The 57671-nt window shown below is 44.0% G+C and carries 55 protein-coding genes and 1 pseudogene (2 of these 56 cut by a window edge); 35 read left to right on the plus strand and 21 right to left on the minus strand.

From position 1 onward, the window contains the following. Both G9G57_RS00280 and G9G57_RS00285 read left to right on the plus strand, forming a co-directional pair. On the plus strand, positions 1–797 hold the 3' portion of the coding sequence (locus tag G9G57_RS00280) for a helix-turn-helix domain-containing protein (RefSeq protein WP_164964355.1). Its footprint begins 169 nt before the window's first position; only the last 797 of its 966 coding nucleotides appear in the window; its start codon lies beyond the left edge, outside the window; its stop codon occupies positions 795–797. A 4-nt stretch (positions 798–801) separates the two neighbouring features. Further along, positions 802–1290, plus strand: coding sequence for a DinB family protein (locus G9G57_RS00285; protein WP_019689076.1), 489 nt, complete (start codon positions 802–804; stop codon positions 1288–1290). A gap of 80 nt (positions 1291–1370) precedes the next feature. Here the strand turns inward: G9G57_RS00285 and G9G57_RS00290 are convergent, their stop codons facing one another. Then, complete coding sequence (locus G9G57_RS00290; protein WP_080942697.1) at positions 1371–1724, minus strand: helix-turn-helix domain-containing protein; 354 nt, start codon at positions 1722–1724, stop codon at positions 1371–1373. Between the two features lie 54 nt (positions 1725–1778). Then, positions 1779–2123, minus strand: coding sequence for a helix-turn-helix domain-containing protein (locus tag G9G57_RS00295; protein WP_016822479.1), 345 nt, complete (start codon positions 2121–2123; stop codon positions 1779–1781). 165 nt (positions 2124–2288) lie between these two features. On the opposite strand from G9G57_RS00295, the pseudogene G9G57_RS00300 reads away from it, so the two are divergent. After that, a pseudogene (locus tag G9G57_RS00300) lies at positions 2289–3123 on the plus strand (DNA-binding protein). Positions 3124–3302: 179 nt separating this feature from the next. Further along, positions 3303–3782: a 23S rRNA (pseudouridine(1915)-N(3))-methyltransferase RlmH gene (gene rlmH, locus G9G57_RS00305; protein WP_013312768.1), complete on the plus strand. Its 480-nt coding sequence runs from the start codon at positions 3303–3305 to the stop codon at positions 3780–3782. A 197-nt stretch (positions 3783–3979) separates the two neighbouring features. Here the strand turns inward: rlmH and G9G57_RS00310 are convergent, their stop codons facing one another. Next, a complete protein-coding gene (locus tag G9G57_RS00310; protein ID WP_019689075.1) occupies positions 3980–4441 on the minus strand; it encodes a MarR family winged helix-turn-helix transcriptional regulator in 462 nt (153 codons plus the stop codon). 144 nt (positions 4442–4585) lie between these two features. Between G9G57_RS00310 and G9G57_RS00315 the strand changes: the two genes are divergently transcribed. Further along, positions 4586–5515, plus strand: a complete 930-nt coding sequence (locus G9G57_RS00315) for a daunorubicin resistance protein DrrA family ABC transporter ATP-binding protein (protein WP_019689074.1) — start codon at positions 4586–4588, stop codon at positions 5513–5515. Between the two features lie 14 nt (positions 5516–5529). Further along, positions 5530–6318 (plus strand): ABC transporter permease, encoded by a 789-nt coding sequence (locus G9G57_RS00320; protein ID WP_017426003.1) that lies wholly within the window; start codon positions 5530–5532, stop codon positions 6316–6318. Between the two features lie 302 nt (positions 6319–6620). On the opposite strand, the gene G9G57_RS00325 is transcribed toward G9G57_RS00320, so the two are convergent. Continuing rightward, a complete protein-coding gene (locus G9G57_RS00325) occupies positions 6621–7448 on the minus strand; it encodes an SDR family NAD(P)-dependent oxidoreductase (protein WP_017426004.1) in 828 nt (275 codons plus the stop codon). 124 nt (positions 7449–7572) lie between these two features. Between G9G57_RS00325 and G9G57_RS00330 the strand changes: the two genes are divergently transcribed. Continuing rightward, positions 7573–8232 (plus strand): TetR/AcrR family transcriptional regulator, encoded by a 660-nt coding sequence (locus G9G57_RS00330; RefSeq protein WP_231124970.1) that lies wholly within the window; start codon positions 7573–7575, stop codon positions 8230–8232. 280 nt (positions 8233–8512) lie between these two features. Here G9G57_RS00330 and G9G57_RS26125 read toward each other — a convergent pair whose 3' ends face one another. Beyond that, the gene (locus G9G57_RS26125) at positions 8513–8812 is read right to left on the minus strand and encodes a response regulator transcription factor (RefSeq protein ID WP_269204153.1); all 300 of its coding nucleotides are present in this window, start codon (positions 8810–8812) and stop codon (positions 8513–8515) included. Between the two features lie 113 nt (positions 8813–8925). Continuing rightward, positions 8926–9528 carry an isochorismatase family protein gene (locus G9G57_RS00340; RefSeq protein ID WP_017426008.1) on the minus strand — a complete coding sequence of 201 codons (603 nt, stop codon included), beginning with the start codon at positions 9526–9528 and terminating at the stop codon, positions 8926–8928. A 141-nt stretch (positions 9529–9669) separates the two neighbouring features. Between G9G57_RS00340 and G9G57_RS00345 the strand changes: the two genes are divergently transcribed. After that, the gene (locus tag G9G57_RS00345; protein WP_017426009.1) at positions 9670–10512 is read left to right on the plus strand and encodes a helix-turn-helix transcriptional regulator; all 843 of its coding nucleotides are present in this window, start codon (positions 9670–9672) and stop codon (positions 10510–10512) included. 174 nt (positions 10513–10686) lie between these two features. Here G9G57_RS00345 and G9G57_RS00350 read toward each other — a convergent pair whose 3' ends face one another. After that, positions 10687–11157 (minus strand): DUF421 domain-containing protein, encoded by a 471-nt coding sequence (locus tag G9G57_RS00350; RefSeq protein ID WP_017426010.1) that lies wholly within the window; start codon positions 11155–11157, stop codon positions 10687–10689. A 711-nt stretch (positions 11158–11868) separates the two neighbouring features. Here G9G57_RS00350 and G9G57_RS00355 point away from each other — a divergent pair. Continuing rightward, on the plus strand, positions 11869–13587 hold the full coding sequence (locus G9G57_RS00355; RefSeq protein ID WP_164964356.1) for a methyl-accepting chemotaxis protein: 1719 nt from the start codon (positions 11869–11871) through the stop codon (positions 13585–13587). A 276-nt stretch (positions 13588–13863) separates the two neighbouring features. Beyond that, positions 13864–15243, plus strand: a complete 1380-nt coding sequence (locus G9G57_RS00360; RefSeq protein WP_044786730.1) for an FAD-binding oxidoreductase — start codon at positions 13864–13866, stop codon at positions 15241–15243. 96 nt (positions 15244–15339) lie between these two features. On the opposite strand, the gene G9G57_RS00365 is transcribed toward G9G57_RS00360, so the two are convergent. Further along, positions 15340–16263 carry a helix-turn-helix transcriptional regulator gene (locus G9G57_RS00365; RefSeq protein ID WP_164964462.1) on the minus strand — a complete coding sequence of 308 codons (924 nt, stop codon included), beginning with the start codon at positions 16261–16263 and terminating at the stop codon, positions 15340–15342. A gap of 102 nt (positions 16264–16365) precedes the next feature. On the opposite strand from G9G57_RS00365, the gene G9G57_RS00370 reads away from it, so the two are divergent. From G9G57_RS00370 to G9G57_RS00390, 5 genes are all read left to right on the plus strand, one after another. Then, positions 16366–16830 (plus strand): VOC family protein, encoded by a 465-nt coding sequence (locus G9G57_RS00370; protein WP_164964357.1) that lies wholly within the window; start codon positions 16366–16368, stop codon positions 16828–16830. A 180-nt stretch (positions 16831–17010) separates the two neighbouring features. Next, positions 17011–18975, plus strand: a complete 1965-nt coding sequence (locus G9G57_RS00375) for an elongation factor G (protein WP_164964358.1) — start codon at positions 17011–17013, stop codon at positions 18973–18975. A 105-nt stretch (positions 18976–19080) separates the two neighbouring features. Beyond that, complete coding sequence (locus G9G57_RS00380; RefSeq protein ID WP_019689061.1) at positions 19081–19590, plus strand: DUF4303 domain-containing protein; 510 nt, start codon at positions 19081–19083, stop codon at positions 19588–19590. A 33-nt stretch (positions 19591–19623) separates the two neighbouring features. Next, positions 19624–20265 carry a hypothetical protein gene (locus tag G9G57_RS00385; protein ID WP_019689060.1) on the plus strand — a complete coding sequence of 214 codons (642 nt, stop codon included), beginning with the start codon at positions 19624–19626 and terminating at the stop codon, positions 20263–20265. A 121-nt stretch (positions 20266–20386) separates the two neighbouring features. Further along, positions 20387–20914, plus strand: coding sequence for a hypothetical protein (locus tag G9G57_RS00390; RefSeq protein WP_019689059.1), 528 nt, complete (start codon positions 20387–20389; stop codon positions 20912–20914). A 72-nt stretch (positions 20915–20986) separates the two neighbouring features. Here G9G57_RS00390 and G9G57_RS00395 read toward each other — a convergent pair whose 3' ends face one another. Continuing rightward, complete coding sequence (locus G9G57_RS00395; protein WP_115293088.1) at positions 20987–21367, minus strand: hypothetical protein; 381 nt, start codon at positions 21365–21367, stop codon at positions 20987–20989. Between the two features lie 274 nt (positions 21368–21641). Here G9G57_RS00395 and G9G57_RS00400 point away from each other — a divergent pair, with 274 nt between their 5' ends. The 3 genes from G9G57_RS00400 to G9G57_RS00410 all read left to right on the plus strand — a co-directional run bounded on the left by G9G57_RS00400 (position 21642) and on the right by G9G57_RS00410 (position 24627). Then, complete coding sequence (locus tag G9G57_RS00400) at positions 21642–22976, plus strand: hypothetical protein (RefSeq protein WP_019689057.1); 1335 nt, start codon at positions 21642–21644, stop codon at positions 22974–22976. Positions 22977–23132: 156 nt separating this feature from the next. Beyond that, positions 23133–23687, plus strand: coding sequence for a GNAT family N-acetyltransferase (locus G9G57_RS00405; protein WP_019689056.1), 555 nt, complete (start codon positions 23133–23135; stop codon positions 23685–23687). A gap of 406 nt (positions 23688–24093) precedes the next feature. Next, on the plus strand, positions 24094–24627 hold the full coding sequence (locus G9G57_RS00410) for a YceI family protein (protein ID WP_019689055.1): 534 nt from the start codon (positions 24094–24096) through the stop codon (positions 24625–24627). 38 nt (positions 24628–24665) lie between these two features. Here the strand turns inward: G9G57_RS00410 and G9G57_RS00415 are convergent, their stop codons facing one another. From G9G57_RS00415 to G9G57_RS00430, 4 genes are all read right to left on the minus strand, one after another. Continuing rightward, positions 24666–26087 carry an MDR family MFS transporter gene (locus G9G57_RS00415; RefSeq protein ID WP_019689054.1) on the minus strand — a complete coding sequence of 474 codons (1422 nt, stop codon included), beginning with the start codon at positions 26085–26087 and terminating at the stop codon, positions 24666–24668. A 315-nt stretch (positions 26088–26402) separates the two neighbouring features. Next, on the minus strand, positions 26403–26642 hold the full coding sequence (locus tag G9G57_RS00420; RefSeq protein ID WP_019689053.1) for a hypothetical protein: 240 nt from the start codon (positions 26640–26642) through the stop codon (positions 26403–26405). 394 nt (positions 26643–27036) lie between these two features. After that, positions 27037–29031, minus strand: a complete 1995-nt coding sequence (locus G9G57_RS00425; protein WP_117288921.1) for a serine hydrolase — start codon at positions 29029–29031, stop codon at positions 27037–27039. Positions 29032–29198: 167 nt separating this feature from the next. Further along, on the minus strand, positions 29199–30287 hold the full coding sequence (locus G9G57_RS00430) for a GntR family transcriptional regulator (protein WP_031462516.1): 1089 nt from the start codon (positions 30285–30287) through the stop codon (positions 29199–29201). 290 nt (positions 30288–30577) lie between these two features. On the opposite strand from G9G57_RS00430, the gene G9G57_RS00435 reads away from it, so the two are divergent. The 5 genes from G9G57_RS00435 to G9G57_RS00455 all read left to right on the plus strand — a co-directional run bounded on the left by G9G57_RS00435 (position 30578) and on the right by G9G57_RS00455 (position 36984). Beyond that, positions 30578–32191, plus strand: a complete 1614-nt coding sequence (locus G9G57_RS00435) for a xylulokinase (protein ID WP_164964359.1) — start codon at positions 30578–30580, stop codon at positions 32189–32191. A 1-nt stretch (position 32192) separates the two neighbouring features. Next, entirely contained in the window at positions 32193–32888 is a 696-nt protein-coding gene (locus G9G57_RS00440; RefSeq protein WP_031462514.1) for an L-ribulose-5-phosphate 4-epimerase, read from the plus strand. 41 nt (positions 32889–32929) lie between these two features. Then, on the plus strand, positions 32930–34354 hold the full coding sequence (gene araA, locus G9G57_RS00445) for an L-arabinose isomerase (RefSeq protein WP_045244783.1): 1425 nt from the start codon (positions 32930–32932) through the stop codon (positions 34352–34354). 95 nt (positions 34355–34449) lie between these two features. Beyond that, complete coding sequence (locus G9G57_RS00450) at positions 34450–35313, plus strand: hypothetical protein (RefSeq protein WP_117288915.1); 864 nt, start codon at positions 34450–34452, stop codon at positions 35311–35313. 93 nt (positions 35314–35406) lie between these two features. Further along, positions 35407–36984 carry a sigma-70 family RNA polymerase sigma factor gene (locus G9G57_RS00455; RefSeq protein WP_164964360.1) on the plus strand — a complete coding sequence of 526 codons (1578 nt, stop codon included), beginning with the start codon at positions 35407–35409 and terminating at the stop codon, positions 36982–36984. Positions 36985–37015: 31 nt separating this feature from the next. On the opposite strand, the gene G9G57_RS00460 is transcribed toward G9G57_RS00455, so the two are convergent. Beyond that, positions 37016–37372 (minus strand): hypothetical protein, encoded by a 357-nt coding sequence (locus G9G57_RS00460; protein ID WP_164964361.1) that lies wholly within the window; start codon positions 37370–37372, stop codon positions 37016–37018. A gap of 545 nt (positions 37373–37917) precedes the next feature. On the opposite strand from G9G57_RS00460, the gene G9G57_RS00465 reads away from it, so the two are divergent. The 4 genes from G9G57_RS00465 (at position 37918) to G9G57_RS00480 (ending at position 41900) form a co-directional block, all read left to right on the plus strand. Then, positions 37918–39417 carry a malate:quinone oxidoreductase gene (locus G9G57_RS00465; RefSeq protein WP_164964362.1) on the plus strand — a complete coding sequence of 500 codons (1500 nt, stop codon included), beginning with the start codon at positions 37918–37920 and terminating at the stop codon, positions 39415–39417. A gap of 365 nt (positions 39418–39782) precedes the next feature. Next, positions 39783–40361 carry a TetR/AcrR family transcriptional regulator gene (locus G9G57_RS00470; protein ID WP_016822504.1) on the plus strand — a complete coding sequence of 193 codons (579 nt, stop codon included), beginning with the start codon at positions 39783–39785 and terminating at the stop codon, positions 40359–40361. Between the two features lie 79 nt (positions 40362–40440). Continuing rightward, entirely contained in the window at positions 40441–41151 is a 711-nt protein-coding gene (locus G9G57_RS00475) for an SDR family oxidoreductase (RefSeq protein ID WP_113050663.1), read from the plus strand. Positions 41152–41324: 173 nt separating this feature from the next. Then, positions 41325–41900, plus strand: coding sequence for a histidine phosphatase family protein (locus tag G9G57_RS00480; RefSeq protein WP_107733658.1), 576 nt, complete (start codon positions 41325–41327; stop codon positions 41898–41900). An 89-nt stretch (positions 41901–41989) separates the two neighbouring features. Here G9G57_RS00480 and G9G57_RS00485 read toward each other — a convergent pair whose 3' ends face one another. Together G9G57_RS00485 and G9G57_RS00490 are read right to left on the minus strand one after the other, a co-directional pair. Continuing rightward, complete coding sequence (locus tag G9G57_RS00485) at positions 41990–43057, minus strand: DUF4367 domain-containing protein (protein WP_113050662.1); 1068 nt, start codon at positions 43055–43057, stop codon at positions 41990–41992. Next, positions 43018–43596, minus strand: a complete 579-nt coding sequence (locus tag G9G57_RS00490) for an RNA polymerase sigma factor (RefSeq protein WP_164964463.1) — start codon at positions 43594–43596, stop codon at positions 43018–43020. Before G9G57_RS00490 ends, G9G57_RS00485 begins: the two co-directional genes overlap by 40 nt. A gap of 210 nt (positions 43597–43806) precedes the next feature. On the opposite strand from G9G57_RS00490, the gene G9G57_RS00495 reads away from it, so the two are divergent. Beyond that, positions 43807–44889: an elongation factor G gene (locus G9G57_RS00495; protein WP_225683710.1), complete on the plus strand. Its 1083-nt coding sequence runs from the start codon at positions 43807–43809 to the stop codon at positions 44887–44889. Between the two features lie 63 nt (positions 44890–44952). Here the strand turns inward: G9G57_RS00495 and G9G57_RS00500 are convergent, their stop codons facing one another. Next, positions 44953–46398: a DEAD/DEAH box helicase gene (locus G9G57_RS00500; RefSeq protein WP_164964363.1), complete on the minus strand. Its 1446-nt coding sequence runs from the start codon at positions 46396–46398 to the stop codon at positions 44953–44955. A gap of 286 nt (positions 46399–46684) precedes the next feature. On the opposite strand from G9G57_RS00500, the gene G9G57_RS00505 reads away from it, so the two are divergent. Continuing rightward, a complete protein-coding gene (locus tag G9G57_RS00505) occupies positions 46685–47095 on the plus strand; it encodes a YjdF family protein (RefSeq protein ID WP_164964364.1) in 411 nt (136 codons plus the stop codon). A gap of 145 nt (positions 47096–47240) precedes the next feature. Here G9G57_RS00505 and G9G57_RS00510 read toward each other — a convergent pair whose 3' ends face one another. Beyond that, positions 47241–47822 carry a TetR/AcrR family transcriptional regulator gene (locus tag G9G57_RS00510; protein ID WP_164964365.1) on the minus strand — a complete coding sequence of 194 codons (582 nt, stop codon included), beginning with the start codon at positions 47820–47822 and terminating at the stop codon, positions 47241–47243. Between the two features lie 321 nt (positions 47823–48143). Here G9G57_RS00510 and G9G57_RS00515 point away from each other — a divergent pair, with 321 nt between their 5' ends. From G9G57_RS00515 to G9G57_RS00535, 5 genes are all read left to right on the plus strand, one after another. Continuing rightward, positions 48144–49205, plus strand: coding sequence for an LLM class flavin-dependent oxidoreductase (locus G9G57_RS00515; protein WP_019689040.1), 1062 nt, complete (start codon positions 48144–48146; stop codon positions 49203–49205). 26 nt (positions 49206–49231) lie between these two features. Continuing rightward, positions 49232–50170: an alpha/beta hydrolase gene (locus G9G57_RS00520; RefSeq protein WP_016324913.1), complete on the plus strand. Its 939-nt coding sequence runs from the start codon at positions 49232–49234 to the stop codon at positions 50168–50170. Positions 50171–50464: 294 nt separating this feature from the next. Further along, positions 50465–51421 carry an endo-1,4-beta-xylanase gene (locus tag G9G57_RS00525; RefSeq protein ID WP_126666312.1) on the plus strand — a complete coding sequence of 319 codons (957 nt, stop codon included), beginning with the start codon at positions 50465–50467 and terminating at the stop codon, positions 51419–51421. A gap of 188 nt (positions 51422–51609) precedes the next feature. Beyond that, entirely contained in the window at positions 51610–52161 is a 552-nt protein-coding gene (locus tag G9G57_RS00530; RefSeq protein ID WP_090889164.1) for a TetR/AcrR family transcriptional regulator, read from the plus strand. After that, positions 52161–52532, plus strand: coding sequence for a DMT family transporter (locus G9G57_RS00535; RefSeq protein ID WP_016822518.1), 372 nt, complete (start codon positions 52161–52163; stop codon positions 52530–52532). The genes G9G57_RS00530 and G9G57_RS00535 overlap by 1 nt, the downstream gene beginning before the upstream one ends. Before the next feature lie 108 nt (positions 52533–52640). Here the strand turns inward: G9G57_RS00535 and G9G57_RS00540 are convergent, their stop codons facing one another. From G9G57_RS00540 to G9G57_RS00550, 3 genes are read right to left on the minus strand one after another with little or no spacing between them, the layout of a single operon-like run. After that, on the minus strand, positions 52641–53987 hold the full coding sequence (locus G9G57_RS00540) for a GntP family permease (protein WP_016822519.1): 1347 nt from the start codon (positions 53985–53987) through the stop codon (positions 52641–52643). Between the two features lie 26 nt (positions 53988–54013). Further along, the gene (gene gntK / locus G9G57_RS00545) at positions 54014–55552 is read right to left on the minus strand and encodes a gluconokinase (protein WP_016822520.1); all 1539 of its coding nucleotides are present in this window, start codon (positions 55550–55552) and stop codon (positions 54014–54016) included. Further along, positions 55545–56276, minus strand: a complete 732-nt coding sequence (locus G9G57_RS00550) for a GntR family transcriptional regulator (RefSeq protein ID WP_016822521.1) — start codon at positions 56274–56276, stop codon at positions 55545–55547. Before G9G57_RS00550 ends, gntK begins: the two co-directional genes overlap by 8 nt. A gap of 214 nt (positions 56277–56490) precedes the next feature. Between G9G57_RS00550 and G9G57_RS00555 the strand changes: the two genes are divergently transcribed. After that, positions 56491–57671: the 5' portion of a GntP family permease gene (locus G9G57_RS00555; protein WP_016822522.1), read on the plus strand. 115 nt of this gene lie beyond the right edge of the window; only the first 1181 of its 1296 coding nucleotides appear in the window; it begins with the start codon at positions 56491–56493; its stop codon lies beyond the right edge, outside the window.

The raw sequence follows: 57671 nt of genomic DNA on the forward strand, positions 1-57671 counted from the left end.
CGGATAGAGACGAAGCTTCATTAGGCTGGCTGGAGGAAGAAGAGGCAGTGGACCGGGTATTACCTGATGGTTGTACGGATATTCTATTAGAATACGACCCGGTGAGTAAGCGTCAGGAACTCTCATACTGTGGGACATTTACGAATCCGTTCGTGTCTACCAGACAAGCAGGGTCCGAAACACGTATTTTTGCAGTGCGATTTTTTCCCGGTGGAGCACACTATTTTCACTGCATGCCGACTCATTTGTTTACAGGCGGTAATTACCGCTTGGAAGACATATGGCCCGAGAATATTGAGATCATAGGTGAGCGCATTTTGGAAGCGCGGGATTTCAATGAACGGGTGCGCATCATGGAGGAGTATCTTAACCAGCTTCTAATGCGCCAACGCACGAACGATTGTGACCTGATGAAAAACTTGCTGCATCGCATCTTTGTGAGCGGTGGGAGTGTGGGGGTTAAGGAGCTTGCGGAGCGTGAAGCGATCAGTGAAAGACAGATCAATCGTAAGTTCGGACAATGGATCGGAATCAGCCCCAAAAAGTTCAGTGAAGTCGTCCGCTTCCAGAGCGTTCTACACAGTATTCAGAATGGTGATTCTGTCGATTCGATGGAGTTGGCATTGAAGCATAACTTTTTTGACCAAGCGCATCTAATCCGTGATTTTCGCAGATTTTATGGAGCTTCCCCGCTTACTGCGGCTAAGGACTTTCGGAAGTTGTCCGATTTTTACAATACACGTTCGGAACCCTCGGCTATACTCAAAATAGGAAGAAGAATGGCAAAGGAGAGATGAGAATATGAGTGGAACACTGCAAGTTCGCGATCATCTGCTGAATGAGCTGGAGACCGGGGTACGGACGGGGGAAGCCTTGATTCGTAAAATACGTCCAGAGGATTGGAGCTTTCGCCCACAGGACAATTTCCGTTCGCTGCTGGAGTTAGTGCACCACTTTGTGCTTATTCCAGCTTCGGATCTTGCGATTATGCAGGAGAAGTCCGAGGGTGAAGTGGGAGAGATTGAAACCAGCCTGTCCGGGGTAGAAGATCCCGAGCGCTTGGCTACGACTTTTAGGGAGAATTTTGAGGCATATAAGGCTTACATTCTTTCGCTTAGCGAAGACGATTATCTGAATCGTTCGACGAAGGCCTTTTATATGGAGCATGGGCATCTACAGGTTCAATGGCAGATTGAGACTGTGACCCATGTGTTCCATCACCGCTCGCAGATCTATAATTATCTGAAGCAACTGGGACATGAAGTGAGCTTTTTTATGTTGTACGCTTGAGTATTTTTATAAAAGGTTTAGAGGGCACCTATGCGGTGCTCTTTTTTGGTTTTATTCAAAGATTTTTAGGATGGAATGGCTTACTCGAACGCGCGTGAAACTTCTTTACTGACGCGTCTGAGAATACCGATTTGCTCTTCGTTCAATCTGCTGGTCAACGCAACAAACTCATCTATCGCTTCTTGCCGAATCATTTCGTCTGTAGTCATATGTTCTTCGGAAAACATTAATTCACTGATAGACACGTTTAAGGCGGTTAACACCTTCTCCAAGGTATCAATCGAAAAGTTTCTTTCACCACGCTCTAGTGATCCGATATATGCATCATCTAATCCTGAAAGCTCCGCAAGTTGTTGCTGTGTTAATCCCTTAGCCTTCCGAATTGCTCTAATTCTTTCCCCAACCGAATTTCGTAATTTTGTTATATTAACCACCTCATAACAAGCTTATGGAAGATGAAGTGTAAAAGTCAGGTAGAAGGGAATAGTTCAAATCTTTTTATGCTGTAACTCAACTAAACCAACAATGTTTTTAGTAATAGTAGTAAGAATTTCGAGTTCTGTTGTTTCTCTTGAATTTATGAGTAACATAAGTTCATTTATGATTTGTTTTCGATCCGTAGGTTCATCGAATTGAAAAAGTTCAAAGGCTGGAACTTTTAGCGCTAAAATAATTTTTTCCAACGTCTCCAATGAAATATTTCGATCTCCACGTTCAACTCCGCCAATATAACTGTAATGAAGTCCTGCGGCTTCTGCCAGTTGTTCCTGTGTCCATCCTTTAGCCTTTCTTAGCTCCCGTATCCGGTTTCCGACACTTTCTGGTAAACTCATGTGATCACCTCCACTTAAGGTTAGAAGAGGAGAGAATATCGTTACAGACCATCTTATGCAAAATAAAAACACATAAAATTGTACTCTTAAGTACTTTTTATATTGACCTCCTATTCCAATTTCTATACAATTGGCTGTACATGGGAATATGAGGAGAGGCTACTCTTGGAAACTTCTATCCTGAAATCACTCAAACCGGATATCATTGTTGAAATGTTGGAGATGGCTGTGGCTTTTGAAAATTGGAAAAAGGTGATGGAGACGGCGGATATTTTGTACCAATGTGTCCAGCGTATCTACGAAGAAAGGCAGTATTATAAAGCAATGAAATTACCCATCTCGCATGTCAATTTAGAACGTCCGTTGGTATATTATTTTGGGCTCAGTCACCTGATGTGCGGAATGGCTCACCAGAATCAGGGTGCATATGAGCAGGCAAGGGAGTGCATCTATAAGTATGCTGAGCTAGGGTGGATGGAGGATTTAGAGGAAGAAGACAATCAGGTTGTCGAGGAATTCAGGTTTTTAGCCAAAACTAATTTATATGCAGTAGATATTTTATCTGGAAATATAGAGCTGATCGAGGAATATGTAGCCTTTTTGCAGGATAATCTAGAGGAAATATTACCGGGGCTAAATACCATATTACAGGCAGCGCTTATGTATCATTTGGATGTGGCAGATATCTTACATACGTTTGCAGAGCAGATTGATGAATTTGAGAGTTATGAAGACGCAGAGAACATATCTTACTATTATAGCTACTGCTATCATTTGGCTTTGTACTATCGGAAGTACGGCAGATTACAGGATGCAGGTGGGACTTACTGTGCAGGCGATGCAACTAGCAGATCAGTCAGGTAACGATCGTAATTTCAAGAAATGTACGGCATTGTTCGAATCATTACGGGAATCAGCAACAGCGGAGCAAATCAGCGAATATCAACAGATGCTAATACGGTGTCTTGATGAATACGGAACTGAAAGCATTCCATTGTGATGAGGCCTAAATGAATGATCCGGTATAACCTGAACAGGGGATAGGCTCGTAATGGAGAGGAAATAGATAGGTAAGAGACGTTTCAGATGCTAAAATAACTATGTTACAGGTATGTTTTTAAGTTAAGGATCGTAAATACGATTTTACATTATTATTCGACATAGATAGGGGTATGGAATTTGTTTATTCAGCTTATAGGTGTGGGCAAGTTAAAAGAGAAATATTTGGTCATGGGCATTCAGGAATACGCTAAACGGCTGGGGCCATACATCAAGTTTCAAATGATCGAGGTAGCGGATGAAAAGGCCCCAGACACACTAAGCGAGGCGGAAGTCCGACAGGTTAAGGAGCGAGAAGGCGAGCGTATTTTAGCCCATGTGAAAAGTGAAGCACACGTGATTGTACTTGCCATCGACGGCAAACTCTGGAGCTCGGAAGAACTCGCAGAGGAATTGGACAAGCTCGGCACCTACGGTACAAGCCATGTTGTCTTCGTCATTGGCGGCAGTCATGGTCTCTCTGACGAAGTCCTCCGCCGCGCCCAGCAAAAGCTGAGTTTCGGAAGAATGACTTTGCCACATCAGCTGATGCGATTGGTGCTGGTGGAACAAATTTATCGGGCGGTGAAGATTAATCGAGGGGAACCGTATCATAAGTAGGGCGAAATTTGCTCGCTGCAATACGTTGGATTGTCCCAAAAAAATTAATAGCAAGCGAAAAGTGAGGTAAACAGTAAAGGGAGCCGTCCCCAAATCATCGACTTAGGGACGGCTCCCTTTGATTTTCGCAACCTACCTTCTCCGGAAATTCAGACGTGCTGCTGGTACCCCCCCTTCGGCATCTATAAATGACGCCCCTATTGCTTGTTTCGAAATTTCGCGACTTCGGGTTCAATTTCGGATACAAGTTTTTCGAGTATTCGATTAAATTGTTGTTTTTCATCCATCGTTAGAACATTTAAAAATACAGGCTGAAAATCTCCGGGTTGATTTGAAACTACTTTGCCGGCTTTAGTTAGCGTAATCATCATCGCGCGTTGATCCTCTTCAGATTTATACCGCTCAATGAATCCCTTTTTTTCTAGCTTTTTAATCATTTCAGAAGCAGATTGCGGGCGCATATCCAATTGATTGACTAATTCCTTTTGGGAAATACTTGGCGTCTGATGAAGGATACTCAATATTTTCCCTTGCCCTCGATTTGGAGAGGTAAACACGCTGCTGCCTTTAAGTTTGCTTTCTTTTAAGAACGCCGTAAGTAAATCATTATATTTCATGAAGTTAGTGGTTATATCGACGTTTAATTGTTTTTCATCCACAATAATTTCCCCTTATTTGTTCTCCGTCCCCCTCTATTTTATCAGGTCACCGAAGTAATTCAAATTATATTGTTGACAATTTAGTAAGGGTACCCTATATTATTAGCAAGGTACCCTTACTAAATGCGCAAAGGAGAAAACAGAATGACAGAGCTAGCCATTTCAACTAAAGAGATCGTTAAAGAGTTTCCTAACAAGCGAGCAGTCGATGGTATTTCTTTGGATATTAAGAAAGGAGAGATCTTCGGTATTCTGGGTCCGAATGGTGCAGGAAAGACAACTTTCTTACGAATGCTTGCAACGATTACTAAAGTGTCAAAAGGCAAAGCAATGATTTTTGGCAAAGACGTCACCAAAGACGCTCAAAAGGTTCGAAGTTTGATTGGCTTGACGGGCCAATATGCAACCGTTGATGAGGAATTGACCGCGATGGAAAACCTGAAGCTCTTTGGGCAATTGAATGGTTTATCAGCGAGTCAATCCAAAGCGAGGGCTCTTGAACTTCTCAACCAGTTTTCATTAACCGAGGCAAAGGATCGACCGATTCGTGAATTTTCGGGCGGGATGCGTAGACGGTTGGATTTATCGGTGAGTTTAATCGTGAAGCCCCCACTCATTTTTCTTGATGAACCGACAACGGGCTTAGACCCACGCACACGAGGAGAGATGTGGGAAGTGATCCGCAACTTGGCAAGCGACGGGGCAACGATCTTGCTGACAACTCAGTATTTGGAGGAAGCGGATCAACTAGCAGATCGACTAGCAATAATTAATCATGGAAGAATCATTTCTCAGGGAACGCCGAATGAATTGAAGTCTTTGTTAAGCGATACCCATTTTGAAATTACTCTGGAGTATATGAGGGACGCCGAAAGAGCCAAAGGACTAATCAAGGCGGAGATCGCTCAGGAGGCCATGATCTCACCCGAAGGAACCAAATTGACCGTTAAGCTGGCAGACACGAAAGTGATGACGAGATTACTATTAGATTTAACTCAGCAAGATATAGAAATCAAAGAGTTTTCGGTTAGAAAACCGACGCTTGATGAGGTGTTTTTGGAACTAACTAAATAATTAGGGGGATAAACATGGAATCCGTGATAAGCAAACAAAACAACTTAAAGAGCGCTCTGTATGATATTGTTGTAATGGCAAAAAGAAATATCCTGAAAATCAAACATAATCCCGATAAATTGATAGATGTAACCGTAATACCTATTTTCTTCATGATCGTCTTTTCTTATCTGTTCGGAGGTGCGATTGCTGGAGGTGTACAAGGATACTTGCCAATCATCGTGCCGGGAATTCTAATTCAAACACTGGTCATGTCGTCATCGGCAACGGGCACGCAATTACGAGAAGATTTGGATACTGGCGTTTTTGATCGGTTTAAATCATTACCCATTGTCCGGATTGCTCCACTGGCTGGTTTAGTGGCATCAGATATTTTACGATATGTCGCGGCGGCTTTTTTCTCGATCGGTACGGGCTTTATTCTTGGATGGCGTCCGGAAGCCGGGTTTGGGTGGTTGATCGTCGCTTCGCTTTTGGCCATATTCGGCGCATGCGCAATCAGTTGGGTATTTGCATTGATTGGTCTGCTATCCAAATCCGCATCAACGATCTCTAGTATTTCGACAATGGTTACCATGATGATGTCGTTCCTATCCAACGCCTTCGTGCCTATTGATACGTTGCCCCATTTTTTGCAGAGCGTAGCTGAACATAATCCTATTACTTATTTGGTCACGGCTTTTAAAGATTTAGCCAATCATGGACAGTTCACTTCAAGCGCATCAATGACCATCTTTATCGGCATACTCCTTGTTATGATTGTCGCTCCAATTACAGTTAAAATATATAATAGAAAAATTTAGTTAAAGTAAAGAAGGACAGGGGCGACCGCCCTGTCCTTTCTTCATAGATGAGGGAGGCTAAGGATGGCCCTAAAACTTTCATTACCTATAGCTCGGAGAACCGAAATACAACGGCTTTTTTCTCGCCGTTAGAGTGATAAGGTGAACCGTATCACAAGTAGGGCTAAATCTATAGTTACAACAAGGGACCTCTTCGAAAAAAAATTCGGAGAGGCTCTTTGCTAAAATAGAAAGCCGGTTGGTTATCGGATATATATTCTGCTAAGTGATGTAGATGTCCGTTCCAGTCCAATTGCAACGGCTTATTGCATAGGGTTGCCTTGCGCTGCATTCGAGACAGTCTCCCAGGCTTCCCAGGTGGCTAGACGGTCAGCATAGATGCCGCGTGCTATAGGCAGGACTTCCGAGCCGAGCACAAATCGTAGTGGGGGTTCCGCTGCGTCCACGATCTTGAGAACGGCTTCTGCAGTCGATTGAGGGTTGCCGCGTTTCTCGGTTGATAGATGCGTGAACACCTGCTTCCGTACATCGGCATAGACGTCCATTTCCGGTACACGCTTACCTGAAGCGCCAAACTCAGTCGCATAGGCACCGGGTTCAAGCAGTGTCACCTTAATCCCAAAGTCCTTGACCTCTTGCACCAGGCTTTCGTGGAGTCCTTCGACCGCCCATTTGGAGGAGCAATAGAAGCCGATGAGCGGTCTTGCCTCGATCCCAAGGGAGCTTGAAACGCTGAGCAAATGGCCGTTGCCCTGCTTCCTCAGTAGTGGCAAGGCAGCTTGGATGACTCGAAGATAACCAAAATAGTTCGCATCAAACAGAGCGCGGACATCGGCTTCGCTTGCCTCCTCGATCATTCCGACCAAAGTATAACCGGCATTGTTGAGGACAACGTCCAGCTTGCCGAAATGGGCATGAGCCCGCTGAACGACCTGGCGGACCTGCTCAGCATCCGTTACGTCGAGTGTCATGGGAAGAGCGAGATCTCCGAAACGTTCCTTCAAATCGGCAACGTCCTCCAATTTGCGGGCGGTAGCTGCAACTTTATCGCCACGCGTGAGCGCGGCTTCTGCCCATATGCGGCCTAAACCGCGAGAGGCCCCCGTGATAAACCAGACCTTTTTATCCATGGTATACTCCTCCTTTAAATTCCCTGTTCTGTGTGGGATACTTAAATTAAAGCACCACAATACGATACCTTCAAGTTCCGAAACTAATTAGTACCGAAAAGGAAGGTTAAATGTAATGAATAAAATGAAAAGTAGAGAGTCAATCGGGTCTAAATTAGCTGACGAAGTAGCGGAAAAGCCAGAGAAAACATTAGGCCGGAAACGAGATCACACGCGGGATGCTAAAATCCTGGAAGCGACAATCGACATCCTCGCCGAAGCCGGTTTCGATGGAATGACAATGGACATGGTCGCAGCTAGAGCGAAGGCCGGAAAGGCGACGGTGTATCGCCGCTGGTCCTCCAAGACAGAGCTAGTCCGAGATGCTTTAACCTGGATGAATCGAAATCATCTTGAGCTTCACCTCTTGCCCGATACGGGAACGTTGCGCGATGATCTGCTTGCGCTATTGAAGCCGCAATCGCTCGAAGAAGGTGAACGCAAACTTCGAGTACTCGCAGGCCTGGGCTCCTTTTTTTCGCAGAATCGGGAATCAATTAACGGAGAAATTTTCGAACCGTGGGCTGTAGTGAATCGTGAGCTCATGCAGCGGGCCGTCGGCCGCGGTGAAATCTCCACCCGTGCGGACATTGAAATGGCCTGCCAGGTTATTACTTCAATGGCTTCTTATCGCGGACTCGTACAGCGCAAAACATTCGACAAGCTTTTCTACACTTCGCTAATCGACGGCGTTCTACTCCCTGCCCTCAAAAATCCGTTAACATCTCCAAATGAAACGGAATAAGGAAGGCGGCCTTTTGCCTGCAGAAAGAAGAGCCCCCACGAATGGGACATGATAAAAGGGCCATCCAGCAAAGGATGGCCTTAAAACTTGCCGTTACAGACAGCGCAGAGAACCGCACCCATAAGCATCCAGATTATCGGAAAGCGAAGCAGCCTCTCTATGTTTTTGGACCTTACTTTCCTCATGTCCTTCATCAGCTCCTATAACGTTTGGTAGCTATGAGTTTATGCTGGAAAAGTCATAAAGAGATAGTGTTCTTTGGTCATGACATGGTTTATGGTTACTTGTGATCCAATATGCCCGAATCCCGGGTTATGCGGGCAGCTTCTCGCCTTCCCTTGACCTGAAGCTTCGAGTAAATCGATGAGATGTAATTCTTAACAGTCCCTTCACTAAGAAAAAGCGCCTCAGCAATGTCTTGATTGCGCAGGCCGGAAGCCAGCTTATGCAGCACTTCAAGTTCACGGGCGCTGAGCCCGTACTCATTACTTTTTACGGTGGAGGTATTGTTCATGCTCATGCTTTTAATCATTTTGCCCGCCATCTCTTGCGTTATTAAGGTGCCTCCGGCATGAACCACGCGTATGCCTGCAGCCAGATCCTTGGGATGGATGGCCTTGAGCCATAGCCAACCATATTTTTAAAAGCATATTTTGATTCTAGACACAATCGGGTTTCCCTTTTAAAGCGAACCTAAATCCCTTCTAGAATCTCTTCCGTTGTGCGAATCCGGCCAATCCTCGGAAAAATAACATCCCGTACATGCTCATGTTCGGCCTTGGTGAACCCGGTCATGGCGTCAATTGCAAAAATAAGTTGATAGCCGTGCTGAAATGCCTCTCTTGCGGTTGTATCGACTCCGATACCTGAGGATATACCGCATAAAACGATCGTATCAATATTTCGGCGGCGCAGCTGCAGGTCAAGGTCTGTTCCATGGAAAGCCCCCCATTGTTTTTTGGAGATGATATGGTCTGTCTCGGTCACTCCGAGCTCGGGAACAAATTCATCCCAGCCCTCTATCAGGTTCAATCTAGGTACCGTGATATCGAGCTTGGGAGAAGGTATATCCTTGAAGTCTTTACTGGATACGTGTACAAGATTCACAAAAGCCCCCTTGTTACGAAAAAGATTGGCCAGCTTAGCTGAATTTGCAATGACCATCTCGGCAGAATAAGGAGCATACTGACTGCCAATCCATTTTTGGAGGTCAATGACGACCAGAGAAGTCTTGTTCCAATCCAATAACGGTGCTCGTTCCCCACCCTTCAAATGATTGCCATTTAGTTGGTTCATATAGAATCTCCTCCTAACCTTATCTTGTAATTAAATATGACTACATCAGTATATAATCGATGATATAGAATAACGAGAGAAGGAATTAACCTAGGAGTGTTACTCCCAGAATACAAAGAAATACTGGAGGGATGAGATGAAATGCAGGAGGAACGGGAAAAGACCGGAGAATTAGCTGAATTCCTCCGTACCCGACGGGCCCGTCTGACTCCGGAGCAGGTAGGTTTGCCTTCCGGTGAAAGACGGCGGACACCTGGTCTTAGGAGGGCAGAGGTTGCCATACTCGCTGGTATCAGTGTGGATTGGTATACATGGCTGGAGCAGGGGAGAGATATTCAGGTATCCATCCAGGTGCTTGATAGCTTGTCCCGTGCGCTGCGAATGAACGACATTGAGCGAAAACATCTCTTCTTGCTCGCTGCAGGACACTTACCCCCGAGTAATCAAGCGCCACAGAACAAGGTAAGCCGGCTACTACAGGATTTTTTGGACAGACAGGGGGAAAGCCCTGCCTTTGTGGTAAATTCAAGGTGGGATGTCGTAGCCTGGAACCAGGCCGCGATTCTCGTTTTTGGAGATTACGAAGCAATGTCGGCAAGAGATAGAAATTCGATATGGCGCCTATTCACTACGAATAATGCGAAGCGGATGCTGGGTGACAGTTGGGAAGCGAACGCCAAACATCGGTTAGCCCAGTTTCGGGCCAACTATGCAAATACAGTCGGGGATCCTTGGTGGGGAGAGTTTATTGAGGACCTGCACCAGCAAAGTAAGGAGTTCCGGGAATGGTGGCCGTTGCATCAAGTTATAAATGTGCCGGAAGGCGAAAAGCTGCTTAATCATCCTGTTGTCGGTTCCCTTCGTTTTGGTCATCTTTCCTTTCAGGCTATGGACTCCGTTGACCTCCAGGTTACAGTTAATATTCCTTTGGATACCCCAACAATTGAAAGAATGAGAAAACTTCTTTCTGCGGTTACTCGATAATTCAGCATTTGCCACGTCCGCTGAAGTTATTCCATTTTGTTATGACCAGGTTAACTTCAATCTCCTCGTTCTCCACAGCCATAAATGAAATTCTCCTTAGGCTAGTGATGAACAGGGGGCAAGTTTGTAAGATCGCTATCCATATATTTTGTAATAGATACACGATGCAGATCGTCAACTGTCGCAAGGAAGACTTTGAATTTGCTGTGCCGCTAATTGGGCATTAACCCAAAGTTCGTTTATTCCAGGTTCGTGGAGGATTCGTTTCTCGATTTTCCCCTCCCGAGCAATGGGATAAGATATGGTGGAGGAGCTTGAACGATTGGCCTTTTCGAGAATGCTCAATTTTCCATTTGCCTCAATGACTGCAATTTCTACGCGAGTGACATCAAAAATCTTTTCCTCTCTTAACATTTGCAGGATGTTATCTATGGAATATTTCGTTTTTCTAATGTTTTTAGCTATGAACTTACCTTTAGATATAACGATGATAGGCTCGAACGTTACCAATTTACCGAACCAACGAAATTTAAGTACCCCAACTGAGAAAATCTTTTGAACGATCCCGATACTAACGATAGCGAAGGCTGTTGGGATGTGGCGAATATCAGGGTCGGCTATATCTGCTCCAACAAGAGCTCCCAAAATTAAAATAACTAAAAAATCAAAAACAGGAAGTTCCCAATGGCTTTTCTCCCCATAAATAAAGTGACAAACAACATGAGCGGGATCATGGTAATGATTCTCCCTGCGACCAGCCCCAAACCTCTAATTATTTCCATTTTGGCAGGTGACCTTTCTTTAGCGGGATGGAATAATGAACGAACATCGTCATGTTAGTATGATTCCAATTTGTAAAAAAATGCAAGTGGGTGAGTTGTGGATATGGCTAAAATCGTCAGCGCATGGACCTATCCGAATGTAACGGTCGTCTCATCGTTCGGATTAATGACTCCAGGATTACTCTAAAGTGGTTGTTTAAGTGAGACACTGTAAACAGACCCTTTTTATTTGCCGTTAGATCCGATACGGTGAACCGTAACAGCACACCATTTTTTAACCGTTGACCCTTCTGCGATCCATGCAGAGGGGTCCTTTGCTGTCAAAATGAAGCAAAAGGATTAAGGGTCAGAGTATTTCGATTGTGATTTAAAAATTAAGCATTTCCTCCCTAGGAAGAATGGGGTTTGGAAACGTAATCCCATGTGTGTGACTCTTGGTTTCTAACAATTTCACGATTTCGTCATAACTCTGCTGTATAGAAAGGTGTTTAGCAAACCATGTCGAATATTATTTTATGTTACCTCGAGAGGGACTAGATGGGAGTGAGGCATAATGAGAGGTAGGAAGTTCACGATGACGATCAGGAACAAGGTAATTCTAACGATCGTCGTTACTGTAATCACTAGCCTTGTGATCGGAGGCGTTGGGATTTACAATCTGAAGCGGGTACAATCCTCGCTTGAGGAGAGCCTTAGTATTAGGGCGGAAGTCATTGATCTCATTCGTACAGCAGATATCGACCTATATCAGATGCTGTTGGCAGAGCGATCGCTGTACAGTTATGAACCAGGGTCGGAACAATTTTCGAAACAACTGGAGGATTACGAGAAACAAAAGGAGTCGGCAAAGAAGAAGCTTAATAAGTATAAGTCAATTGGAACAATTTTTGATAATGAGGAAAAGTTGATTCAAGACTACGAAGCAACGGTTGCAGCGTATGATTTGGTCTCCAAGAAAGTGATTGACGGATTATCGTCAAAGGATTCAACTGTCCGTGAAAGGGCGAATCTTCTTTCTTATCAGGAGGGCAGCGAAAAGTTTGATCAGATGGAAGACGCTTTGGATCACATAGGCGATCTGTACTACGATGATAATCAAATCATGTTGGACAGCACACAAAAACAATACAGCTTCCTGCGATTGGTCAGTATCCTCTTAACATTGGCAGGCTTGATCGCTTCATCGTTGCTTGGTTATTTGATCATCCGATCCATCCATCATCCGATCCGTTATTTGCGCGGACGTGTGCGAGAGATTGCGGAGGGCAATCTGGCCGTCGATATACGTACTTTCTCCCAGGATGAGCTTGGGCAATTAACCGCTGATTTTAATATAATGGTATCTCGTATGAAAGAACTCATTTCGACAGTAAGCCAATCGATTGGCCATGTAAATACTTCTGCTCATGAACTTACCTTTATTGCGGAACAAACAACGGCAACCGGCGAGGAAATGACGTCAGGCATTAATGAAATTGCAGTTGGTGCTTCTGAGCAAGCATCCTTGACAGAGGCAACGAGCCGTGAAACGATGGCGCTTTCAGACACGATTGAAAAGGTAAATGTAAGGAATAAAAAAATGACCAGCTTGTCTTCGGAGGCTGAAATCGTCTTAAGAGGCGGCATGGATAAAGTAAAGAGGTTACAGGATCACAATCTCCAAACGACAGAAGCAAACCAATTAGTCGTACAACATATTGAAGGCCTGGCAGAACAGATGCTTACGATTTCCACAATCGTACAAACGATTAATGAAGTATCTGAGCAAACGAAGCTCCTCGCATTAAATGCGAGCATAGAAGCGGCGCGTGCCGGCGAATCCGGAAAAGGATTTGCAGTCGTCGCTACAGAGATTCGCAAGCTGTCGACCATGACTTATGAATCAACAGAGAGAATTAACACAACTATTGCACGCCTCAAGGCAGAAGTTTCTCAAACGTTGCAGGTCATGAATCAGACGGAGGTGATTATCTCCGAACAATCTCTTATTGTTCAGGAGTCGGGAACGGTATTTGAATCGATTATGGATATGCTAAAGGAAATCATCAGTTCGATTCAAGAGATGGATGGGGATATAGGGCAGATGAATGTTAGCAGGGAACAGGTTATCTCATCCATTATCAAGATATCCGATGTAGCTCGAGACGCAGCTTCTGCCACAGAAGAGATAAGTTCGGCTTCTAACGATCAGAGTCAAGCGTATTCCCATCTGCATAGTGCAGCTGAACAATTGAAACAATCAAGCCAACAAGTGAGCGAAATGATTAGCAGATTTCGAATTGTACAAGAATAATTCGTACTGAGAATAAGAAAAGGAGCTATCCCACTAGGGATGGCTCCTTTTCTGCCCTCGTTGATGAAAAGCGTGCGTACCGTCTCACCTCTAGGTGTAACCCCTCAGACGCAAAGCGAATCGGCACTTTAGATAAATGACCATGTCTTAGTTCATAGTGGTTTGAACTATTTTACGATTCACACTGGGTGTGTGCCGTTACTAGGCCAGGTGTCTCTACATAGAAATAAGCTGAAGAGAAAGGCTTATGTCATGAACGGGGATGGTGTAAAGTAGATGGCACAAAAGTTGCAAAAGAAAAGTACACGATTAACCGGAAGGATCGTAATTCCGGGGAATCCGTCATACAATATGGCCAGAATGGAGTTCAATAGGCGTTTTTCCAAATTTCCAAGGGTCATTGTTTTTTGCCAACGAACTCAGGATGTTATCAACGCAGTCAAATGGGCTCGTGAGCGGGGCATACGGCTACGAGTGCGCAGCGGACGGCATAGCTATGAAGGCTTCTCAACTGTAAATGGCGGTATTATTATCGATGTGAGCGAGATGAATAAGGTTACAGTTGATCGAAAAAATAGAGTGGCCATTGTCCAAACAGGAAATCCACTTGCCCGTGTGTACAAGAAGCTGTGGAATAAGCGTGTGGCCATTCCGGCGGGGACTGCACCCGATGTAGGCGTAGCTGGGCTCACCCTGGGAGGAGGCATTGGACTTCTTTCCCGCAAATATGGACTTACGTGCGATAACTTGAAACAAGTGAAGATGGTCGTAGCTTCGGGGCGGTATGGGGCAAAGACGATTGTGGCAAACAGCAAGAAACATCCCGATCTGTTGTGGGCATCGCGAGGCGGAGGGGGAGGGAACTTTGGTGTTGCTACCGAGTTTACATTTCGAGTTAGACCGATTTCGAAGGTTTCTATATACAGTATTACGTGGAAATGGAGCAATCTTGAGAAGGTATTACCGGCTTGGCAACGCTGGGCCCCATCGGTCACAAACCGCTTAACCTCAACCATTGAGGTGGCTGCCAAGCAGGTGGGAACCATTGTATCTACCGGGCAATTGCTTGGCGGTGCAGAGGAGCTGCGTCGATTGATTAGACCGCTCTTGCGAGCAGGCACCCCGGTGAAGGTGATGGTGAAGACAGTACCTTTTATTGAAGCAACCCATTTTTTTGCCGAATCGGACCTGAATTTGGAACCAAAGTTTAAAATAACTGGGGCCTACGGGTTCCAACCTTTACCGCCTGAAGGAGTACGAATTATACGCGACTTTTTAGCTCAAGCACCCAACAGGCATTCTAGCGTGTGGAGTCAGAGCTTAGGTGGTGCAGGAAGCGCGGTAAGTCGAGTATCGCCTACTGCAACGGCCTATCCTCATCGGAAGGCTGAGACAATTTACGAACTGTCAGCCCGCTGGAGAAACAATGGGGAGCAGGAGCGGAATATTCAGTGGGTGGAAAGGTTCCGTAAAGCGTTACGTCCCTTTGTTAAAGGGAATTATGTGAATTTTCCCGATCTGCAGATTAAGAACTGGCCCAAGGCGTATTATGGCGTGAACTTTGGCAGATTGAAGCAAGTGAAACGAAAGTACGACCCTCATAATGTATTTCATTTTGCTCAGAGCATTCCAGTGGGTAAACAGGACAGAAAATGACAATACGTACACCTGTAAATTTTCCCTCACGGGGCCACCCAAATTAAAGAATTAGTATAAAAAGAATCCACTACACTCTCTCTTTATTTATCAGAATTAATTGGGGTTTTCATTATATATCGCCACCATTTTATTTAAATAATTTCGAAATTCTTCAACATATGCTTTGGGCTCTACGACTTCTAGATTTGTACCGAGGCTTGCTAAAAATTGAAATCCATTAGTGTTTTGAGGAACAAGGATGGTGGCTAAGAGATAATCAGAACTATAGTTTTCAATACTCTTTCGGCCGTACCTTTCTATAAATTGATCTTTTATGCTAGGCGAAATTAATGCCTTAATAGAGACTGATTCCGATTGATAACTTGCTTCATGTTCTTGTCCCAATGAATCAACTCTAGGGTTAAATGTGATTTCCTCCATAAGAAGATGATCGATCCTGGATAATTTAAATGTTCTATATCCCTGACGATGTAAACAGAATCCCTTCAAATACCAACTCATTTCGCTAAAATGAAGCTGATATGGCTCGACAATTCTATTCGTCGCGGTGCCATTTTTATCTATATAATCAAATGAGACCAACTTTCTCTTTGATATCGATTCTTGGCATATCTTCAAGGTTTGAAGAATCTCAGACCGACCCTCCCAATCATAAAATGACAGTTGGACTGAACCTTTTGGAGACAATGGGCTAACCATGGCTTCTATTTTTTTAATAGTCACTTCAACTTCTTCACTAATTAGAATTTGTCCTAATCCGCCGAGCGCAGTCAATATATTCTCCAAGTCGGAGTTGCTTAAAAGACGTTTATCAACCTTGTATTCATCCATAATGCCATAGCCGCCATGAATTCCATGAATAGAATAGATCGGGATGTTCGATAAACTCAGAGTTTCCATATCCCGAAGGATCGTTCTTTTGGAAACGTTAAATAATTGTGCGAATTCTTTTGTTGTAACGATGTCTTTTTTCAGCAATATCATGATGATGGATATTAACCTCTCGACCTTTTCCATAGGTTCTCCTTCTTTTTTTGTACTATATCTATAAATGGTGACATACATCTGTCACCTCTTATTCATTATACTGCATGTATAACACGAAGGAGGTTTTACTTTATGTCAGCTATTGTATATTTAAACTTTGATGGAGTTGCAGAACAAGCGATTGATTTTTATTCGAAGGCTTTAAACGCGAAAGAAGTTAAAAAAGTTAAATTTAAGGATTTCCCGCAAGATCCAAACTATCCATTATCGGAGAATGAATTAAATATGATCATGGAGTCCTCAGTCGAGTTTGCAGGCGGAAAAATCATGATGTCGGATGTTTTGCCTTCCATGATGGCGGTAACAGGGGAAATAGTGAAAGGAAATAACGTATTTATTAGTCTAGTTAATGATGATAAACAAACATTGGAAGAATACTTTAAACATTTGTCTGTTGGCGGCCATGTTGTGATGCCGTTAACAAATACGCCTTGGTCTTCGTGCTTTGGAATGCTAGTTGATAAGTTTGGGATCTCCTGGAAATTTAATAGTGACGCAGTTCAGTTTCTCGATAATGTTATTTTAAACAAACAGTAACTCAGACCCATTTCTGACAATACTCGCTTTCGGCATTAATTGAGGAGTTATTTTACTTTCCGATATCTTATGTTTGCTTTCCAGCAAGTTGTGAGCGCAAACCAACTTCTACCCACTCTTTTGTTTCTATGCTTTAATAAAATGAGCAGTATCAATAAGAAGCGTTGAAAGTGGGATTCTATGAAGCGACTAACGATTGGCCTGTTCGCCCATGTGGATGCAGGTAAGACAACTTTTGCGGAACAGCTGCTGTACCATACGAACAGTATCCGGTCGCGGGGGCGGGTGGATCATCAGGATGCGTTTCTGGACAGCCACGACATCGAGCGGGCAAGGGGCATTACGGTGTTCGCAGATCAGGCGGTAATGGAATATAAAGGAGACAGTTATTATTTAATAGACACGCCCGGACACGTCGATTTCTCTCCAGAGATGGAGCGGGCGATTCAGGTCATTGATTATGCCATCCTGATTGTAAGCGCAGTTGAAGGTGTTCAGGGTCATACGGAGACGGTCTGGCAGCTGCTACGCAAACATCGGATTCCGACGTTCTTCTTTATCAACAAAACGGATCGGATTGGCGCGGATGTAGGCAGAACCGAGGCAGACATCCGACAGCAGTTGACGGGGGAAGTATGCTGCATTACACAGAGCTTGGCTGACGGCATAGTCGGCGAGCCGCTGCGGGAGGCCATGGCGGAGCGAGACGAAGCCTTGCTGGAAGCATTCCTGGAGGGGAGAGAGGATTCCGGCTTCTGGCTGAAGGCCTTGCAGAGGATGATAGTGGCGGGTCTTCTCTTCCCCTGTGCTTACGGCTCTGCGCTTCAGGATACAGGCGTCGTTGAATTTCTGGATCAGCTGCATCTGCTGACGACAACCACTTATGACGAGAATGCTTCGTTCCAGGGGCGGGTTTATAAAATTCGGCACGATGCAGGCGGAGTGAGACTCACGTTCATTAAGGCGCTGGGTGGTCGGCTGAAGGTGAGAGAACAGCTTAGTTACGAGAGCGGCGGGGTTCAATATGACGAAAAAATTACGCGGCTCTTCTTGTTTAACGGACTTAAATCGCAGCCGGTGGAACAAGTGGAGGCCGGCGATTTGTTTGCGGTTGCCGGATTGTCCGCCGCCGAGGCCGGACAAGGTCTGGGGTCGATATCGGACAAGTTAGCTTACGATTCGGAGCCGACATTACAATCGAAGGTATTATTCGACAATTCGATACATGTACAGAAGGTGCTCGGTGCTTTTCGCACACTGGAGGCGGAGGAGCCGTCTCTAAACGTCGTTTGGGATGAAAAATTGCAGGAGATTTCTATCCGCGTCATGGGATTGATTCAACTGGAAGTGCTGGTGCAGCTTGTTAGAGAGCGGTTTGGCTTTGCTATCTCTTTTGGACAACCGGAAATCTTGTATAAGGAAACGATTCAATCGGCTGTGAAAGGGTACGGCCACTTCGAACCGCTCAGGCATTATGCGGAAGTGCATCTGCTGATTGAACCGGGAGAAAGGGGCAGCGGCATTATGTTCGATAGCAGATGTCATGCCGATGATCTGAATGTCAGCTATCAGAATCTGATTCGGAATCATCTCTATGAACGGGAGCATCACGGACTGCTGACCGGCATGCCGGTTACCGACGTGAACATTACGCTGCTGAGGGGGCGCGCGCATAAAGAACATACCCATGGTGGCGATTTTCGTGAGGCTGCTTTTCGAGCACTACGGCAGGGGCTGGAGAAGGCGGACAATGTGCTGCTGGAGCCCTATTACGATTTCAAAATCAAGGTTGCTATCGATGAAATGGGCAGGGTGCTGTCCGATATTCAGCGTGCTTCGGGTATTTTTAATCCACCGCAGACAACCGGAACGCAAGCGGTGGTCACGGGCAGGGTGCCCGTGTCGACTTTCATGAACTACAGTACCGAATTTGCATCCTTTACGCATGGACGAGGCAGTATCCGTTGCGTGTTCAGCGGCTACGATCGCTGTCATAATACGGAGGAAGTCATAGAACGGATGGGCTACCGCAAAGGGGCAGACCCACTGTATACATCCTCCTCTATCTTTTGCGCCAAAGGGGCGGGTTACTCGGTGCCATGGGATGAGGCGGAAGCCAAGATGCACCTTCAATTAGAACCTTAATCGCACACATTTCCAGGATTCAGGCGAAAAGTAGGTAGATTTAGGACGAACAATTTTTATAATGGAAATAAGATATATATTTTATAGGGCTAAGGGGCGATTGTCATGGAACCGACGCATGAAATACAGGCGCTGGCGGCAGAAATTGCTGATGTGGCTAGGACGTCCTTTCGCACTCTTTTTGAAAATGGTGAACGTTACTATTACTGCACGCTATTTACTACTGGAGAGGGACATGCGCCAAGCAGCTCCGCCTGGTCATGGGAGGCCTTGGAGAGGGAAGCGACCAGGCAAGGAGAAGAAAGTGACACGCCGGGGTCAACGATTGCGGAACTCATCAAATGGTCTTATGCCGATTCACCCTATTGTTGTTACGAGGATGAGGACTTCGATGATGTTAAACAATTATTTATGGAGCGTCCTTCCATTGCGGAGCTTGAAGCTGATGAATGGAATCGTGAATTTGATTCGAGGCTGAAGGCCATGGAGCCGGCGATGAAAATGCTCGATGATGAAGGCGTGTTTGCCTTGAATCAACCGCGAGAGTCTGTATGTGTCCTTGTCGAGATCATGCCGCCAGCTATGCAAGCATGGCTGGTGGAAGCAGCGGAGTAAGGGGTTTCGCATTTCTTGAGGGAGAGTTGTAAAATGCCTAATGAATATCAAATGAATATTTTAGCTGAGAGAACGGAATGTATTCTTTATTATGCGGGGTCGATCCTATCGAACAAGCATAGTGCGGGCTGGATCGGCGGGAATGCGCCCGAATTTTTTGATAATCAATCGGACCTCATCCACGAAGATAACCAAAAATATGTTTTTTACTTGAGCCTCGTCCATCCCTTTAAACCGGAGAGCATGATTTCGATCTTCGTCCCTGAAGACTATGAGGAGTATTTAGAAAACAACATTTATCCTAATTGCTCGGTCAAGGTGATTGAGCATCCCACTTCAACTGAAAGTGTCAAAGATATGTTTACTAACCCAGGGCTTGTAAAGCATGCAATTTCAGATGGGGAATTAAGCCATGACAAAAAATCGATGGATCAGCCTTTTTTGATCAAACTGGGCGGAAACCCGAGACTTATTCAAAATGAAGACTATTATTTTACGAAGCTGAAAGAGGAGTCCTTTTCCTTTTTATTGCAGGTAGATGAAGATGGTTACCCCGAAACGTTACTTCAAAAGGATTACAATTATCCTTTTGGTTTTGGATCACTATATATTTTCGCCAAAATGGGGGCGACTGAGATACACCATCCAGTAGCAGGATTTTGGCAATTCTCTTGATTTAGCGTGGGGCTAACGAGCACGTTAGGCGATTTTTGGCGTGCGTATGCCCCATTCGCACAAGCAGGAAGCCCGCCCCTGGCGTAAACTGAATTATAATCAGTGAGCGAGGTGAACTTCCATGGCACAATCGAAAGAGATGCGTGCACGGGCTAAGAAGTTTCAAGGCCGTCCGGTCTGTGTCACCCTGCACAGCGGAGAGACTTATGTCGGCTACATCACCGACGTTAATCGCGGCGGGTTGGTACTTTCCAGTGCTGGGGCTCCCCCGCGTGCTCCTTCCAGGAAACAAGACTCCCGACCTCTCAAACGCAGAGCCAGTTCGCATGCCCCGGGCGTCCGTCTCGGCAACCGGAAAAGCGGTGCACGTAAACCGTCTAGCCGTTCGCGCTCTCGCAAGCCGGACGCCAAGGTGTCGGCATTCCTGCCGATGATGGGCTCGCTGTTAGGCGGCCTTGGCGGCTCCACTGCAGGCGCAGGAGGGCTTGGCGGTATGCTCGGCGGCGGCTTGCGACTGTTCGGCATGATCCAGAAATTTGTCCCGGTTGTGAAGATGGGCTACGGCATGATCAAGTCTATTCGCCCGTTTCTCGGCGCTGTTAAAGGCTTGATGCCCTCGGCTAATTCGACTACGCCGAATAACGAATAATCGTACCCCTGTGGACTTTAAGCCCCCTTTGAGTGGTCAGGTCAAAGGGGGCTAGACCACAAGCCATTAGGACTACCACTGTCTAATCCAAATTGGATTTAGCTCGGAATAGCCCATCTCCTTTAATAAATCCCAGGCATTATCCAGAACCTGAGGTTTCCCCTGGGTCCAAAGCTCTTGTCGTTTTGCCATCAAGTAAGAGATAATTTCAGCGATATGCTTGGGTTTACCCAGATGGAGGACAGTTTCCATGTTATTATTTTGTGCTGAAATATCATAAAAGGCCCAATAAGTACGAGGCTCTTCATCGGGAGGATCTGCCTGGAAGATGAGCGTGACTTTGATGTTTTTATTCTCTTTGGGAGATAGGTTTAAGACGAAGCGGGACCCGCCTGAATACCAATAAACGAAGGCATAACCGTCGACCGTAATATTTCTTAATTGGCTTTTCATTATTTTCTCCCTCACTCTATGTTGTTTAAAATGAACTGCGTTTAATGAGTTTAATTAAATAATTATGCGTTAATTTCCGAGAAATGTGGAGTGGCTTACATGAATAACAAGGTGATTATAGTTTAATCCACATATAGATTCCATTCATATGGATTTTTCCTGTGGTACTCTAGATACATATCATTTTAAAGAGGTACGACCCATAGAAAAAACAATAAAATTGCTGGATAAGCAAACAAGGAAACCTGGCTATGGTCAACAGGAGGGTTCAAATATGTGGTTTAGGAAGAAAGGAACGCAATTGGATCGAATAAAAAACAAACTGAGTCAAGCCATGCGCAAAGACGCGGACTTCTCGGTGTTTGGAGCATCCTCACATCAATATAGGGTTAAAGAGAAGCTTACAGCAAAAGAGCTAGAGGACTGGCAAACCCTCAATCAGGTCACACTTCCTGAGCCTTACGCGCTGTTTTTAATGAAAATCGGCAACGGAGGCGCCGGACCCTACTATGGAATTTATTCACTTGGAAAGGCAACTTCCTACACCGAGCGCCAGGTGCTCCTTGCAAAATCCGTTCTGCATCCCGGGATGACCAAAGAGGAATGGAACCATCTGATTGAGCCCCTGACCAGGGACGAGGACATTCCCGATGAGGAATATGACGACACCTGTAATAAGGTGTTGGGCGGCATGTTGTGCATAGGTACCCAAGGCTGCGAATACGACATGTATCTCGTACTTGAAGGGAAATATAGGGGGAGAATTGTGTACACCTCCGATTTTCATCCCGATCGTCCTTTTTTCTTTGTCTATGAAGGCAGCTTTCTGGATTGGTATGAGCGCTGGCTGGATGAAATTATTCTGGATTATGATATCGGGTGGTTTGGCAGTCGAATGCCGGGTGATGAGAATGCACTGATCCAGATTTATCAGAGCGCTCCAAACGAAGAAATCCAAGCCAAAGCGCTTGATGGATTGTTCAAGTTTAAGAAGGTCTCTCAGCTAACCCTTGCTTTTTTGAAAAATATTGCGGAACAAAGCCCCAAAAATCGGACCACAGCCATTAGGCTCATCTGCAAAACTTCCTTTGACACGGGTAGAAAATATCTTCTGGAGCTGTTGCAATCGGATGAACATGAGGATTTTCTTCAAGCTTTACAGATTCTGCACGCTTCCAGTAAAACTGAGGATTTAACGAAGTTTATTTCAGTGATCTTGCAAAGGCTTGACATGATTGACGACCCAGAAGCGTTGCGTTATGCAGGGTATATTTTGGAGAATTACGGTGCGATTACGCTTCAGAACTTTGCGCCTTTCTTGTGTCATGCCGACCTGAAAATGCAAACCACTGCCATCTATGCCGCACGCAGTTGCGAAAACAAGCTGGAAAGCTGGCAGATCATTGAGCAGATGTTGATGGGGGGCGGCCCGCAGGTTCTGAATAACTTGATTTTATACTGGGGCATTATCCCACATGAGAAGTTGCTACCTTACTATAAGGCGGTATGGCCGGAATATAAAAGCAATCCGAATTTCAAAGGAAAATTTATCAGCTGTTTGCGAGAACTGCATTTGCCAAATGATTATTTCGACAAAGACGAATCGTGAGGAAGGCGTGTATAAATTATCCATAAAATGTTGACGGATAAGTTTAGAGTATCAGCCTTCAATTGATTGGCACCTGCAAGCTCACCTTCGTGATGTTTCATTAATATCTCGTACACAACTTTATTGGCCGTTTAAATAACAACTGGAGGTATATCCATGCAAATACTTGAAACCAACCGATTGATCCTGCGGAATTTTGCCGCAACCGACGCTGCCGGATTGTTGGAGTATACAGCTAATCCAAGAGTTAACTGCTTTATGGATCACCAGATTTCGACGTTGGAGGAAGCTACAGAGGAGGTCGAAAAAAGAAGCAGTGACGACTCCCATATCGCGGTATGCCTGAAAGACAGCAACGAACTGATCGGGGAACTATTTGGTATGAAGGAAGAACGAGATTCGGATACGTATGGTATTGGATGGAATTTTAATGCCAGATTTGAAGGGAAAGGGTACGCAAGTGAGAGCGCCAACGCCTTCATAGAATATCTCTTTACGCAACAGGAAGTAAGGAGACTGTACGCCTATGTCGAGGACGATAACTTCCGTTCCCAGAAGCTGTGTGATAAACTGGGCTTTCGCCAGGAAGGCTGCTTCATGGAATTCGTTTCATTTGTTAAATACGAAGACGGCACGCCGAAATACGAGAATACGTATCAATATGCATTACTGAAAAAAGAATGGCTCTCTCAACGTGCTAATCAGAAATAAAGAACAAGAGATTAAACTCATTTTTAAAACTAAGAAACGTTACATAACAAATACGGTGATTTCTCTTTAGTGGATTCCAGAGAAAAGTCCGTTTGCTTTTAAGTTTTGATATAGGGTCTGGTTTAGCTACCCCAAAACGGCTTTGCAGTCTGCTGACCTTGATCGATCTTCGTCCTTATTCAGCTTCACAGGTTGTTTCCACAAGCTTCCAGTCACTCACAAGTTACTATAAAGTTAGAACACAACTTTATTGTCTGTAGACAACGAGGAAGCCAAAAAAATGCTAAAACGCTACTGACATCCCGTTGTCAGTAGCGTTTTTGTATATTAGGAGTATGCGAATATCGCAGTGCCTTGAGAGGGAGCGACCCTTCTCAAAATCTTATTATAGAGGTGGAACTTATTCATGGAAAATATCAAGTGGGAAGTTGATCCGGACCACAGCTCCGTTGAGTTTTCAGTAACGCATTTAATGATTAATAGAATCAAAGGAGTATTCGAGCATTTCCAAGCGATCTTGAGTTTTGACCCCAACAACCTAATAACCATGGGTATTCAGGCTTCCATAGATGCAAATAGTATCACAACTCGCCAATCGCAACGAGATGAGCACCTGAAGAGCGACGACTTCCTTCATGCAGACAAGTATCCAACCATTACGTTTGAAAGCACCAGCTGCGTCCTTGCTGGCGAAAGGCAATATGAACTTACGGGCAATCTAACTCTGCATGGAGTAACAAAACCCATCACTTTTCATACCGTTTTTGAAGGACTTAACAAAGACCCTCGCGGCCGGGAACGTGTAGGATTTCATTCTACAGCCAGTATTGAACGCAATGAATTTGGCTTGATATTTAACTCGTATCTTGAAAAAGGCGGGATTGTTGTCGCGAATGAAGTGAGAATTGAACTTTATATCGAGGCAATTAAAATAGAGTAGCGATCCTATACATGATTTAATCTGTGCCTAGTAATGAATTAATTATGTTCAGGTAGCTTTTTTATAAACCAACCCAGCACTATAATAAGTATTGCAAGAATAAATTCAATCCAAAAAACTGTTTGTAGACCGGAAACCATGCTTTGTGTCTTCTCATGCATTGCAGTGGGATTGAGCGAATGATGAAGATAACGATTGGCTCCAGACGACATGATGCCGACGAACAATGCGATGCCAATTCCACCTGTAATCTGTTGGAGCGTATTGTATATGGCTGTGCCATGAGGAACCAGGTGACGTGGAAGTTGGTTCAATCCTGTTGTCTGAGCCGGCATGACGACGAATGACATGCCTAAGAATAAGAGGATATGATTGAACAGAACGGAACCTTGTGTTGTATCACTGTCGATGCCGGTAAACAGCCACAACGATATGGCGATCAGGAATAGTCCGGGCACAATGACGGGTCTCGGCCCAAATTTATCGAGTAACTTACCCGATACCGGCATCAGCATCCCGTTCAAAATGCTACCTGGCATTAGAAGTAAGCCTGTCGCAAATGCTGTCAACTTCATCACATCCTGCATATAGAACGGCAGCAATGTTGTTGTGGCGAATAGAACCATCATCAGAATTACAATCAATACCGCAACCAGAGAAAAAGTGTAATGCCGGATTACGGAAAGATCGATCAACGGCTCTTTGATCTTAAGCTGGCGCCATACAAGCAAGAGCAAGAAAAGGCTGCCTATTGCAATCGATCCGTAACCTTCAGGCTCAAGTGAGACACTTGTTTGGCTGAAGCCATAGGTGACGCAGCCGAAACCGACGGTTGACATCACAATGGATACAAGATCGACCCTTGGCTTGGTCAGTTCTGTCACATTCTTTAAGTACACGAATGCATAAATCATCGAAAACAGTGCGATAGGAATCACCATGTAGAACAGCCATCGCCATTGAAAGGTATCGATAATCAAGCCAGACAAAGCTGGCCCGATGACAGGGGCGACCATGATGACCAGCCCCATGAGACCCATGGCGGCACCCCGGCGTTCTGGAGGATAGAGGGCGAGAATCGTATTCATCATCAACGGAATCAATAATCCTGTTCCGCAAGCCTGAACAACCCTGCCCATCAGCAAGATTCCGAATCCCGGGGATACTGCACACAAGTAGGTACCGGCCAAAAATAACGCCATCGCAGACATAAACATCTGGCGAGTCGTGAACCATTGCTGTAGTAATGCGGTCACCGGCACCAGTACGCCGATCACGAGCATATAACCGGTCGATAACCATTGTATGGTCGAAGCAGCAACGTTAAATTCTCTCATCAATGCAGGAAACGCATTGGTAAGTAAATTTTCGTTAAGAAATGCGACAAATGTACCGATGAGTAGAGCGGTTAATATTGCCCCTCTCTTCATTTCTCTTGCATCTTGAGCCTGATTGTCCATCTTCTACCTCCCGATTGTTCATGACGTTCCGTCTATTGTTTGTATATCGCTTATCCCGCAACGCCTGAAGATCATTTTACGTGGAGTGGGATGAATTGGAAAAAGCGAAATTACTCATCATACTCGGAAATTCATTCATATTTCGAAAGCAAAAGGGGGGTCCGCCACGGTGTCGCTCATTCGCGCATTATTTCTTGACAAGATGAGGTTAGGGGATTATGATAACGTGCCGGTCAACTCTATAAGGCAAATAAAATCAAAAAGGCTGATTTTTCGTAGTGCCTTGGCACCGGAATCGTCAGCCTATCGTGCAGATTATCCTACACCATCACTTTCTAACAAAGAATAAAAATTATCACGGTCTTGGTCATCAAATTTGCCAAGTGTCCTTACCCTAACAAATTCATGTCCGCCATACATGTCTATTTCCTCACCGTACCTATTGTAGAGCGCGATTATATTGCCATCCTGATTCAACTCCAAGTACCCGTAATATTTTGCTTCAGGCACTTCACCGTAAAAAAGCGTAAATCTGATCTTGATCACTCTGTGCATGCAGATCCTCCTCTTCTGCCTTTCGTATTGGCTTTGAATATATACAGTATTCCCCACAAAATGTCAACAGATAAGGCTTCTACGTGACAACGGCGGAGGAGTGCACCAGCAAGTTGTGGACGTAGAACCGTAACAAAAGGGCATATAAAATCCCCTTTGCGGGGGAAGCCTGAGACCAATCGCGGTTGGCAGACTTTCGGTACGCCTCCTTAGGTGCCTGCTAGTACCGTGCCCTTATCGGTTGGCTTTTGCTTGCCCATAACGTCCTCAAATGGGCGAGATGAACCAAAAAGCGCGAGTCATGGGGAAATCCCCCCTGCACTCGCGCTTTTTTTCGTTAATCCTGAAGTAAGCACTGTCCCTTACGGTAGAAAATCTACTTAATCCTTTTGAATTAGTGACTGATTGGCAACGTATAGTAATTAAATGCTTGATCCAACAAGGCACTGGCTTCTTGACGCTTCAAAAGCTGTTTGGAGCGGAAGTCTATGGAGCCGTCTACATTGATCTTGGTATTCGGGTCCATGATACCTTGGGAAACCAAAGCTGTGACTGCTTTAACTGCCCAAGCATCCGTTTCGCCACTCAATTTAACCTTAATTCTAGGCTCAACCTGTTTCAGGTTCTGGATCATTACCGCCGCCATTTGTCTAGTGATAGGAGAATTAGGCTGATAATTACGTAGTCCGGCTATCATCTGCTTCTTATTCGGTTCAATCATGAAAGGTTGTTTATACCACCCGTGGGCGCGCAGCAGCACTTCTGAGAATTCTCCCTGAGTCATCGTTCCTTTCGGATCGAAGAGGTTGGCTGACTTTCCGCTCATGACTTCCAAAGCATTAAGGTTGTTTATATATGAAATATATTTACTATCCGCAGGTACATCAGAAAATGGTGAATCAATGTTTATTTTTTGCGCATAAGCAACGAGGTCTGGGAGCTGCATGTAATACAAATATGCAATATGGCCTGCTTCATTTTTATTAAACGTCAATTTATTACCTGATTCATCTTCAAATAATAAAGGGTGGATCATTTTTAGTGTATGTTTGCCTGATGTTCCTGTCTCCATTATTAATTTCCCGTCCGAATACGAAACCTTCGTCCTTAAGGCAGCGATACGCGTGTTTTGGTATAATCCCACGTAGTCTTGGGCCTGCTGCTCACTTATTGTCGCGTAGGTTGACTTTGGAACCTCTGATTTTCTCGGATAATAATGATTCATAAATTCTTCATACACGTCAAGACTCATCATGGAGTCGTTATTGTAGGACATGTACATCGCTGTATTCTTCTCAGGCAGAATAACAATCAAGGAAGAATGCCCTGTAACATTTCCTCCTTTTAGAATCACATGCTGATTATTCATCTTCTCTTTAAAGTAGCCTTCGAAGCCAATTGTTGTAACCGGGAATCCCTTGTCAGGGAATAATTGGTATGTGTGCATTTGCTCTATGCTCTTTGGACTCACCATTTCTTTACCTTTGTACTTGCCTTTGTTCAGGTGCATAATGAGGTACTTCGCCATGTCATCTGCAGTTGAAACGATACCGCCTTCAGGCTTTTCCGTTGGTTTAAACCCGTCCAAGGGTATCAGTTCGCCTGTTGGTCCATAGTGAGCAGCCATTCTGCTTAACAATTGGGGGGTAAACCGCACGCTCGTCGATTTCATGCCTAACGGTTTGAAAATATTCTTTTCCATATATTTGGAATATGACATACCCGTTACGTTTGCTACTGCATATCCCGCTAGCATGAAACCAAAATTGTCATAAGTGTACGCTTCTCCTGGAGGCCTGACAACAGTTGGCATATTTGATGCAATGTACTTCTTCATTGGAAAATATTTGTCCGCGAATTCTGGATGCATTTCCATGAGAATATCTGGTTCATCAAATCCACTTGAATATGTAAGTAGATCAAACATCGTCAGTTTTTTTCCTGTTTTATTCGGAACCTTTATTCCTCCTAAATATTCTTGGATATCGTGTGTTAAATCCATTTTCCCCTTATCGACCAACTGCATTGCTGCCAATGCAGTGAATGACTTTGTAACAGAGCCGATTTGAAAAACGGTATTTTTATTAACAGGAATTTTTTTGCTCTTGTCGGCATAACCGTAACCTTTGCTTAGCATCACTTTCCCACCTGCAACGACCACAAAATTAGAACCAACGGTATTAAACTTCTTCATCTTGTCCGCAAAAACACCATCTGCAAAGGCTTCTAGTTCCTTGGCATCTCGCGGCCCCTCCAAGCTAGCCTTTTCAGATGCAACTGGTACGTTAACGGGTGCGGCAACTGACGCGCCGTTGGGTGCCATACATGCGGTAGTTATCGTAGTAGATAATAATAGAACCGCGAGAATGGTGTAAATCATTTTTTCCATGAATGGTTTCTCCTTGAAATGTATTTTTGCCTTATGCGTCCGGCAAAACCAAGTATGACAAAGGATTTGTCATACCAACAAGGTACATTTCGTCACCCACCATACCAAATCACTCCAAAGTGTCATATGACAATTAGGCACTAGGTTTAAAGGGGCTATGAACCCCTTCACTTCAATTTCTTCTTTACCGTCTCTCCTTCAATTAACACGGGCTGATAATAGGTTTGGTTGCTTAGATCCTTCTTCCCTTGTAGTTTCTTAATAACCCAGTCGGCGGCATCACGGCCCATTTGTTCCTGTGGGTGTGTCAATGTTGTTAGTTTGATGTTTGCATTTTTGGAAATATAGGAATTGTCTTGGCCAATAATGGACAAATCTTCGGGAACGGATATACCAAGTTGTCTGCATACATGTACAACTTCTAGTCCGACCTCGTCGTTATAGCAGACAATTGCGGTTAAATCGTCTCTTTGTTCGGTCAGGAATTTCTTCAAATTGGTGGACAGATCCTGCTTCGTTTCTGTATAGAATGAGAGCACTTGCTCGGGGTGAAAGCGTAATTTGGCTTCTCCAAGCGCTTTGATATAACCCTTCATTCGATACTTCCCTTGTAAATCGTCCATTTTGGCAATGATGCCAATCTGTGTGTGTCCGTTAACGATCAATTCTTTGGTTGCCAGATAGCTGGATTGTACGTCATCGAGACAGAAGTAGGGAACCTCCAACTCTTCATAATAGGCATTAATCATGATGAATGGAACATCCTGTTCCTTGAACGTCAGATAGTAAGCGATATTGGGATTATATAGATTGCTCTTCGTAGGCTCAATGATCAAACCATCGACACCAAAGGACAGCATCATCTCCAAAGCTTTCTTTTCCTGTGCGACATCATTATTGGTACTGGCTAATAGTAATGAATAATTATCTTCGTTCAATCTGGCTTCAATCCCGCGAATAATAGAGGGAAAGATGTAATCAGAGATGTAGGTTGTGATGACTCCGATGGTTTTATTGCTGGAATTGCCACCGGTTTTTGACCGAAATTGGTTGCTGACATAGGTGCCAGATCCTTTTTCACTTCTTAAAAAACCTTCGTTAGATAGTTCCAAAATGGCCTTTCGAACCGTCTGGCGACTAACTTTATACTTATTCTGCAAAGCGAATTCCGTTGGAATTTGTTCTCCTACGCTGTATGCCCCTGAAAGAATGTTGCTTTTTATATCCTCAAGGATGACCTGATACTTTGGTTTCACTTTATTCCTTCTTTCCAAGTTGTTCTAATACTAATTAATGTATCTATAATATTTGTATGTACATATTTTAGCATAATTATGAGTTTATTATAATCTATTGTCCTATCTGTATAAATACTAAATTTAAAATAGAAAAACACTCGGTTTTTCAAAGTATTTGTAAGTATAACTATGGTTTTGTGTTGACAAATGTACGCACAAAAAATATACTAAGGCTGCAAACAAAAGAAAGCGCCTTCTTTCAATTATTGCGATTATAACAGTTGTTCAGAGAGAGGAGTAACGTGAGCATGGATCAAGACATTAAACAAGCGATTACTAAGGGAAAAACCTCACTTGGTATCGAATTTGGATCCACACGTATCAAGGCAGTGCTGATTGATCATCGTTTTGAAACAATCGCATCTGGAAGCTATGAGTGGGAAAACCTCTTGGTAGATGGATATTGGACGTACAACTTAGAGAGCATTATTACAGGTCTACAAGAGGCTTATCGTGAAATGAAACAAGAGGTTGAACAAAAATACGGAATCACCCTTCATACGGTTGGTTCTATAGGATTCTCTGCAATGATGCACGGCTATATGGCTTTTGACAGCAAAGGTGAATTACTTGTTCCGTTCCGGACTTGGCGGAATGCGACGACCGGTGCTGCAGCAAAAGCTTTAACTGATAAATTCCAATTCAACATTCCTGAGCGATGGAGTATTGCTCACTTGTATCAAGCGATATTGAACGAAGAACAACATGTTCCTCATATTGATTTTATTACGACGTTGGCTGGATATATTCACTGGCTGCTGACTGGCAACAAAGCCATTGGCATCGGAGACGCTTCGGGGATCTTCCCAATTGATGAGACTACACATGATTATAACGAGTCGATGGTTAAGCAATTTGATGAACTCATTGCAGCCAAAGGCTACGATTGGAAATTACAAGACATTATTCCTAAAGTTCATATCTCAGGCGAGCAGGCAGGTGTACTAACCGCAGCGGGAGCCAAAATCTTAGATAAATCCGGAGATTTGCAATCAGGTATTCCGCTTTGTCCTCCAGAAGGTGATGCGGGAACAGGAATGGTCGCTACGAATAGTGTGAGAAAACGTACTGGCAACGTGTCTGTGGGAACCTCAGTTTTTGCCATGATCGTATTAGAGAAGGATCTTTCGGCGGTATATCCGGAAATTGATCTGGTGACCACACCGAATGGTAATCCGGTCGGAATGGTTCATGCCAACAACTGCTCAAGTGATCTCAATGCTTGGCTGGGCTTGTTCCGTGAATTCTATGAGGCCATGGGGCAAAAGGCGGACCCGAATCAATTATTCAGCGTGTTGCTGAATAAGGCCCTGGAAGCAGATCCAGATGGCGGCGGCTTACTTAGCTACGGCTATTTGTCAGGAGAGAATATCACCGGAATAGAGAAAGGTCGGCCATTGTTTGTCCGCTCCCCTGAGAGCCGTTTCAATTTGGCCAATTTCATGCGCACTCATCTGTTCACTGCATTTGCTGCTTTGAAAATCGGGATGGATATTTTGACGAAGAGAGAAAATGTCGCAATTGACAGCATTCTGGCTCACGGTGGTTTATTCAAAACCCCTATCGTTGGACAAAAAATTGTCGCGGCAGCTATGGATGTTCCGGTGTCCGTGATGGCAACAGCTGGAGAAGGCGGAGCGTGGGGTATGGCTATTCTGGCTTCTTACATGATGAACAAGGATCAGCAAGAAAGTCTGGAAGACTTCCTCGACCAAAAAGTATTCAGAGATGTTGAGGGACAAGAAATTCATCCCGACGGTTCCGATGTTAAGGGATTCGAAACATTCTTGGAACGCTACACACAAGGCCTGGCGATTGAGCAGGCTGCTGTAGATAATCTAGTGGAAAACTGGAGGAATTGACGTGTTAGAGCAGCTGAAAGAAGAAGTATTTCAAGCCAATCTGGATTTGCCTAAACATGGACTCGTGAAATACACCTGGGGTAACGTAAGTGCTGTTGATCGTGAGCGCAGCTTATTCGTTATCAAACCGAGTGGTGTTAGCTATGACACGATGAAACCTAGCGATATGGTAGTTGTTGATTTTGACGGCAATGTGGTTGAAGGAGAGATGAGACCTTCATCGGATACACCGACTCATGCCGTACTTTACAAGCACTACGCAGAAATCGGCGGTATTGTGCACACGCATTCGACCTGGGCGACCGTTTGGGCTCAAGCCGGCCTGGACGTACCTGTAATGGGGACTACTCATGCAGACACCTTCTATGGTTCTGTTCCTTGCGCTCGTTTCTTGACACAAGACGAGATTGATCGTGGTTACGAAGCCGAAACAGGCCGTGTCATCATCGAAACTTTTGAGCAGCGTGGGCTGGATATTTTAGCAGTGCCAGGTGTCCTGCTTAAGGGTCATGCTCCCTTCACTTGGGGAAAAGATGCGAAATCCGCAGTTATGAATAGCGTCGTATTGGAAGAAGTTTCGAAAATGAACCTATTCGCACGGGAATTGAATCATTTTGCTGAAGAATTGCCGCAGCGTATTCTAGATAAACACTATTTGCGCAAACATGGGAAAGACGCTTACTACGGGCAAAAATAAGACCAACTAAACTAACAAACGAAGAAAAGAGGATGAATGTTATGTCAACAGTAGGTACAAAACAGTTCTGGTTTGTCGTAGGTTCACAACATCTGTATGGGGAAGAAGCATTAGCAGAAGTGAAAGCACATGCACAAGAAATGACCGATGCCTTAAATAAAAGCGGTGTGTTGCCTTATCCGCTCGTATTGCAGGATCTGGCAGTTAGTGCAGACAAAATCACCAGCCTCATGAAAGAAGTCAACTATCGTGATGAGGTTGCTGGTGTCATCACTTGGATGCATACTTTCTCACCTGCAAAAATGTGGATTCGCGGTACTAAATTGTTGCAAAAACCGCTGCTTCATTTGGCTACTCAGTATAATGAAAGCATTCCTTGGGCTACAATTGACATGGACTTTATGAACCTCAACCAGGCAGCTCATGGTGACCGTGAATATGGATTTATCAATGCCCGTTTGAAAAAACAGAATAAAGTGGTTGTAGGGTATTGGGAACGCGCGGAAGTGCAAAAGCAAATCGCTGAGTGGATGGATGTAGCGGTTGCTTATAACGAAAGCTTCAATATCAAAGTTGCCCGTTTTGGCGACAACATGCGTAACGTTGGTGTTACGGAAGGGGATAAAGTCGAGGCCCAAATCCAATTTGGATGGACCGTTGACTACTTCGGAATTGGCGACCTTGTTCAGTACGTCAATGCTGTGAAGGAAGAAGAAATTGATGCTTTATTCGCGGAATATTCCAAACTCTATGAATTTGATTATGGTACTTACAGCAAGGAAGCTTGGGAATCCAGCGTAAGAGTGCAAGCAAGCTATGAAATTGCTATTAAACGATTCCTGGATGATGGTGGTTATACTGCCTTTACTACAAACTTTGAAGATCTCTACGGTATGAAACAGCTTCCTGGTCTTGCCGTTCAACGTTTGATGGCACAAGGATACGGCTTCGCTGGTGAAGGAGACTGGAAGACTGCAGCGCTCGATCGTCTGCTTAAAGTCATGAGCCATAACCAATCCACTGGCTTTATGGAAGACTACACCTATGAATTAGCAGCTGGTCAGGAATCGATCCTTCAATCGCATATGCTTGAAGTTGATCCAACGTTGGCAAGCAACAAGCCTAAAATTATCGTTTCTCCGTTAGGTATCGGCGATCGTGAAGACCCAGCCCGTCTGGTGTTTGACGGTAAGGCAGGAGACGGTGTGGTTGTTTCCATGGCTGACTTTGGCACACATTATAAACTGCTGATCAATGAGGTTACTGCATTTGAACCAACAGTTCCTGCTCCCAAACTTCCAGTGGCCCGTGTACTGTGGAACGTGAAGCCGAACTTCCAAGATGGAGTTAAAGCATGGATTGAGAACGGCGGCGGTCACCATACTGTAGTTTCCTTGAATCTAACTACAGACCAAATTGTTGCTTATGCAAAACTGGTTAACCTGGAATACGTAATTATTAAATAATTATAGATCATCTATAACAGCATTGGGTCAGTCCTCAGGACCCAATGCTTTTTATTGTTTCTCAGAGGATTTTTAATTCTTAAGGATGTGATACTATGGCGAATTTACCATCTGCGGCAACAAAATTGGTTATGGTTGAAGGTATACCTGGCTCTGGAAAATCTACATTATCCCAATATATACAGGACACCTTAAACAAGCATCGAATAGAATCAGAGCTATTTTTAGAAGGGAACTTACGACATCCCGCTGATTATGAATCGGTTGCATGTGTGCCGAATGAGGAACTTGATAGGCTCCGGTCTAGCTATGCCGATGTATTTCATGATATTGATCCATTTGTATCGCTAAGCGGTAACGACTCATTAATCGCATACGCGCTTGCGCAGCAATCAGCTCAAAATGAAATTCCTTCTAGTTTGTATGAGGAAATCCGGCGCTATGAAATCTACGATGGAATACCTGTAGAAAAATATTGCGAGTTGATGGTTCAACGTTGGAGTTCTTTTGCTAAGAATCAGCGAGAAAAGGATAAGCTGGTCATACTCGAATGCTGTTTTTTACAGAACCCAGGGTGTGCATTACTCGCTCGACATGATGCTGGAAATGATCGATTTGTTCAGCACGTATTACAGATTGCGGAGCAAATTCAGGACCTTAATCCAATTTTGTTTTATTTGAAGCAACCTAGTGTCCGTGGGACGATTGAGCGAGTGAAAACGATGAGGCCTCAAGAGTGGCTAGATTTTGTGATTTGGTACCATACGGAGCAGGATTATGGAAAGAATAAGGGGTTGCACGGGTACGATGGATATATACAGTTCCTTGAACATCGACGAGAGCTAGAATTGCACATTATTGAGCAGCTTCCTTTTCAAACTTTTATAATGGATAACTCCGATTATGATTGGGAAAATCAACAGCGGACTATTTCGAACATCATGATGAAGTATTTATAATCTCGGGAAACGATAGTTTAATTAGACAAAGTAACCATTTGCAGCCTTACCGGCACTTATATATAGAATTTACATACAGAGGAGGTGCAAGAGGTGCAGCGATGGATTGAGGAAGCTCGGCTAGGCGACCAAATCGCATGGGAGCAGATCGTGCAGCATTTTAGTGGGATGGCCTTTTCAGTAGCATTTACCAAGCTGGGTGACTGGAGCATAGTTGAGGATGCAGTTCAGGAAGCGTTCACTGAGGCTTTTGCCAATCTCCATAAGTTACAGGAAGCAGAGGCGTTCCCTGGATGGTTCAAGATCATTGTCGAACGCCAATGTCATCGCCTTCTGCGCCGGAAGAAGCACACGATGATGCCGTTGGACGAAACTATAGTCATGGATGTAGAGAAATATGATGTGGAGCTTATCGCAGAGAGAAGGGAATGGCATCAGAAGCTTCATCAATCCGTCGAGGGTTTATCTGACAAGTTAAAACTGGCAGTTCAGCTGTACTATTTTCAAGGGTATTCAATCGGTGAAATATCAAGCTATCTATGTGTATCTCCATCCGTGCTGAAAAAACGATTGTTCGATGCCCGCAATAATCTGAGAGCTTCGCTGCTTGTCAGCGACTTTGTATCCATGTTTAACGATATTTACGAAGGAGGAGAATCGGTGCTACATATAGTCAACGGAGACCATGTTGGTGACAAGCTGAGGAAAGGGAACATTCGCGGAGATATCCTGGTCTGGAGAGAAGTGTATCCGGTAGGTCCGGTGTTCCTTGAAATGGGCGAGCCCTCATCTAGAGCAGCTAGAGTGGAATATTTGGAGAGAACTCTCGGGATTCCGGCAGAAGACTATGTATCCAATTGCAAGGCTCAGGAGCAGACTCTGCATAACTTTCATAAGTACGACGAAGTCGTGCTATGGTTTGAGCACGATTTGTTCGACCAGCTGATGCTAAGTTACTTGTTGTACTGGTTTTCAATGCAAACTCTAGGCCAAACCAAACTGAGCTTGCTGTGTATCGGCAACTACCCAGGTATTGAACCGTTTAGGGGCTTGGGACAGCTTACAACGAAGCAGTTAGAAAAATTGTCAGGCACGTGGCAGCAGATCGGTCAGCAGGAGCTTGAGACGGGCAAAGGAATCTGGGAAACATATGCTTCCCCGGATATAACGCGGCATGTTGACATTTTACGTGAAGATACATCTGCCCTGCCTTTTGCTCATGCGGCACTTGAACTGCACCTATCTCGTCTACCTTCCACCATGAATGGGCTGGGCATCGTAGAGCAGACAACCCTGGAACTCGTCCAGCAAGGAGTGAACTCTCCACAAGAGCTGTTTAAGCAGATCGGGAACCGAATGAGTGGTCTAGGAATGGGTGATTTGGAGTTTTGGTATCGTTTAAGGAATATGTCGGAACAACCACATGCACTATTAGAGATTCAAGGGCCCCACTCATTTCCTGATCATCAAAAGAAATTAACGTCTTCCTTTGACCAATGTGTTATTGCCTTAACGAAGGTAGGGAGGAATGCAGCGGCGGGAGCACATGACTGGGTGAAGATGAAGGGAATAGACGAGTGGTATGGCGGCTTGTGGCTGCAAGGTGATTTGGCATGGCGCTGGGATTCAGAGAGAAACCAGTTGGTGTATACGGAACCGTATCATAAATGACAACAAGTTCTGGATGTAGGGCGGGCTTAGTTCATATCAAAAGCCCGGTCACATCCTGATACCCCATACTAACCAACAATTCATTACCATTTAGCTCATGCACTTTCTTCACTGTCACATCTAACTTCATACCAAGTATATACTGCAACACTTCAGCAACATACTTAGGTTGGTTAAGATTAATAGAATATTGTTTACCCTCTTTCATCACCCGTAATCCCTCATTCAAAGGGCTACCAGTGACAATTGTATCTTTAGTAGTAAACAGAATTATAAATTTTATATCTTTATTTTCAGAAATAATAGTCAACTTGGATCTACAGTAAATATCTCTGACCGTTGTATAATTCCACAAATACGTATTTCCACTAACTACTATTCTCCTCATAGCACTCTAGTCTCCATTCCTACAAGGATGGCAGAATCATTGCGGATTCCGCTTCTTTAGCATTTCAGTCCGAAAGCCGTTCTTACCTGACAAAAAGAAAATGTTTCAAAAATAGTCCAGGTCATGGGGTATCTTCGCCACCTGTCCCTTATTTTACTTGATTTCTACGCATTGTACAGTTGGCGTACAGGCTCTAGATGAATCACGTGTTAATTCTTGAAATCCTACATAACAATTCCTGGTTATTCATATACATAAACTGTTGATTTAATTATTGGGAAGTTGTAATCCACGGGATTAACAAAATCAGCTATGTTTCTTATAAAAAACTGAGTTCAATTCTTATTTTCGCGAAGAAAATTCTCACTTTTTAGCAGAAATGATTTATAATTATCAGATAAAAGTAGATATAATTTTTAAATGATTATATTTAAGTTATAATGGAGATAGAAAAGGTATGTTCCTGAGTGGAGCCTTGCTTCTTGAGTCAGTTAAGCAGGAGGGCCTGCTCTTTTTTGCAAATATAAGAGATAAGGAAGGTTTTTATGAATAGTATTCAGAAAAATACAGACGTTATCTTAATTGGTGCCGGGGTCATGAGCGCGACTCTGGGATCATTGCTGAAAGAGTTAGCACCGGAATGGGAAATTAAAGTGTTTGAGAAACTGGCAAGTGCAGGAGAAGAAAGCTCTAACGAATGGAATAATGCAGGTACGGGTCATGCTGCACTGTGCGAGCTGAACTACACATCTGAAAAATCAGACGGATCTGTAGATATTCGTAAAGCGGTTAATATCAACGAACAGTTTCAGCTCTCAAGACAGTTTTGGTCTTTTCTTGTCAACAGTAATTTGATTCGTAATCCACAGGACTTTATCAGGCCAATACCCCATATGAGTTTGGTAATGGGTGAAAAAAACGTATCTTTTTTAAAAAAGCGCTTTAAAGCGCTTTCAAGTGTTTCACTGTTTCAAGGCATGGAATTTTCCGATGACCCTGAAAAGCTGAAGGAATGGATTCCGCTAATTATGGAAGGCCGTGCATTGAATGAACCGATTGCGGCAACCAAAATCGACTCTGGAACAGATGTCAACTTTGGTGCTTTAACACGCATGTTGTTTGACCATTTAAAAAGCAAAAATGTCGAGATTAAATACAAGCATAGTGTAAAGGATATTAAACGTGCGAGCGACGGCTCGTGGAGAGTCAAAGTGCATAATCTGGATAACGGAAAAATCGAATATCATACTGCCAAATTCGTTTTTATCGGTGGTGGGGGCGGAAGTCTACCTTTACTCCAAAGAACTGGCATTCCTGAGTCCAAATATATCGGGGGATTCCCGGTAAGTGGACTATTTATGGTATGTAACAATTCTAAAGTGGTCGCCCAGCATCATGCAAAAGTATACGGTAAAGCGAAGGTCGGTGCTCCTCCTATGTCTGTCCCGCATCTGGATACTAGATACATCGGTAACCAAAAAGCGCTGCTGTTTGGACCGTTTGCCGGCTTCTCACCAAAGTTCCTGAAAACGGGTTCAAATCTGGACCTGATTGGTTCCGTAAAACCCAATAACCTCATCACGATGTTGGCGGCAGGGGCAAAAGAGATGGCATTGACCAAATACCTGATTCAGCAAGTGATGTTATCGAATGAAAAGCGCCTGGAGGAATTACGCGAGTTTATTCCCAACGCCAAAATTGAGGACTGGGATATCGTGGTAGCAGGTCAGCGTGTGCAGGTGATCAAAGATACAGAGGGCGGTAAAGGAACCCTTCAATTTGGTACGGAAGTGGTTAGTTCCGCTGACGGCTCGGTGGCTGCATTGCTCGGTGCTTCTCCGGGGGCTTCTACTGCTGTTCACGTTATGCTGGAGGTATTAGAGAAATGCTTCCCACAACATATGGAAAAATGGGAACCAAAAATAAAAGAGATGATTCCTTCTTATGGATTGTCGTTAGCGGAAAACTCAGAGCTTTACCAACAGATCCACAATACCACTACAGAGGTGCTGGGTCTGGGCGAAAAAGAACCGCTGCATCGTTAATTTTACATGGCTAGTAACTCGATCATCCAAATATTTTAATAAAATACAAAGTAATCTTACAATACGTATTCAGTCGCATAAGCAACAACGTGAAGCGGTGGGGAGCTCCCACCGCTAAAATGCTTGCTTACGAGTGCGAAACTTTGTAATCCTTCTGTGTTTATTGGTGTTTGCTAAAGCGATTACAGTAATCATGGAGCGGGCTATAAAGGAGGAAAAGTAATTCTTTACCGATCGTTCCCGATATGTTAGGATAAAGCCAGACAGAGAAGAAAGACATATCAGCGACCAATGTAGAACGATCGTTTCCAAAAGGTCATGCAAATTAATCCAAACCTATTCTAAGTGGTCAGGGGGTAGCTACGATGGCCAGGAGCAAAGAATTTGAGGAAAACGTTGTTCTGGAAAAAGCTATGAAGCTGTTCTGGGAGCAGGGGTATGAGAAAACCTCGATGAATGATCTTGTCGAGCACATGGGGATCCATCGAAGAAGTATCTATGATACTTTTACCGACAAGCACACCCTGTTTCTTAAAGTGATGGACCGATTCGGAGAGCGAGTTAGTGGTAGATGGTCGGCAGGGATCAAGCAATCCCAGACGGCTAAGCAGGCACTTCAGTTCATTTTCGACTTTATCATTAATGGTGAAGAGGACGTACCGCCCGGTTGCATGTTCGTGAATTCGGCTGTCGAATTAGCAGCTCGGGATGAGGAGATTGATGCGATAGCGACGAAGGCCTTTGCAAAATCGGAGGAGCTGCTTGCAGAAATCGTAACGTGGGGACAGCAAAACGGCGAATTCACACAGCAGTACGAAGCGAAGGAATTGGCTGAGTATCTGCAAAATGCCTTAGCGGGACTGAGGGTGATGGTGCGGACTTCCGTTCCGAAAGAAAAGCTGCAACGGATAGCCGAGTTAAATCTACGTATTTTAGAGACATAGACGATACACGAAAACAAATTTTTTTCATGTTATTAGAACGATCATTCTCAATTTTATAAAAATGAGGAGGAAATAAATCATGACAAACAAAATCGCGTTAATTACCGGAGCAAGCAAAGGAATCGGACTGGAGATTGCCAGACAATTGGGGCGGCAAGGCATAACGGTATTGGTTGCTGCGCGCACGAAAACAGCAGCAGATGAAGCAGCGGCCGGGCTATTGCAAGATGGCATTCAGGCAGTCGGCGTGAAGCTGGAGGTTACGAATTCTGCACATATCGCGGAATTGGCGCAATTCATTGAGAAGACTTACGGTCGGCTGGACATTTTGGTCAACAATGCAGGCATTTTGGCAGAAAAAGCGGGTTATGACGGGGATGCTTTCAGAGATACTTTTGAGGTGAACACGTTCGCACCCTATTTGATTACAGAAGCACTGTTGCCATTACTGTTAAAGAGCGAAGCAGGCAGAATCGTCAACCAAAGCAGCGCTATAGGCTCGATTCAGTTCCAACTTTCCAATAAACGGGTGCAGCGGCTTGCTACCCCGGCTTATGCAGCTTCCAAAGCAGCTTTGAATATGCTGACGGCCTACTGGGCACAAAAAAACAGTGGGACGCATCTGAAGGTTAACTCCGTACACCCCGGCTTGGTCAAAACGCAGATGGGTGGGGAAAAGGCGGAACTGTCGGTGGAGGATGGAGCAAAAACGGCGGTCCGACTGGCGACCCTGCCAGAGGATGGTCCAACAGGCGGATTCTATTACATGGATGATCAGCTTCCGTGGTAAAGCGTTATGCATGAAAGAAAAAGATAATATATGACATTGTAACAGCAATTATCAGTTCGTGTATGGTGAGTGCAGACTGGATTGGTCATACCGAAGGATTTGCTCTAAAATTATAACCAATGGGCGGTTTCAGGAATCACGAGAGCAAAACGATATCCTTTAAGGAGGCTATTTTGGAAACTTTCATTTACATGGTGAGACATGGCGAATCACCGAAGACGGAAGGAAATGAAAGAACTAGAGGGTTGACGGATAAAGGGAAGTCAGATGCCTATCGAATAACGGAATTACTGAAAGGAGAGGGGATCGGGGTCTTCGTTTCAAGTCCATATCAACGAGCAATCCTAACCATCCAAGAATTAGCCCGATGTTCAGGACAAGAAGTTTTGGTATTCGAGGATCTTAAAGAAAGGATCTTTTTGAATGAAGACCACCGAATGCCCGATGAGGAATTATTCCCTTTATTAGATAAGTCATTTTCTGATCCAAACTTTGCTTTACAGGGAGGAGAGTCTAATACGATTTGTCAGAACCGAAGTATAGCAGTTCTAAAAGAATTGTTAAAAACCTATCGAGGACAGAAAGTTGCATTAGGCACTCATGGGGCAGTTATGACTTTAATGATGGGGTATTATGACAAGCAGTACGACTTGGATTTTCTACTACACACATCCAAACCAGATGTATACAGAATGAAGTTCAACGATCAGGAGTTAGTCGAGGTAAAAAGATTATGGTGTATGCGGTAGTGGTTTGTGAGGAAAGGTATAGGGACTATTCTTTAAAAAGAGACTACCCTTGGCGAAGGGCAGTCTCTTTTTAAATCTTACCGTTGCAGCTATTGTGGTGAACCATTAAGCAAATCTTCGGCTATTTTAACCAAATCTTCTTTGGTCAGCGGGCTGTCTTGGTTATCGGATATGTTGTAGTGTAAATGTCTTTTTTCATCGAGCCATCCCAGTCGGTTTTTTCCTGCTTCCAAGGGCTTGCTTGCTTCACTTGCCCTGATGTAATAGACCTTGGTTCCTTTGATTGTCACTTGCTCAGCCGAATCCTGTTCATTTTGCATGATGGTCGTCTTCGTGACTTCAGGAGTGTATTTGGTGACGGTAATGTTTACATAGTCGTTTCCTTTCGCATACCGGGCAAAGGAGGAGTCTGACTTGTCCCAGCTTAGCTTTTGAATAAACAGATTTTCACCCTCCGGTGCAGCTTTGGCCTGTTGCATCAGTTGATCGGTTAAAGCGCGATATTCCTTTTTATCCATCATTCCAGGATATGCAGCGACTGGATAGACGTATCCAAATTCAAACTTGTAGCCATCCGGTAGATGAGTGGGATTGCTGAGTAATGGAGCCTCAGTCCGCTTGATTTCATCTTGTAAGCTGTTGAAACTTGAGAGTTCAGCCGGTTTGTACGCAAACAGGGCCGGATTAGATAGGTTTTTTTGATTCATAGAATCGTCCTTGACGTAATAGGCAGCATACTCTCCTGGCTGCAAACGGCCTTTCACCTCTTTGTCCCACTGTGCGTAGGTCGAGGTATATGCTTTGGAGGCGTCCGTTTCGGTAGGGGGTTTGGCGGTATTTAATACAACGGCGCCCTTACTGTTGCGGAACTCAAGATATTGTGAAGCTGCGTATCCGGTCACAGAGGCCCCTACTACAAAAAGCAAAATCATGATGGGGACAGTCAAGCGAGGCTGAAAATGGATTTTTCCGATATTTCCTTTTTTGGGCATCGCCTTTTGGTAGACCTGTTCCATCACTTTGTCAGAGACGTCAAAAGCCTGAATTTTCAAAGCGTTCTCTGGCTCGGTTAGCTTGTCCATGTTTTTTAATCCCCTGTCTTGCAGATCGGTGTATTTCAGGCTTTGTTTTTGAATTCTGTCTTGTAACTCACGCATTTTTGGTCCTCCTTTAGGGGCTCCATTATTTTTTTGAGCTTTGTTTTTGTCCTGCCGTATTTTTTCTTGATAGCATCCTCGCTTTTGTTCATGATTTCCCCGATTTCTCCAAACGTTTTTTCTTCAAAAATGCGCAGCACCAGCAGGTTACGCTCCTCCGCGTTCAGTTGGTCCAACGCTCGGCTCAGCGGTTCACTGAAAAGCTGACGTTCCATAACCTGCGCTGCACTGTCTGAAGTCATGTTAGTTGAGGTGAACAGGCTAAGTTTAAATTTGCGCTGTAGATTCTTCCTGCGAATCAGGTTCAGGCAGTGATGATAGGCCATTTTATACAGCCAGGAGGAGAAGCCCACTGTCGGCTTGTATCTGCTAATTTTCTCAAAAGCATTGACGAAAATATCCTGCACAGCCTCTTCTGCCTCCTGCTCACTTCCTAATAGCCTCCAGCAGTACACAAAAATCTGACGCTGATACTCCTTTACAATGTAGGCACCCCCTCTGATCAAAAAGAAAATTATATCTGTATAACAAACGAAGATGACCGAAAGGGACACTTTGTCTAAAATTTTTTTAAGTGTTCTATCAACTCTCTAAGAGAATACGATAAAGCAGAACAATTATCACCCACGTGGTTAGTTTTATAGAGTTAAAGGTATATTGTGGAAGTGAGGGGATGGTAAAATGAAATTAAGATATTCCAGTAATAGTAGGCCCATCTCGTAAATAAATAGGAGAGGACACAGTTTCTAATGAATGAAAATGCTAAGAAATATAATTTTGATAATGTGATGCTTTACCTTCATGATCAAATGAAGCTGCTACCTAACTTAGAATCAAAATATATTGGATTAACCATGCCATTTCCTCGACAAGCTGCGCTACGAAGTAGGATTATTGAAAGTATTGAGACATTGAAAGCATACGATGAGGACGTTTGTATTGCTGTTCATTTTAATCAATCTGATGCTGGGACTATTGAATATAAGAAAATAGTTTTTATAGGAACGGATTACTTGCATCTAAAGAAAATCGCTGATTTTATGAAAAGACAAGACATTAAACTGGATATCAAAGACACCTGTATACTCTATAGAGAATGTACTACTGACTTGAATATAAATTTAAAAGGCAATCATTCCAGAATAACAAGTTTAAATGACTTATTTGCAGGAGTTGAAATTCATATTGATCATTTAGAGGCTGGAATGGGATATCAATATGAAAATAAACAAGTGAAAGAAGATATTATTCATTATTGCTGTCATAAAGACGATGAGGAAGGTAAGGAGCTTGGATACCAATTATTTGTAAAATCGTTGGATTACTTCTCCAAGAAATTATTAGCTGAAGGTTTTGTATTAGGGTATCCTGCTGTAGATTCAAAAATTAAAATAATGAAGGCCTCTTGTTCAATGTGTTTTTATCGAGATTATTATTACATTAATGGAGCACATGTATCGCTCGAAACCGCTATGCTTGAGGCAGATTGGCAAATATGCGAACCATTGATGCAGGTCCATATGACCTGTAACAAGCTATATTTTAAAGGAAATTCCTTTTTTAGTGGGGTAGAAAATCTATGTATACTCGACGAGGACGAAGATAATTGTAAATTATCATTTAAATCTATACTTTCCACAATCATTGATATTTTAAAAGAGATGTATAACCAAAAAAAAGATGTTTCGGACTTCCATATGGAATTGGACAGCTATGTGCCAGTTGAAGATGTTACTCAGTTAAAAGAGAAATTCAAAGTGATTTATAATATCGATAAATGGAAAGATGAATTAGAGGAGCAAGAGATGAACTCGGCCATCCCGCCTGTATAGCTTACGAAAGCCATCGGCCGTACTGAACGGGATTGCCTCACTCTTTTTTATACAGCGTACCTTCTACTTATGACCTTTGCGTACCTTTAAAAGCTTGCCCTTTACGGTAGTATTCTTCATAATCTCAAGCACCAGTGGGCCCTTGCCATTCAGAATCTCAACATCTGTCACATTATCCAGAATCGTAATGATCCCGATATCATCTGCCGTTACCCCGTCAAGCTTAGCGATGGTGCCCACAAAGTCGACAGCTCTAAGTTTTTTCTTCTTACCGCCATTAAAATTGAGCTTCATAATTTGTTGGTTTAATTGCTCGCGTTTGTCGTTTTTGAGTGCAGTTTTTACATGTAGTTTCCGCTCAAAATCTTCTCTGTGAAGATCAACGGCCTCTTCTGAGGGGGCCTTTACTTGCGGAATTGCAAATCCAATGTATGCTTCGATATCAGCTAATCGTTTGCTATCTTTAGGAGTGATTAGAGTAATGGCTTTCCCTGTTTTGCCAGCACGTCCTGTACGTCCTGTACGATGAACATAGCTTTCTTTTTCAAGGGGAATATCGTAGTTGATGACATGGGTGATATTCGTGATATCAATCCCTCTGGCGGCTACATCAGTTGCGATCAAGTAACGGAATTGTCCCCTTCTGAATGCGTTCATTACCTCAAATCGCTCATCTTGCTCCATGCCGCCATGGATGCGATCACATGGATATTCGAGGTCAGCCAATGCTCTGAATAGTGTATCTACATGCTCCTGCGTACGACAGAAAATGATGCAGCTGTCAGGGTTCTCAACAATGAGCAGATCCTGTAGCAGAGCCAGCTTGTCCGCCTCCCGCACCTGAATAAGAGAGTGATCAATCGTGGCTGTGGTTACACCTGTCGCCTTGATCTCAATTTCCACAGGATCGTTCATATATTTACGTGACAGTTTGGCTACATCTTCGGGAAAAGTAGCGGAAAATAACATCGTAACTCGGTCATTAGGCAGTGCCTGAATAATCGACTGAACCTGCTCGATAAAGCCCATATTCAGCATCTCGTCAGCTTCATCAATCACGAGATAGGCAATTCGATTTAAGGATAGTGTGCCTCGTTCAATATGATCTAGTACACGTCCGGGCGTACCTACAGCCACATGTGTTCTTTGTTTTAGCTCGGCCTTTTGTATATGAAAAGGATGTTTCCCATAAAGAGCCGTTGCTTTTATCCGCTTAAAGCGTCCGATATTCGTGATGTCTTCAGTAACCTGTAATGCGAGTTCACGAGTTGGTGTCAGGATTAAAGCTTGGGGCTTATTCTCATTCCAATCTACTAGCTCACAAAGTGGAATACCATATGCTGCTGTTTTGCCGCTGCCTGTTTGCGATTTGGCCACAAGATCCTTCTTCGCAAGCGCAACGGGAATAACCTCCGTTTGAATCTCTGTTGGCGTCTCATAGCCCAAGCTATTCAGAGCCCTCACAATTTCTTCACTTAATGGATAATCTGCAAAATGCTTCTGACTCATTCTCAACCTCTTCTGCGCTGTATTTAAGTACCATTACATATATCATGTCATCGTGTACCGAACTTATACTCATCTAGTATACTCTATATCCAGGTTCACTCTAATACATATCAGCGATTAACTTGCTGTTTTCCAGTAAGGCAACTATACTTTTTCTGAGACGAAAAAACACAGTCTGGTTGGTAGTCCAGACGCATGGACGACTCTATATTAGCAAGAGTGCCATGTCAGTGACCTTCCCCCCTCGGGATGTCCATCGTTTCGATTTAAAATGAGGGGGATTCAAATGAAGCTTACGATTTATCATGATGGACAGTATTGGGTTGGAGTCGTGGAGGAGCAGGACCAAGGGAAATTGAAGGCAGCCAGGTACATTTTTGGTACAGAGCCTAAAGACGAAGAAATTCTCCATTTTATCCGAGAGGAAATGTGTGAACTTGTTAGTCGGCTGTCACAAGAGGTGGCTGTAAAGGGGTCTGAAACGAAGAGGGTCAATCCAAAGCGGCTAGCAAGGCAGGCAGCGTATGAATTAAGGCGAAAGGGAGTCTCCTCCAACGCACAAGAGGCCTTAAAGTTAGAGTATGAGAAGCGTAAGTTGGAGAAACGTACTTACTCCAAACAACAAAAGGAATCTATGAAGGCACGGATAAGGGAATTAAAGGAGAAAAAAGCGAAAGAAAAACATCGCGGACATTAATAAAACCTCCATACTTATCCGCAATTGTAACGCATGTTTTATCTCGGCATATGTGAAAACATGTGTTACACACAAAGGGCACCCGACTGGGTGCCCTTTAAACTGTTGTATAGAGATTTATCCGCTAAAATGAATCCATTCCAAATTACTTAAGCAATGTCAGTGTTACTTCTATTGTATTATCAATAAATGATCGTTCTGGACGAGACTTTATCATGACGGTCAGACCAATTAACGATACAACTAATGCCTGTGATACAGCCTTCGCATCTAGTCCGATCTCAAGCTCACCTAATTGTATCCCTCGTTCAATGGTTTCTTGAAAAATGACTGCTAGGTACATTTGATGCTCCCTTGTAAGAATTTCAAACTTCTCATCATGGGGCGCAAGTTCAACCATTGTATTAATGCAAAAGCATCCTTTTCTAGGATTTTCCGCATACTCCTCTTCAACCACACCCTCAAAAAAAGTACGAAATGCTTCTTTTACAGATGGAATGCTTTGAAGTTTGGTTCGGATCAGAGAAGCACGGGACATCGTGTATTTGCGTAGCGCGGCTTCGAACAATTCTTTTTTGCCCCCAAAAGTGGAATATATACTGGGGCGTTGAATTTCCATTCTGGAAGTTAAATCACTTAATGAGGTGGCTTCATATCCCTTTTCCCAAAATATTTGCATAGCTGCATCTAAAACTTTCTCTTCGTCAAATTCGCGGGTTCGTCCCATAACAATACCTCTCGTTACTCATGATTTTATTCTTAATGGCTCCATGTATCTGATTATAATGTTCAGTGACATTCATTTGATTACCAATTGGTACGTTATTATCTTATAATTAGTCCTTAAAATTGTCAAATGAAGGTTGGTCTTTCCCGAAAAGAGGAGGTGAATATGAAAGAATAATCAAAGTGGATTTACTATGATTGTTGACAGTATTCTTTTTTGTGAGTTATATTTACTGGGGAAAATAACATACCAGTTGGTATGATATTTTATTGTTATTCAATTGGCACACAAAGAAAGCTATTAGAACGGGAGAGATAGACCATGGAGATAGGTATTACCTCGTTTGTAGAGACAAAGCCTGATGCTCAGACAGGCGAAGTGATAAGTCACGCACAGCGGTTGCGTGAAGTTGTCGAGGAAATTATCCTTGCTGATCAAGTGGGACTTGATGTGTTTGGTGTAGGTGAGCATCATCGAAAGGATTATTCGGCATCTTCACCAGCAATGGTGCTGTCCGCGGCTGCAGCGCAGACACAACGGATTCGGCTAACCAGTGCAGTGACGGTGCTTTCTTCAGCTGATCCGGTGCGCGTTTTTCAAGACTTTGCTACGCTGGATGGTATTTCAAATGGACGTGCCGAGATTATGGCGGGTCGGGGTTCTTTTATTGAATCTTTTCCTCTGTTCGGCTATGACTTGGATGACTATGATGAGCTGTTTGAACAACATTTGGAACTTCTCCTTAAAATACGGGAGTCCGAAAAGGTAATCTGGAAGGGCGGTCATCGGCCAGCCATTAACAATTTGGGCGTGTATCCACGGCCAGTTCAGAACCCTTTACCAATATGGGTAGGCAGCGGGGGAAGGCAGGATTCTGCTATTCGTGCAGGTCTGTTAGGACTGCCCTTGATGCTGGCGATCATTGGAGGAAACCCGATAAATTTTGCACCGCTTGTCCAGCTTTATAAGAAAGCAGCAGCGCACGCTGGTCATGATGAATCGCAGCTTAGGGTTGGGTCGCACTCGATAGGATTTGTCGGAGAGAATAATGAGCAAGCGGCAGATACATATTTCCCTTCTACGATGGCAGGTATGAATAGATTGGGTAGGGAGCGAGGCTGGGCGCATTATGATCGTTCCAGCTACGATGCCGCGCGCAGCTTTGAAGGTGCGCTGTATGTTGGCGATCCCGAGACGGTTGCCCAGAAGATCATTCATCTTCGCAAGCATGTAGGTGTTACACGCTTTATGCTGTATGTTCCGTTAAGCACGATGCCGCATGCCGAGGTGATGAGAGCCATTGAGCTACTTGGAACAGAGGTAGCACCCCGAGTGCGGAAGGAAATAGCCAAGTGGGAAGCGGAGACGGAAAAAAGACTATAAAATAACCTAACATAGGAGTGATTCGCATGGATTTTGAAAATCGTTTATTACCAGAACTAAGGTCAGTAATTGCACAATTTCCCGGTTTTCAACTGGAGGAGAATTTAGAACTGAGCAGAAGTTATTTGTCGAGTCCGCCTATTGAGCAGTCGGAACACGTACGCACGACAAGCCGGATGATTCCGAGCGTTGCAGGCGAGATATTAGTCAAAATCTACGAACCTGCCCAGCGAACTGATGTTAAGCTTCCGGCCATGCTGTGGATTCACGGGGGAGGCTATGTAATGGGGCATCCTGATATGGACGATGCTTTGTGCGAACGCTTCGTGCAGGCGGCTAATTGCGTCGTCGTATCGGTCGATTATCGACTTGCTCCCGAGCACCCCTACCCAGCTGCCATCGATGACTGTTATGCCGCTTTGACGTGGATGACCGATGAAGCTGAGCTGCTGGGCATCGACTTGGACCGGGTCGCAATTGCTGGTGCAAGCGGGGGTGGCGGTCTAACCGCAGCACTTGCTTTAATGGCTCGTGACAAAGGCGGACCAGCCCTTATCTTCCAAATGCCGCTATATCCGATGATCGACGACCGCAATGTTACGGCATCAAGTCATGAAATTACGGCCGATAATGCACCATGGAGCCGGAAGAACAACTTGACGGCCTGGAACATGTACTTGGGTAATCGTACCGAAGATAGCGAGGTTTCCCCATATGCGGTGCCGTCGAGAGCAGAAAGCTTGGCTGGTCTGCCGCCGACCTACACGTGCGTAGGGCAGCTCGATCTATTCCGAGATGAGACGATCGAATATGTGGCACGCCTTGCCCAAGCGGGCGTTGACGTCGAATTTCATCTGTATCCCGGCACATTCCACAATTTTGAAGGGATGGTTCCTCAAGCAGAAGTAAGTCAACGCGCCAGCCAAAGTTATGTAGACGCGATTGCAAGAGCGCTTAATCCTTAAATAATTAAGGAGCGGTCTTCAGGTGATATGCTCCCAAGAAGATAGACAGGTTGAATAATAAAACCTACTACTGTGAAGGGAGTATATCACTTTTCGCAGCAGCCTTTTGTTATCGTTTCAGAGTTGTTTGGGATTCGTGTTGTGGCTGTTCTGCAATGATGTAAGATTTTTCGGGTTAATTCTATACTTTCACATGTAGCAGAAAACGACTATTCATTCTTATAATTGGAAATGTAAGCGCTTAAATATTAAGGGATGAGTATTATCAAACTATATGTGTGAGGAGGAGATTTTATGTTAAGAACTAAAGTGGGCAAGCTGGTGAGCAGTTTGGCGTTGGCGGGTGTGTTGTTATCATCTGTTCTGGTCAACCAGGCTGATGCTGGCCTGGCAAATGGAAGCAACTTTCTGGGGAATATCATTGCGGGCAGTGTCCCTCCTAGTTACGGGACATACTGGAATCAAGTGACGCCGGAGAACTCGACTAAGTGGGAATCGGTTGAAGGCAGTCGTAACAACATGAACTGGTCGCAGGCGGATACCGCCTACAATTATGCCCGTAGCAATGGTTTCCCGTTCAAGTTCCATACGTTGGTATGGGGTGCCCAGGAGCCAGGATGGGTTAAAGGACTGTCGGCTGCTGATCAGAAAGCGGAAGTGACTCAGTGGATTAAAGCAGCAGGTCAGCGCTATCCGAATGCGGCGTTTGTAGATGTGGTGAATGAGCCGTTGCATCAGAAGCCGTCCTACCGCAATGCCATTGGTGGTGACGGGTCGACCGGATGGGATTGGGTCATATGGTCGTTTCAACAGGCTAGACAAGCTTTCCCGAATGCCAAACTGCATATAAATGATTATGGTATTATCAACGACCCTTCTTTAGCCGACCAATATGTCAATATTATTAATCAGCTCAAGAGTAGAGGCCTGATTGACGGTATTGGCATTCAATGCCACCATTTCAGTATGGACAACGTCTCAGTCAACACGATGAATACTGTACTAAATAAGCTGTCGGCGACCGGGTTACCGATCTATGTGTCGGAACTGGATATAACTGGGGATGATAACACCCAACTTGCCAGATACAAAGAGAAGTTTCCAGTCCTTTGGCAAAACCCCTCAGTGAAGGGAGTTACGCTTTGGGGGTATATCCAAGGACAAACTTGGAAAGATGGTACACATCTGCTGAACTCGAACGGCACGGAACGCCCTGCGCTCCAATGGCTGAGACAGTATCTGAAGAGATAAGCTATAGGTGGCACTTAAAACCCAACAGATGCGGACTTTTGCTAAATACCCGGGCTGGGTAGTTGTTTGTTTGAAGAAGTCTTGGCTGAAATGTTACACGCCCAAGGCTTCTTTTTATTTAGCTTAAACGTATCTTTTACTTGAAATAAAACCGTCCGGACGGTATAGTTAAATGGGCGGTGATCAGAATGAACACAACTAAAAAAACATTAAAAATAGAATTAATACTTAAAGCGGCTTCTATGATTGTGCAAGAAGAAGGAGTAGAAAAATTAACGTTAGAAGCGGTGGCTAAGAAAGCGGGAGTAAGTAAGGGAGGATTGCTTTACCATTTTCCGAATAAAGATGAATTGATTCTGGGAATGGTTGAACAGCTATCGACTAGCTTTATCGCCGAATTTAATGAAAGGGCAGAAAACGATACACATTCCCAAGGTAGATGGACTCGCGCTTATATGAATACGTCATTTTCCGGGGATCAGGATGCAAGTGACCTGTATACCGCTCTCTCGGCAGCACAATTTACGAACCCTCACATGCTCAAGCTGCTTCAGGATGAGTATGCGAATATCCAAAATAAAATCGAAAACGACGAATTGGACCCAGTCCGTTCTACGATCGTCCGATTAGCTATAGACGGTTTGTGGTTTGCCGAAATGTTCGGACTCGCTCTTCCCAATGAAGAATTGAAGCAAAAAATTATAGAAGAATTAAAGACATATATAAAGGAGAATGAATGATGGCTTATTTTTTCTTGGCAATCTCTATTGCTAGTGAGCTTATTGGTACTTCAATGCTAAAAGCTTCAGAAGGTTTTACGAGACTGTATCCGACTCTATTCACGATTGTCGCGTTTGTAATCTCTTTCTTCTTTATTTCACTAACCCTCAAGACACTTCCTCTTAATATGACCTATGCCATCTGGTCAGGGGTGGGGGCTGTTGCTACAACGGTGATTTCAGTATTGATCTGGAAGGAGAAAATCAACACAGGAAGTATCGTAGGGATTGCTTTAATTGTTATTGGCGTGGTGGTATTGAACCTATTTGGTGCAGGACATGGTGAGGCAAAAGGAACAACAGAAGCAACCAGTTCAATCGTTCAAAAGTGAAATAAGGTGATATCACTCCAGTTCGTAAATAGGCGGTAGTTCCTCACTTATCGACTTAGAAGATTCTAAGAATGATAAGTGGGAAATCTACCGCCCGGAAATCATGGTTTATACGAATAAACTTAGTATTAAGATGAATCCTAATCCGGCTACAGAAATGATGGTTTCAAGCAATGTCCATGTGGCAAAGGTTTCTTTCATGCTTAAACCAAAATACTCTTTAAACATCCAGAACCCGGCATCGTTAACATGGGAAGCTATTAAGCTACCCGCTCCCGTGGCAAGCACGACTAAAGCAAGATTAACGTCGGATTGTCCTAACATCGGAATCACTAAACCAGCGGTTGTTAAAGCTGCAACAGTTGCAGAACCCAGGGAAATACGTAAGATTGCAGCGATGATCCAGGCTAGCAGAATTGGTGATAATGTAGTTCCATTGAATAAATCGGCTACATAGTCACCTACGCCGCCATTAATCAGTACTTGTTTGAAGGCACCGCCTCCCCCAATGATCAAGAGCATCATTCCAATATGAGTAATAGCCGTTGTACAAGATGCCATTACATCTTTGATTGGAATTTTTCTTGCGATTCCCATGGTGTAGACGGCAACCAGTAAGGAAATCAACATGGAAGTGGATGCATCACCAATAAATCGGATCGCGGCCAGTAAACTATTATCTTCAAACCCCATTGTTTTTTGAAGCAAAGTAATAATCGTAGCAATCGACATTAAGATGACAGGAAGCATTGCCGTAAATACACTGATTCCGAATCCAGGAGTTTCCTCAGACTTAAATACTTTTTGTTCTCCTAAAGAGGCAATATTACCGGTTTTCGTAAATGAGGCAGGTACGAGTTTTTTGGCAAGCTTCGTAAATACAGGGCCAGCCAAAATAACAGTTGGAACAGCAATAATGAAGCCATAAAGTAAAACCTCACCCAGATTCGCGCCATATTCACCAGCAATAACAGTCGGTCCCGGATGTGGAGGTAAGAAACCGTGTGTTACGGATAAAGCAGCGACCATCGGAATACCGAGATATAAGATAGAAACCTTTAATTCTTTTGAAATGGCAAATACAATTGGGATTAATAATACTAACCCTACTTCAAAAAATAACGCAATTCCGATAATGAATGAAGCAGCTACGACCGCCCATTGAATATTTTTTTCACCAAATTTGTCAACGAGGGTCATGGCAATTCTTTGGGCACCACCAGAATCCGCGATCAACTTCCCTAACATCGCTCCGAGTCCAAAGATTAACGCTAAGTGACCCAATGTTCCGCCCAATCCAGCTTCAATGGTTTTAACAATTTCCTCTAATGGCATTCCAAGGGCTAAGGCTACACCGAACGATACAATGATTAAGGAAATGAAGGTGTTTAATTTGAAGCCCATGATTAAAACGAGTAATGCTAAAATTCCAATCGCTACAACGACTAATGGCATTGTAATTACCCCCTGTATTTATCCTTTTAGTGTTTAATTAAGCCTCTTTGGTAATGAGCAATCCGTGTATAATCTTCTTCCAATACTCTGGATAGGTTAATGAAAATCGGTAGCAACTTCCTATATTCCTTGGTTGCTTCTTCTTTGGGTGCATGTTTGTTGGTACTGCCAATCATTTCAGAAACCACTTCAAATGATTGGATTTTTCCAGTGGCATACAAGCCTAAAATACAAGCTCCTAGACAAGAACTTTCGTAGCTTTCTGGAACGACGACTTCAGATGCGAATATATCAGACATCATTTGCCGCCAAACATCTGACCTTGCGAAGCCTCCTGTAGCTTGGATTCGGGTCACGGGACCATCCATGCATTCGGTTAGGGCCAAAAATACGGTGTATAAATTGTAAATGACTCCTTCTAAGGCTGCGCGAATCATATGTTCTTTCTTATGCGACATCGTTAAACCGAAGAATGAGCCACGTACGTCTGGATTCCATAAGGGAGCACGTTCACCAGCTAGGTAGGGATGGAATAACAATCCATCAGACCCGGGCCTTACGCGTTCAGCAATTTTGGTTAACACATCATATGGATCAATTCCTAGTCGTTTCGCTGTTTCTACTTCTGATGAGGCAAGCTCGTCACGAATCCAGCGAAGAACCATCCCGCCATTGTTTACCGGTCCGCCAATGACCCAGTGCTTTTCCGTTAAGGCATAACAAAATATTCTTCCCTTTTCATCTGTTTGCGGCTTGTCTATGATGGTTCGAATGGCACCGCTTGTCCCAATAGTGACGGCAATTTCGCCTTTTCGTATCGCATTGACACCTAGATTAGAGAGAACTCCATCGCTGGCCCCAATGACAAATGGTGTTTGTGGATCGATCCCCATCTTTTTTGCTAAATCTGAATTACAGTCGGTAAATATTTTGGTTGTGGGCACGAGCTCAGATAGTTGAGAAGGGGTTATACCCGCAATTTTTAATGCTTCTTCATCCCAATCCAGCTTTTCGAGATTCATCATGCCCATGGCTGAAGCCAGGGAATAATCAACAACATATAAATCAAAGAATTTTTTGAAAATGTATTCTTTAATTCCGATATATTTTTTAACTTTGATAGCGATTTCAGGAAGGTCATTCACAATCCAAGCTATTTTAGTTAAGGGTGACATGGGGTGGATGGGTGTTCCTGTTCGTCTGTAGACCTCTTGGCCGTTCAACTCCTCTTTTATTTGATGTGCCCACGCTTCACTGCGATTATCTGCCCAAGTGATACAAGGCGTAAGTGGTTGATCATGTTCACCCATGGCAATGACACTATGCATGGCACTGCTAAATGAAACAAACGATAGTTTTTTTTGTGAGTGATGTTTCATGATATTCGAAGTCGCTTGTAGGACTGCTTGAAAAATCTCCTCAGGATTTTGTTCAGCTGTCGCTATATCTGGTGTATAAAGCGGGTACCCGATATTTTCTTGTTGGATGACTTCACCTTTTTCACTAAATAAAACGGCTTTCGTACTGGTGGTTCCGATATCTATACCTAACATGTAGTTAGTCATTTTGTGGCACGACTCCTTTGGACAGCAGTTGTTGGGACATCCATAAGTCTTCTACTTTACCTTGAACATCATCAAAGTTTTCATGTAAAGACTTAATCATAAGGTCTCTATCTTTTGCCTGGATTGCTTCAATATAAAGTTCATGATTTGATACAATCCGTGTAAAGTCTTCATACTTTTCATTGAAACGCATACGCATCGACAACAGAATGAGGCTTTCCATCACGGGCTTTAGGTTATTCCAGATCATCAGAATGTATGAATGATTAACTGCACGAATAATCGTTTCATGGAACAAGACATCTTGATATGAAAACTCATCGGCATCACTATATTTGACTGCGACTTTCATCATTTCGAGTATTTTACTAAGTTCCTTTGCTAAATCATGAGTGTCCATCTTTATAAGACGTTCAAATACGAAGGATTCTATAAGTAGACGAACATCATAAATTTCTTCTATTTCTTTCTCTGATAGACCAATAACGACCGCACCCATTCTTTCGAGTCGGATGATATTTTCAGAAGCCAATATTTTTAACGCTTCACGAATGGGTGAGCGACTTACAGCAAAATCAGCAGCTAATTTATTTTCAGATAGTATGGTACCGCTTTCAATTGAGCCGGAAATAATACGCATTCTAAGCTCGGATGTTACACGGTCTCCAGCAGAGGCTTTGAGAAGCCATTTGGAGGGATATAGGAATTCACTGGACAGAACCATAAATTCACCTTCTCATTAATCAAGTATACTTGTATACAAGTATTATAATCTAAAATTTTAAATTTGCAAGCGTATTCATTAAATTGATTTTGTAAGCCTGTTCGGGCCTTTTTGTGCAAATGCACAATCAATTTCGTCTGTTCTTCAATATAATTCACACGTTGCAATCGATATAATGAAAGCGTAATCAAAAATTGCCCGGGGGGTTAGACAGATGGAAGGGTTAACGATCAGTTGGATAGGAGCTCTAGCAGGGCTGGCTATTGCAATTATTTTGATATTAAGAAAGCTGAATCCGGTTTACGCTTTATTTTTGGGAGCTATTGTAGGCGCTTTATTGGGCGGAGCCAATCTGGAGCAGACGATCAGCGTGCTAATTAGTGGTACGCAGAGCGTGATGGGGACGGTCATTCGTGTGCTCGCGGCAGGTGTATTGGCAGGCGTGATGATGGAGTCTGGGGCAGCGGAGACAATTGCACAGGCTATTGTAAAGAAGTTTGGCGGCAGTAAAGCGATCCTTGCACTAGCGTTAGCGACGATGATTATTACAGCTGTAGGCGTATTTATTCCCGTGGCCGTGCTCATTGTGGCACCTATTGCCTTGTCGGTTGGGAACAAAATGGGGATTTCCAAGCTGGCTCTTCTGCTGGCCTTGTCTGGTGGCGGAAAGGCGGGGAACATTATCTCTCCGAATCCCAATACGATTGCGGCGGCGCGCGGGTTTAATCTGGATTTAAGCCACGTTATGTTGGCGGGTGTGGTGCCCGCGATATGCGGATTAATCATGACGGTTCTGGTGGCGTCTATGTTGAAAAACAAGGGCGTGAAGGTATCCGAACAGGACATTATGGATAGTGATGTCGATACGTCGAAGTACCCGGCATTGGGACGGGCGATTGTAGCCCCGGTGGTAGCCGTTATTTTGCTGATGATTAACCCGATTGGTTCCATCTCTGGCATTGAAGCACTGTCGAACTTCAAGGTCGACGCGATGTACATTTTGCCGATCGCCGGGATTGTAGGTATGCTGGCCATGGGACAAGGGCGCAATATCCTGAAATATTCGGCTTCCGGTTTGAATAAAATGACGGCAACCGTGCTCATCTTGATCGGTGCAGGTGGGATTGCGGGTCTGATTTCTGCGTCTAATTTATCTGCTCAGGTAGTTGGCTTGATTGAAGCTTCGGGAGTTTCTGGCACATTTTTGGCACCGCTTGCAGGGATTCTGATGGCGGCCGCCACAGCATCGACTTCAACTGGCGTTATTTTGGCGACTGGCTCGTTTGGGGAAGCCATTCTGAACATGGGAACAGCCCCGTTAGCTGCCGCTGTGATGGTGCATACAGGAGCTACCGTCATTGATTCCTTGCCACAGGGCAACTATTTCCACGTTAC

Origin of the sequence: Paenibacillus sp. EKM211P, from assembly GCF_011066175.1 — a bacterium.
Taxonomy (GTDB): Bacteria; Bacillota; Bacilli; order Paenibacillales; family Paenibacillaceae; genus Paenibacillus; species Paenibacillus polymyxa.

Bases quoted from the DNA above. Each gene is read 5' to 3' on its own strand.
- G9G57_RS00285 (WP_019689076.1), top strand. From the start codon at position 802: ATGAGTGGAACACTGCAAGTTCGCGATCATCTGCTGAATGAGCTGGAG.
- G9G57_RS00295 (WP_016822479.1), bottom strand. From the start codon at position 2,123: ATGAGTTTACCAGAAAGTGTCGGAAACCGGATACGGGAGCTAAGAAAG.
- G9G57_RS00315 (WP_019689074.1), top strand. From the start codon at position 4,586: ATGACAGAGCTAGCCATTTCAACTAAAGAGATCGTTAAAGAGTTTCCT.
- G9G57_RS00320 (WP_017426003.1), top strand. From the start codon at position 5,530: ATGGAATCCGTGATAAGCAAACAAAACAACTTAAAGAGCGCTCTGTAT.
- G9G57_RS00325 (WP_017426004.1), bottom strand. From the start codon at position 7,448: ATGGATAAAAAGGTCTGGTTTATCACGGGGGCCTCTCGCGGTTTAGGC.
- G9G57_RS00330 (WP_231124970.1), top strand. From the start codon at position 7,573: ATGAAAAGTAGAGAGTCAATCGGGTCTAAATTAGCTGACGAAGTAGCG.
- G9G57_RS00340 (WP_017426008.1), bottom strand. From the start codon at position 9,528: ATGAACCAACTAAATGGCAATCATTTGAAGGGTGGGGAACGAGCACCG.
- G9G57_RS00345 (WP_017426009.1), top strand. From the start codon at position 9,670: ATGCAGGAGGAACGGGAAAAGACCGGAGAATTAGCTGAATTCCTCCGT.
- G9G57_RS00355 (WP_164964356.1), top strand. From the start codon at position 11,869: ATGACGATCAGGAACAAGGTAATTCTAACGATCGTCGTTACTGTAATC.
- G9G57_RS00360 (WP_044786730.1), top strand. From the start codon at position 13,864: ATGGCACAAAAGTTGCAAAAGAAAAGTACACGATTAACCGGAAGGATC.
- G9G57_RS00365 (WP_164964462.1), bottom strand. From the start codon at position 16,263: ATGGAAAAGGTCGAGAGGTTAATATCCATCATCATGATATTGCTGAAA.
- G9G57_RS00370 (WP_164964357.1), top strand. From the start codon at position 16,366: ATGTCAGCTATTGTATATTTAAACTTTGATGGAGTTGCAGAACAAGCG.
- G9G57_RS00375 (WP_164964358.1), top strand. From the start codon at position 17,011: ATGAAGCGACTAACGATTGGCCTGTTCGCCCATGTGGATGCAGGTAAG.
- G9G57_RS00380 (WP_019689061.1), top strand. From the start codon at position 19,081: ATGGAACCGACGCATGAAATACAGGCGCTGGCGGCAGAAATTGCTGAT.
- G9G57_RS00385 (WP_019689060.1), top strand. From the start codon at position 19,624: ATGCCTAATGAATATCAAATGAATATTTTAGCTGAGAGAACGGAATGT.
- G9G57_RS00390 (WP_019689059.1), top strand. From the start codon at position 20,387: ATGGCACAATCGAAAGAGATGCGTGCACGGGCTAAGAAGTTTCAAGGC.
- G9G57_RS00395 (WP_115293088.1), bottom strand. From the start codon at position 21,367: ATGAAAAGCCAATTAAGAAATATTACGGTCGACGGTTATGCCTTCGTT.
- G9G57_RS00400 (WP_019689057.1), top strand. From the start codon at position 21,642: ATGTGGTTTAGGAAGAAAGGAACGCAATTGGATCGAATAAAAAACAAA.
- G9G57_RS00405 (WP_019689056.1), top strand. From the start codon at position 23,133: ATGCAAATACTTGAAACCAACCGATTGATCCTGCGGAATTTTGCCGCA.
- G9G57_RS00410 (WP_019689055.1), top strand. From the start codon at position 24,094: ATGGAAAATATCAAGTGGGAAGTTGATCCGGACCACAGCTCCGTTGAG.
- G9G57_RS00415 (WP_019689054.1), bottom strand. From the start codon at position 26,087: ATGGACAATCAGGCTCAAGATGCAAGAGAAATGAAGAGAGGGGCAATA.
- G9G57_RS00420 (WP_019689053.1), bottom strand. From the start codon at position 26,642: ATGCACAGAGTGATCAAGATCAGATTTACGCTTTTTTACGGTGAAGTG.
- G9G57_RS00425 (WP_117288921.1), bottom strand. From the start codon at position 29,031: ATGGAAAAAATGATTTACACCATTCTCGCGGTTCTATTATTATCTACT.
- G9G57_RS00435 (WP_164964359.1), top strand. From the start codon at position 30,578: ATGGATCAAGACATTAAACAAGCGATTACTAAGGGAAAAACCTCACTT.
- araA (WP_045244783.1), top strand. From the start codon at position 32,930: ATGTCAACAGTAGGTACAAAACAGTTCTGGTTTGTCGTAGGTTCACAA.
- G9G57_RS00450 (WP_117288915.1), top strand. From the start codon at position 34,450: ATGGCGAATTTACCATCTGCGGCAACAAAATTGGTTATGGTTGAAGGT.
- G9G57_RS00460 (WP_164964361.1), bottom strand. From the start codon at position 37,372: ATGAGGAGAATAGTAGTTAGTGGAAATACGTATTTGTGGAATTATACA.
- G9G57_RS00465 (WP_164964362.1), top strand. From the start codon at position 37,918: ATGAATAGTATTCAGAAAAATACAGACGTTATCTTAATTGGTGCCGGG.
- G9G57_RS00470 (WP_016822504.1), top strand. From the start codon at position 39,783: ATGGCCAGGAGCAAAGAATTTGAGGAAAACGTTGTTCTGGAAAAAGCT.
- G9G57_RS00475 (WP_113050663.1), top strand. From the start codon at position 40,441: ATGACAAACAAAATCGCGTTAATTACCGGAGCAAGCAAAGGAATCGGA.
- G9G57_RS00485 (WP_113050662.1), bottom strand. From the start codon at position 43,057: ATGCGTGAGTTACAAGACAGAATTCAAAAACAAAGCCTGAAATACACC.
- G9G57_RS00495 (WP_225683710.1), top strand. From the start codon at position 43,807: ATGAATGAAAATGCTAAGAAATATAATTTTGATAATGTGATGCTTTAC.
- G9G57_RS00500 (WP_164964363.1), bottom strand. From the start codon at position 46,398: ATGAGTCAGAAGCATTTTGCAGATTATCCATTAAGTGAAGAAATTGTG.
- G9G57_RS00505 (WP_164964364.1), top strand. From the start codon at position 46,685: ATGAAGCTTACGATTTATCATGATGGACAGTATTGGGTTGGAGTCGTG.
- G9G57_RS00510 (WP_164964365.1), bottom strand. From the start codon at position 47,822: ATGGGACGAACCCGCGAATTTGACGAAGAGAAAGTTTTAGATGCAGCT.
- G9G57_RS00515 (WP_019689040.1), top strand. From the start codon at position 48,144: ATGGAGATAGGTATTACCTCGTTTGTAGAGACAAAGCCTGATGCTCAG.
- G9G57_RS00520 (WP_016324913.1), top strand. From the start codon at position 49,232: ATGGATTTTGAAAATCGTTTATTACCAGAACTAAGGTCAGTAATTGCA.
- G9G57_RS00525 (WP_126666312.1), top strand. From the start codon at position 50,465: ATGTTAAGAACTAAAGTGGGCAAGCTGGTGAGCAGTTTGGCGTTGGCG.
- G9G57_RS00530 (WP_090889164.1), top strand. From the start codon at position 51,610: ATGAACACAACTAAAAAAACATTAAAAATAGAATTAATACTTAAAGCG.
- G9G57_RS00535 (WP_016822518.1), top strand. From the start codon at position 52,161: ATGGCTTATTTTTTCTTGGCAATCTCTATTGCTAGTGAGCTTATTGGT.
- G9G57_RS00540 (WP_016822519.1), bottom strand. From the start codon at position 53,987: ATGCCATTAGTCGTTGTAGCGATTGGAATTTTAGCATTACTCGTTTTA.
- gntK (WP_016822520.1), bottom strand. From the start codon at position 55,552: ATGACTAACTACATGTTAGGTATAGATATCGGAACCACCAGTACGAAA.
- G9G57_RS00550 (WP_016822521.1), bottom strand. From the start codon at position 56,276: ATGGTTCTGTCCAGTGAATTCCTATATCCCTCCAAATGGCTTCTCAAA.